Genomic DNA, 57,474 nt, shown 5'->3' on the forward strand with positions numbered 1-57,474 from the left:
GAGCGCGCGCGGGACCTCGGCGTTCTTGTCGAAGCCGGCGGCGACACCGATCGGATTCGGAAAGTCGAGGCCGAATTCGGTGGTGGTGAGCCGATCGTCGTCGACGGTGTAGCGCGCGGCGAGTGCCGGCTCGATCGGGGTGTGTTGGGCGGTTTCGAGCAGTCTGTGGACGGTGCTGTGTGCGGATTCGGCTGGCAGGCGGAACAACAGCGGCTTACAAATATCGTAGACTCCCATGGTGCGCTTCAGGTCGAGCAGTCGTCGGCCCGTGGTTTAGAAGTCGTGTTCGACCTCGTCCTGATCGGCCTTCTGGATGATGATCTTGTCCTCCCGCACCCGAACGAACACTTCGTCGCCGATCGCCATCCCCGCGACCGCCAGTTCGTCCTCGTGGAGGTTGACATGGACGTTGTGGTATTCGCCGTTCTCGTCCTTCGCCCCGCTGGGACTGAGCTTCTTTTTCCGTACCATCCCGGTGTCTTATCCCGTCGTTCGATACAGGATACACTTAACCTTACGGTCCGACGACCGCCGCTCACCTGTATAGACGGGTATCCGGATCGCGGCCGTATATACTGCTGGGCAGACCCACGACGAATGTCCGGAGATTTCGTCGTCGTGTGGTCGTTCATGTGAATCACGAAACGACTCACCCCAACGACACCCACTCCTACCGAAATCGACCCCCGTCGCAGGGATATATTTATAGTGTGCCATGTGCTGGTTCAGCACGGAGTGGCAAAAACCATGGCACGAGATACGGACGACAAGCGAAACTTCGCGCTCCGCGGGGACGGCGACGACGAAACGAGCGTTTTCTCGGGGCGCACACCACGCCAGGCGGCGCTCAAGGCTGCCCGGCGGCTTGACGCTGCCGACGGGGAGGAGAATGCGAGCCGCGAGGAGCTCCGGCTCCGAGAGAAGGGGACACACAAGGTCCACATCTACGAGGGATGGGCGTGGAACGAGGAGGCCCCGTCGGACAAACCCGACTGGATGCCGGACACCATCACCGAGGCCAACGTCTCGAAACAGGGGATCGAACACCTCGAGGCGCTCTGAGGGCGTCACGCGACGAAATCCGTACAGGTTTCAGCCGGCGGCACGAGAAGCGAGTGCGCGGCCAGACACCCGACTCGACCGGACGCGCACGCGTGGGATGAGGAGTCGGCCTCCAGCCGCGCGACACTGTCCTTCGATTTCTCACACGACATGCGAGCCCTCGCTCGCATTGACTACCGACTCTTGGGACGATCTCACCAGATCCTCGGGAGTATCGTTTCGGTACCAGAAATTTTTTCTGGGAATCCGTCAGTGAACTCTCTCCGAGAACTGGTCGCAGGAACCGAGTCACCAGAGCACAAAGCGGCCTTGAGTCGACGGGTTTATCCGTCAACCGCGATTCGAATGGAATGCGAACGGCCGGTCGGAATCGACCACCGGCCCGAAGACGATCCGACGCCCTTAAGTGGTACAGGGCACTCGGATGGAATGCAGAAAGCGAACGACACGGGAGGCCGTTCAACTCGGTCTCCGCTGCGGGCTTCCGGGGCGAGTTGGATTCGCCCCGGACACCCTTCGAAGGGTTTATACCCTCGAACGGTGTACGATGAAGTCCGAAGGAAATGAGGATTCCGCCCCTGCGGTCCGCCGTCAAGACGGGATCTGATGTCAGCCCTGATAGTTCGGTGACACCCGGTTCGGTCCGCGGTGTCGCCGAGTGCGAACCCGATAGGTGAACACAACACCTTGTGTTCCCGCCTAAACCCCCCGAGCCTTGTGCTCGGGACATTCCGGTTGATCCTGCCGGAGGCTATTGCTATCGGGATCCGATTCAGTCATGCTAGTCGCACGGGCTCAGACCCGTGGCGAATAGCTCCGTAACACGTGGTCAAACTACCCTCTGGACCGGGACACCCTCGGGAAACTGAGGCTAATCCTAGATACTGCTTTCATGTTGGAATACAGAAAGCCGGAAATGGTCCGCCGCCGGAGGACGTGACTGCGGCCGATTAGGTAGACGGTGGGGTAACGGCCCACCGTGCCGATAATCGGTACGGGTTGTGAGAGCAAGAACCCGGAGACGGACTCTGAGACAAGAGTCCGGGCCCTACGGGGCGCAGCAGACGCGAAACCTTTACACTGCACGACAGTGCGATAAGGGGATCCCGAGTGCGAGGGCATACAGTCCTCGCTTTTCGTGACCGTAAGGTGGTCTCAGAATAAGGGCTGGGCAAGACCGGTGCCAGCCGCCGCGGTAATACCGGCAGCCCGAGTGATAGCCACTCTTATTGGGCCTAAAGCGTCCGTAGCTGGCCGAACGGGTCCGTCGGGAAATCCACCCGCTCAACGGGTGGGCGTCCGGCGGAAACCAGTCGGCTTGGGACCGGAGGACCTGCGGGGTACGTCCGGGGTAGGAGTGAAATCCTGTAATCCCGGACGGACCGCCGGTGGCGAAAGCGCCGCAGGAGGACGGATCCGACAGTGAGGGACGAAAGCTTGGGTCTCGAACCGGATTAGATACCCGGGTAGTCCAAGCCGTAAACGATGCTCGCTAGGTGTGGCGCAGGCTACGAGCCTGCGCTGTGCCGTAGGGAAGCCGAGAAGCGAGCCGCCTGGGAAGTACGTCCGCAAGGATGAAACTTAAAGGAATTGGCGGGGGAGCACTACAACCGGAGGAGCCTGCGGTTTAATTGGACTCAACGCCGGACATCTCACCGGCACCGACAATGTGCAGTGACGGTCAGTGTGATGAGCTTACCTGAGCCATTGAGAGGAGGTGCATGGCCGCCGTCAGCTCGTACCGTGAGGCGTCCTGTTAAGTCAGGCAACGAGCGAGACCCGCATCCCTAATTGCCAGCAACACCCATGTGGTGGTTGGGTACATTAGGGAGACTGCCGCTGCCAAAGCGGAGGAAGGAACGGGCAACGGTAGGTCAGTATGCCCCGAATGTGCCGGGCTACACGCGGGCTACAATGGCCGAGACAGTGGGACGCTACCCCGAGAGGGGACGCTAATCTCCTAACCTCGGTCGTAGTTCGGATTGCGGGTTGAAACCCACCCGCATGAAGCTGGATTCGGTAGTAATCGCATTTCAGAAGAGTGCGGTGAATACGTCCCTGCTCCTTGCACACACCGCCCGTCAAAGCACCCGAGTGAGGTCCGGATGAGGTCGACGCAACGTCGATCGAATCTGGGCTTCGCAAGGGGGCTTAAGTCGTAACAAGGTAGCCGTAGGGGAATCTGCGGCTGGATCACCTCCTACAGAACGGGATCGGGCCGATGGCCCGACCCACACACGGTTCGCACACGGCGACTCGTGGTGCCGACCGGGCACCGACGAACTATCGGGGCTGACGTCTGTCCGACCAGCCTTCCTTCGTGGAAGGCGGGCCCATAGCTCAGTGGGAGAGTGCCTCCTTTGCAAGGAGGATGCCCTGGGTTCGAATCCCAGTGGGTCCATGCGTCGACTCGATCCGAACCGCGGCCCTTAAGTGGGTCTCGGTGGTATGATCGAGTCCGACCGAACCGATGCACCACCCCGTGCGAGCGCGGGTGGGAAGGGTCAATACACGCACCATTCCACACCTGGGCGTGTAGATGAGACCGTGTGTACGTGCGATCCAGGCGTCCACTGGACCCGTTCAGCGGGTTCATGGATTCTGTAGACGACCGTGGCTACTATGCCAACTGGTGGATAGCTCGGCTCGAGTGCCGACGAAGGACGTGCCAAGCTGCGATAAGCCTGAGGGAGCCGCACGGAGGCGAAGAACTCAGGATTTCCGAATGAGAATCTCCATCGCAATTGCTTCGCGCAATGGGGAACGTCCGGAACTGAAACATCTCAGTACGGACAGGAAGAGAAACCGAACGGGATGTCGTCAGTAACCGCGAGTGAACGCGACACAGTCCAAACCGAAGCCTTCGGGCAATGTGGTGTTCGGACTGACTCTCATCGCCGGATCGTCCATGTGAAGTCTTCTGGAACGAAGCGTGAGACAGGGTGACAACCCCGTAACATGGGCCAGTACGGTGTGCGTCAGCTCCAGAGTATCGGGGGTTGGATCTCCCTCGTGAATGTGGCCGGCATCGACGGCCAAGACTAAACACAACTCGAGACCGATAGTGAACAAGTAGCGTGAGCGAACGCTGAAAAGCACCCCAAGAAGGGAGGTGCAACAGGGCTTGAACTCAGTTGGCGATCGAACGACGGGGCACGAAAGGCGTGTCGACGAACGACCCGGGGGCGACCCCGCAGTAGGACTCGACACGAGCCGGTGTTCCGTCGTGCGTTTTGAAAAACGAGTCAGGGAGTGTGTCTGCCCGGCGAGTCTAACCCGAGTATCGGGGGAGGCGTAGGGAAACCGACATGGCCGCAGCATTGCGAGGGCCGCCGTGTTCAAGCGCGGGGAGCCAGGCGGACACGACCCGAATCCGGACGATCTACGCGCCGGCAAGGTGAAGCGTGCCGAAAGGCACGTGGAGGCCTGTTAGGGATGGTGTCCTACAATACCCTCCCGTGACCGTCGTGTAGGGGTGAAAGGCCCATCGAGTCCGGCAACAGCTGGTTCCGACCGAAACATGTCGAAGCATGACCTCTGTCGAGGTAGTTCGTGGGGTAGAGCGACCGATTGGAGGGTCTGACTCCGAGAGGAGTCAGCCCTCCTGTCGAACTCCGAACCTACGAACGCCGCAGACGCAGGGAGTCCGGTGTGCGGGGTAAGCCTGTGCACCGTGAGGGAGACAACCCAGAGCTTGGTTGAGGTCCCCAAGTGTGGACTAAGTGCGATCGAAGGTGGTTCCGAGCCATAGACAGCCGGGAGGTGAGCTTAGAAGCAGCTACCCGCTAAGAAAAGCGTAACAGCTTACCGGCCGAGGTTTGGAGCGCCGAAAATGATCGGGGCTCAAGTCCACCACCGAGACCTAGCGGCGTACCAATACGGTACGATCCAGTAGGTCGGCGCTCCGTTCGGGTGGAAGTACGGGCGAGAGTTCGTATGGACCGAGCGGTGACGACAATCCTGGCCACAGTAGCAGCGGTAGTCGGGTGAGAATCTCGACGGCCAAACGGACAAGGGTTCCTCAGCAATGTTCGTCAACTGAGGGTTAGCCGGTCCTTAGTCCCCCCGCAATTCGACGGGGACGAACCGGGAAACTGGTTAACATTCCAGTGCCTGCGTGCAACAATGCCGACGCTTTGGGGTCGATCGAGCCGGGCACTCGCCCGGTCGAACTGTCAAAACTCGTGGAAGCCGTAATGGCACGAAGCGGGCGAACGGCAGAACAGGGAAACTCGATCCAACCTAGAGCCCGTGAAAAGGCGCACGCTGACCGTACCCAGATCCGACACAGGTGTCCGTGGCGGCGAAAGCCAAGGTCTGTCGGGAACAACCGACGTTAGGGAATTCGGCAAGTTAGTCCCGTACGTTCGCAATAAGGGATGCCTGCTCCGGAACGGAGCAGGTCGCAGCGACTCGGACGCTCCAACTGTCTAATAACAACACAGGTGACCGCAAATCCGCAAGGACTCGTACGGTCACTGAATCCTGCCCAGTGCGGGTATCTGAACACTCAGTACAATGAGGCGAAGGACCCGTCAACGGCGGGGGTAACTATGACCCTCTTAAGGTAGCGTAGTACCTTGCCGCTTCAGTAGCGGCTCGCATGAATGGATGAATGAGAGCGTCACTGTCCCAACGTCGGGCCCGGTGAACTGTACGTTCCAGTGCGGAGTCTGGAGACCCCCAAGGGGAAGCGAAGACCCTATAGAGCTTTACTGCAAGCTGTCGCTGGGACACGGTCGCTAGTGTGCAGGATAGGTAGGAGCCGTTACGCAGGCACCCGCGCTAGCGGGCCGCCGAGGCACCACTGAAATACTACCCACTAGTGACTGTGACCCTTACTCCTGGCGGAGGACACCGGTAGCTGGGCAGTTTGACTGGGGCGGTACGGGCTTGAAAGAATATCGAGCCCGCCCAAAGATCACCTCATCCGGGTCGGAGACCCGGAAAAGAGCGTAAGAGCAAACGGTGGTCTGACAGTGTTCTCTCCAACACGAGAACGCTGACGCGAAAGCGTGGTCTAGCGAACGGATGAGCCTGCTTGATGCGGGCCATTTACGACAGAAAAGCTACCTTAGGGATAACAGAGTCGTCACTCGCAAGAGCACATATCGACCGAGTGGCTTGCTACCTCGATGTCGGTTCCCTCCATCCTGCCCGTGCAGCAGCGGGCAAGGGTGAGGTTGTTCGCCTATTAAAGGAGGTCGTGAGCTGGGTTTAGACCGTCGTGAGACAGGTCGGCTGCTATCTATTGGGGGTGTGATGGTACCTGACGGGAACGGTCGTATAGTACGAGAGGAACTACGACTGGTTGCCACTGGTGTACCGGTTGTCCGAGAGGGCACGTGCCGGGCAGCCACGCAACACGGGGTAAGAGCTGAACGCATCTAAGCTCGAAACCCACCTGGAAAAGAGGTACCGCCGAGGTCACTCGTAGAAGACGAGTTCGATAGACTCGGGGTGTACGCGCCGAGGCAACGAGGCGTTCAGCCCGCGAGCACTAACAGACCGAGCCACACAGTCATAACGCATTGAATCCGTCCTGCTGGACGGGTCCAGGCGCTAACTGGATCGCACGTACCATAGCCATACGCTGGCCTCACCGATCGTCGGCTTCGCGCGGTTCGATTCCGCGGATCGGCATTGAGGCGGCCATAGCGGCGGGGCAAACTCCCGTACCCATCCCGAACACGGCAGATAAGCCCGCCAGCGTTCCAGCGAGTACTGGAGTGCGCGAGCCTCTGGGAAAACTGCCTCGCAAGAGGGGCCAAGTACGAGCCCAGGAACGCAATCGGTAGTACACGCTGGGTCCGTCCCGGTGGAACCCGAGACCGTTCCGTTACAACGGCTCGCAACTAGTGGTTCGCCGCCTTTCCATTCATACCTGAGGCACCGTTTCGGTGCCTCGACTCATCACTTCTCGAAGAGTGACAACGCTCGGTAGCAACCGCTACCGTTATCCCTTCGAGTTCAGTAGTATCAACTATGCCAAGGTGGCAGAGTCCGGCCTAACGCAGCGGCCTGCAGAGCCGCCCATCGCCGGTTCAAATCCGGCCCTTGGCTTTCCGTACCGAGCATTTGCAGTTTTTGATCAACGTGTAAGCGCGATCCCGACTGCGACAGTTTTGTAGCAACCAGCATCTCACCCGCTGCCGTTCTGTTTTGACATCAACGAGCACGGATCTTCCGTGTCGGTCGTTCTCGATCATAACTGATAACCCAAAAACGATCTTTAGCTGTGCTAGTCATCGACGATCGATTGTTTCTTCCTTCTTCTTTTTGAACGAGATATCTCTCGACTTTGGTGAAATATGTGGTTAGAATTCGAGAGTAGTAACCTTTCACGCTCTAATTACACTCTCTCGGAAACTACGTTGTGGTGCTGTGCGATTCACTGTTTGTTATCGATATTGTTGATCTGTGCGTATTTTTTTGAGGCGTATCCGCGATTTCTCCACGTTTTGGAGTGACATAGTCTCTCTCTCTGCTCTTGACCAGACAAGCGGTGGTCAGCAACAACGTATACCACCTCTGCTTGCGCTCGATTTCCATCCGTTCACCCGGTAGTGGGTCGTACAATCAGACACGAGCGTAGCTTTATCACGCGCGCCGTACTGGCTGGTGTATGCTCGAACCCGCAAGCGGTGCAGCGTCAGGGAGTCCCGACACGATCGAGTTCGATCACGTGCCAGAGACCGACCAAGCGTTCGAGAACGCCCTCGCGAAGGCACGTGACGGCGAGCGCCTTTCTGTCGAAGACGGTGTGGCGCTCATCACGACGGGCTCCGACGTCGATGGTATCGATACCGATCGAAAAGAGCGGGTGCTGGAGGCTGCCGATCGCCGTCGCGCTGAGGTCGTCGGCGAGGAAGTCACGTTCGTGGCGAACCTGAACAACAACGTTACCACGGCATGCAACACCGGCTGTCTGTTCTGCAACTTCAAAGATACTGCTGCGAACTTCGAGTCCGACTCTAACGTCGATCACGCCGGCTTCACGAAGACCCTCGACGAGTCGCGCGAGGTCGTCCGCGACGCCGTCGATCGGGGCGTCTCCGAAGTGACGTCCGTCTCGGGGCTGCACCCGGGCCTTGCGCTCGACGACGAGCATCACGAGATACTCCGATCGTTCGACAACCCGGCGAGCGACGTGAACTACAAACCACCCGAGCAGTACGAGACGCCGCCTGGAACCTACATCGAACAGATGCGGGCGATGTCGGTCGGGGGCGTCCACCTCCACTCGATGACGCCCGAGGAGGCTTACCACGCCAATCGAGGTACCGATCGGAGCTACGAGACCGTCTACCGCCGGCTCGCCGACGCCGGCCTCGACTCGGCCCCCGGTACAGCCGCCGAAATCCTCGTCGACGAGGTGCGCGACGTCATCTGTCCCGGCAAGATCGACACCGGGGAGTGGATCGCGGCGATGGAGGGCGCGGTCGCGGCGGGGTTGCCCGTCACGGCGACGATGATGTACGGCCATGTCGAGAACGAGCGCCACCGCGTGCTGCATCTCGACCGCATCCGTCGGCTCCAGGACCGCACCGGTGCGATTACCGAGTTCGTGCCCCTCTCCTTCATATACCAGCAGACACCGCTGTACGAGCGCGGGATCGTCTCGGGCGGCGCGAGCGACGCCGAGGACGAACTCCTGATCGCCGTTTCTCGATTGTTTCTCGACAACGTCGATCACATCCAATCGAGCTGGGTGAAGTTCGGCGACGAGAAGGGGCTGAAACTCCTGAACTGCGGCGCGGACGACTTCATGGGGACGATCCTCTCCGAGGAAATCACGAAGCGCGCCGGCGGAAGCTACGGCGAGTTCCGGTCGTTCGCCGACTACGTCGACATGATCTCGGCCATCGGCCGGGTACCGGTTGAGCGCTCGATGGACTACGAGGAGTGCCGACGGCTCGATCCCGACGCCAACCCGGTCGGCCCAGTTCTGGGGCCACGTGCCGACGGGACGCCGCTGCTCTCCTGATCGTTACTGTCCGTTCGTTTCGGCTCTGCGTCGCGGCTCCGTTCGCCGGCCGTCGGTACTCGATCACCTGGTGTCCCACCACGATTCATGTGCGTCCGGAGCCATCCCTTCCGTGGTGCATTCGAATGACCGACAACACGAACCAACCGGACGACACTACGAGCGGCGGGACCAGTTCGACCATCGAACTGCCGACCGTGACAGCGAACGACCTCGCGAATGCGTCGATGCCCTCCGAACGAGTCGGTTGTATCGTACTCGCCGCGGGAACGAGCAGCCGGTTCGGGGACGAGAACAAACTCCTCGCCGAGACCGAGGGCGAGGCCCTGGTGCGGCGCGCGGCGGCGACGGCGCTCGCGAGTCCCGTCGACGAGGTCGTGGTCGTGGTGGGTCACGAGGCGAGCGCGGTCCGCGAGGCGCTCTCGGGGCTGAACGTCGGGGTCGTGACGAACGACGACTACGAGGCAGGCCAGAGCACGTCGGTCCATGCGGGTGTGGTGGCTGCGCGCGAGCGCAACTGGGACGCGGCGGTGTTCGCACTCGGGGATATGCCCCACGTCGATCCCGCCTCGATCGAGCGACTACTGAAAGCGTACGCAGCCGACCACGCCACGATCCTCGCGGCGGCGTACGACCGAAAGCGCGGCAACCCCACCCTGTTCGACGCGGCCCACTTCGACGCACTCGCGGCGATCGAGGGCGATACCGGTGGTCGGGAGTTGATCGTCGGCAGCGACGATGCGGCTCTCGTCGAGACCGACGATCCCGGTGTGGTGCGTGACGTCGACCATCGAGACGACATCGATCGACTCGACTGACTGCCGGGATCCCCCCTCGGCCCAGCGTTGCGGGGTCGTTACCGAACGGTACTTCGACGTCGTCGAAGCGACGACGACCGATACCCGCCGGAACGATCATGAGGGCAACATTTTATGTGCGTCGAGCGTGGGATACCGGTCGGAGGTAGCGATTCGCACGATCCGGTGTGTGTTCATCGGGGCGCACAGCGGTGGCCACGTCGCGCGGTGCGTGACACACGGCCCCTGGTGTGCGTCGAGCGGCATCGCTGCCACGCCACCAGGAGAACGCATGAACGGAAGACGCTTAGCGACTACCGAACGGTTGATAGTAATTCACAGTCCGGACAGCGACGGCCCGCTCGAACGGGTCCGTGACGTCGCCGACGACCACGATATCGAGATGGCGGCGGTGCCAGTCGGCGACCCTATCGCGGACGTCGTCGACCGAACCAAGGAAACTTTTGGGGTGACTCTCGGCGGCGACGGCACGTTCTTCGAAGGAGTGCGTGCGTTCGCGCCGCGAGAGATCCCCTTCATCGGCGTGAACACCGGGACGCTCGCCTTCCTTGCGACCGTCTCCCCCGCCGACATCGAGCCCGCGCTTGAAGAGGCGCTCCAGGGTCATGCGACCGTCAACGAGCGCCAGCAGCTCCAGGTCACGGCCGACGGCATCGACAGTACAGGGATCAACGACGTGATGATCGAGCCGGTCCCGCCGGAGAACGCGTTCGACCGGAAGATCACCAGGCTCGAGGTGTTCGTCGACGGCGAGTACGTCGGCGAGTACGACGGCAGCGGCGTCGCGGTCGCGACCCCGACGGGCTCGACCGGCGTCTCGCTGTCGGCGGGCGGGCCAGTCCACTTCCCGAAGAACAACGGATCGCTTCAGGTCATCCCACTTCACACCCACCGGATGGGCGTGCGACCGCTGGTCGTCGACGCCACCTCGGAGATCGAGATCGTGTCGATGAGCGCGGCCAACCTCCTCGTCGACGGCGGCCGGGCACAGACCCAGCTCGACGCCGACGACGTGGTGACCGTCTCGGGCGCGGACGCGACCGCCAAGATCGTCACGACCAGCTACGACGACGACTTCTTCACCTCGGTCTCGGAGAAACTCGGCTGGAGCGTCCGCGAGGATCGGGACGACCGTGGCAGCCACGAACTCGTCGCCGACCGTGATACCGGCGCGATCGAGGGTGCCGATCTGCTCACCCGCGCCCAGCGCGTTGCCGAGGAGGCCGCCAGGAGCGTGGGCGAACCGCTCCGGGAACTCCACGGCGAGACCGAGTCGGTCGAGCACAAATCCGACGCGGCCGACGTCGTGACCGAGGCCGACTACAAGTCCGAGAAGCTCATCACGACCATCATCGACAACGAGTTCCCCGGTCACGGCATCTACTCGGAGGAGTCCGTCGCAAAGGAGGCCGACGGCGAGTACACGTGGCTGCTCGATCCGCTCGACGGCACTGGCAACTTCGCGAACGGCAACCCGAACTACGCGGTCTCGATCGCGCTCGTCGAGAACGGCGAGCCGGTGGTGGGCGTGGTCTACGCCCCCGAGACCGACGAACTGTTCAGCGCGACTGTGGATGGTGAGGCGCGCCGGAACGGCGAGCCGATCGCGCCGACCGATCGCGACAGGCTAGAGGAGAGCGTGCTGCTCTCGGGGTACGATCCCGACGGTTCGTTCCTCTCCCATTGCTATCACGAGACCCGAGGCGTGCGCCGACTGGGGGCCGCCGCGCTCAACCTGTGTTACCTCGCGAGCGGCAGCGCGGACGCGGTCTGGGAGTACGACACCTACCCATGGGACGTGGCCGCGGGGGTCGTCATCGCGCGCGCCGCCGGCGCGACCGTCACGAACCGGGACGGCTCGCCGTACACGCTCGACTTCGACCACGACGCGCGCAACGACCTGCTCGGGACGAACGGCTCGCTCCACTCGTCGCTGGTGGGCCACCTCGAAGGCCTCGACGCGGCGGTGCCGGCGAGCGGCGACTGACTTCCACGCTGACGCCACTCCTCCACAGCAACTGAACACAGCGATCGTCGCCGAACGAATTCTTCTTCGCTTCTATGGACCCGAACCAAATCACCTGACTCAGCGATCGCTCTCGACGCCCAGGGGTCGCGCGAGGAACGAGCCGTCGCCTGGCTCCGACAGCACCTCGTGATCTCGGGCGACGACCGCCCCATCCCGGATCACGGTGTCGATCCGTCGGCTCCACTCCTGGCCCTCGTACGGCGTCCAGCCGCCGTTGTACGCGAGATCGTCTGCCGACACCTCGTACTCGTCCTCGCGAAACACGACGAGGTCCGCGTCCGCACCCGCCTCGACGATCCCCTTTCGGGGGAAGACGCCTGCTTCGCGCGCCGGGCGTTCACAGACGAGTTCGCATAGCCGCGGCCACGTGATCCGGCCCGCGTCGACGCCCTCGCTCGCGAGGAACTCGAGCATTGTCTCGATGCTCGGCAGGCCCGCGTACGGCTCCCAGATGTCGTCCCAGCCGCGGGCGCGCTCCTCCTCGTAGGTCGGGAAATGCTCGCTCGCAACGAGATCGATGGTGCCGTCGGCGACCGCGTCCCAGAGTCGCTCGACTTCCCTCCCGGATTTGAGGCTCGGGTTCACCTTCAGATACGGCCCCTTCTCCGCGACGTCGTCCTTCGAGAACGCAAGATAGTGCGGGCAGGTTTCGAGCGTCACCGGCACGTTCGCCCGCCCGTCGAACCGCGCGGCCTCGCGCGCGCCGCTGCCACTGGAGATGTGGACGACGTGGAGCGGGCAGTCGGCGTACTCGGCGAACCACCCCATCCGCGAGATCGCGTTGAGTTCGGCCTCGATCGGCCGCGAGTCCATGTACACCTCGGGGTCGGAGCCCTCGATCTGCCCGCGCGCGTGATCGAGGAGCCCCTGGGTCTCGCAGTGGACGCGTACCTTGCCGCCCGCCCTGCCCACACGGTCCATGAGCGCGACAATCTTCCGATCCTCGATCCGGTACGGGTCGGCGGTGAAACACTTGAAATCGCGCGTTCCCTCGGCCATGAGTCCCTCGACGTCGAGCCCCGGATCGTCGACGTTGCCGGCGACGAGACCGAAGTCGACGTGGGCGAGCCGGCTGCACTGGTCGCGCTTGCGCCGGAACGCCTCGGGATCGGTGATGGCGGTTTGAGTGGGGAGTTCGACCACGGTCGTGACGCCGCCGGCGACGGCGCTCGCGGTCTGGGACGCGAAGTCGATCCTCTCGGGGAACAGCTCGGGATCGTGGAGATGGTTGTGAATGTCGACGACACCCGGCAAGACGGGCTGTCCGTCGGCATCGACGGTTTCGTCGGCATCCGCGTCGATATCTGTGCCGACTTCGGTGATACGACCGTCGTCGATCGCGATCGTCGTGGGTCGAGTGACGCCACGCGCGCTCACGACCTGCGCGTCGGTCACGAGGAGGTCTGGCATACTCCTCCGAACGATGGCCTGTCTCAAAACCCTTGGTGTCGTGCTCATGTGCCCGCTGTGTGGCGACTGACGGCCGCAGCGACGGCGAGGTAGTCCGGGGCGACGATCGGACTGGGGATACTTTTTTATCGGTCGTGGCTGACCCTCGGAGTGATGTTGCTGAACGCAGGCACGCTCGTCACGATGAACGACGAGCGCGACGTACGCGAGGAGGTCCACGTCGTCGTCGAGGACGGCGAGATCGTCGGGATCGAGGACGGGTACGCGCCGGGCGACGCGATCGACGCCCGCGACGAGGTCGTGATCCCGGGGCTCGTGAACTGTCACACCCACATGTACGCGCTTCCGATCCGCGGCGCGCCGCTCGACGTCGCCCCGCAGAGCTTCTACGAGGCGCTCACCGACATTTGGTGGGAGGTCGACGAGGCGTTCACCGAGGAGGACGCACGGCTGTCGGCGCTCGGTTCCTGTGCGGAGATGCTCGCGGGCGGCGTGACGAGCTTCTGTGACAACTACTCCGGGCCGAACACGCTGCCCGGCGCGCTCGACGCGGTCGCCGACGGCGTCGCCGCGACCCCGATCCGTGGGCTGATCACCTTCGAGACCACCGCCCGCAACTCCGAGGACGAAGCGATGGCGGGTCTCGACGAGAACCAGCGGTTCGTCGGGGAGGGCGAGGACGAGTACGACCGCGTGAACGGCCACTACTGCCTCCACACCCTCTTTACCAACACTGAGGACGTCGTAGTCGAATGTACGGAGCGGGCGCAGGCCGATGACCGGCCGGTCCAGATCCATCTCGAAGAGGGTCGGATCGACGTCCATCGATCGATCGAGGAGTACGGCGAGCGCCCGGTGCAAGCCCTCGAATCGATGGGCTTTCTCGACGCCGACGTGATAGCGGCCCACTGCGTCCACGCGACCGACGAGGAGATCGAGATCCTCGCAGACCACGACGCCCGCGTGGCGCACAACCCGTACTCGAACGTCAACAACGCCGTCGGGATCGCGAACGTCGAGAAGATGCAGGCGGAGGGGATGACCATCGGGATCGGTGACGACGGCTGGGATCCCGACATGTTCGAGACGATGCGGTCGGCGGTCGGGATCCACAAACTGAAGCAGCACAACCCGAGCGGGTTCGATGGCGCGAAAGCGCTCGAATGGGCGACGCGGGGCAGTGCGGCCGTCATGGGGATGGACGACAGCGTGGGATCCATCGAAGAAGGCAAGCGCGCGGACTTCGTCACGCTCGATCTCGGCCCCAACCCGGTGCTTCCCGAAAGCGCGCCGTACTACGTTGTGAGTGCTGCGAGTCGCGGCGACGTCACCCGTACGATCGTCGACGGCAGCGTGGTCTACGAGCGCGGTGAAGGTGTCCATAGCGTCTCGTCGGACGATCTTGCCGCCGTTGGCGACGCGAGCAGCCGGCTGTGGGAGCGGCTGTAGTCCCTTCTGACCGCGTTTCGAACACCGGCTCGTCCGCCGTAGCTGCTGCCGTCTAGCCGTCCCGACTCCTTCACTCCGGTTTTATACAGTCTAAGGGTGTGAAAAGAGACCGTGTATCGACTTGTTTTCGCTCTAGGTCCGGCGGCATGTGTACGATTCGTTAGCCATATATGTACATCCCGCATAGCGAGGAGCGAATGAGCGCAGAATCACGCTGCAAAGTCGAGCGCAACGCCGAGCGCTACGACCTCACCGTCCCGTCGACCCACGATTCCGTCGACGACTATCTGCTCTTCCGGTGGCTGGGGCACGGCGATCGGGCTGCGGAGGGGTATCGATCGCTGACGGAGTGGTTCAACAAGCGACTGCTCCGGGCCAGTTACGACGAACACGGCCGGGAGACGCTCGCGACCCAGCTCGACGCCGATCACGCGATCCTCACCGGCGACGACGACCTCGAACGCGCGGAGCTCATCGACGTCCTCGCCGCGACGGGCATCGACGGCGAGGCGCTCCGCGACGACATGATCTCGTGGGGAACGATGCGCAACCACCTCAACGACTGTCTCGGCGGTGAGAAAGGTTCCCCGGAGGCTCGAACCGACTGGGAGCGCGAGAGCGTGCGGATCGCTCGCGATCGGACGGCAGACCGGGTCCGCGAGGCGCTCGGGGCGCTCGCCTCGAAGGACGACCTCGACGGCGGCGAGGCCGCTACGGTCGAGGTCCAGGTCCAGCTGACTTGTGGGGAGTGCCCGCGCCGGGTGCCGCTCGACACGGCGCTCGATCGGGAGTACGTCTGCGCCGAGCACCACGACCGCGTGCCGAGCGAGGAAACACCATGACCTGGCATCTCGATATCGAGAACATCGCGGGGATCCGTCACGGGACAGCGACGCTCGAACCGGGCCTCGACGCGATCCGCGGTACGAACTGGGAGGGGAAATCGAGCTTCATCCAGGCGCTCGAAACCGCACTGGGGGTGGCGTCGCCGCTCACCGAAGGCGCTGACAGCGGCCACGTGGAACTCGACGCGGACGACGCGTCGATCGCGGTCGAACTGGTTCGGGACGGCCGGACCGTCCGGCGGGAGGGATCACCCTACCTCACCGACGAGTACGACCGCAAGCGGGCACGGCTGTTCGCCTGCCTCGACGAGCGCAACCCGGTCCGTCAGGCGGTCGACGCCGGCGAGAACCTCGAAGCGGTTCTGATGCAACCGCTCGACATCCAGAACATCGACGAGGAGATCGGGAGCCTGAAACACGAACGTGAGCAGGTCGAGGGGGAGCTCGCGCAGGCGAACGAGGCCGCGGACCGAATCCCGACCGTTCGCGACGAGATCGAGCAGCTCGAAACCGAGATCGAGGATGCGAAGGGACGGATGAGCGAACTCTCGACCGAGGACGACGGTTCGGACGAGCGCGACCGGCTGAGCGAGCTCCGGGCCGAACGCGACCAAGTCGCCTCGCGGATCGATCGCTTCGAGAACACCGTCGAACGCACCGAGGCGACGCTCGCAGACAAACGGGAGGAGCTCGAATCGCTCACGATTCCGGAGGAGTCGTCGGTCGAGGAGGACCTCGCCGACGCCCGTGAGGAACTCCAGAGCGTGAAAAACGACGTCGACCTCCTCCAGTCGCTCTACTCGGCCAACCAGCGCGTGCTCGAAGAGGATCGCCTCGGCCTCGTCACCGACGTCGACCACCAGCTCACCGACGACGCGGTCGCGTGCTGGGTCTGTGACAGCGAGACGTCGCGCAGCCAGATGGAGGCCCGGGTCGACGCGCTCGGCGAGCGCGTCACCGACCTCCGCTCGGCGGTCGATACCCATCGAGACACCGTCGATCGACTCGAAGCCCGTGCCGAGGAGTTCAACCAGACCAAGCGACGCGAGCGCGACCTCGAGGAGGCGATCGCGGACCACGAATCGAACGTCGCCGACCGCCGTGATCGGCTCGCGGAGCTGCGGACACGGCGTGACGAGCTCGACGACGAAATCGAGACGCTCTCGACCGAAGTCTCGGCGACCACCGACGAGCTCACCGACCTCGAAAGCGAGGTCAAGTACCGCGAGATGGAACTCGAGGAGTACCGCGACGAACTGGCAACGCTCGAAACCCGCGCCGACCGCGCCGACGACCTCGAAGCCGAACGCAAGCGCCTTTCGACCGAGATCGCGGACCTCCGCAACCGGAAGGCCGAGGTGAAACGCCGCACACGCGAAGCGTTCGACGACGCGATCGGCGAGATCGTCGCCCGGTTCGAGACCGGGTTCGAGACCGCTCGCCTCACGGCGAACTTCGATCTCGTGGTCGCCCGGAACGGCCGGGAAGCACAGTTGAGCGCGCTGAGCGAGGGCGAGCGCGAACTCCTCGGGCTCGTCGCCGCGCTTGCGGGCCACGCCGCCTTCGAGGTCGGCGACACCGTTCCCTGCCTCCTCGTCGACGGCGTGAGCAGCCTCGCGGACGAGAACCTCCACACCCTCGTCGAGTACCTCCGCGATCGGGCGACGTACATCGTTTTCACTGTCCACCCGGAGTACACGGCGTTCGAGGGCAACGAGATCGAACTCGACGACTGGACGGTCGTCTCCGACGAGCGGTCGGTCACGGCTCCCCAGTAAACTGCGGACGACGACTCCCTTTCACCCAGCGCCAAGGACGGTGGCTACTCCACCCGCTGCACGGCCCGTTCCAGAATGAGTTCGGCGACCGTTTCGGACTCGATCGTCTCCACCCGTCCCTGCTCGTCGTCCGTTCGCCCCGCCTCGGGAGCCGACTCGTCCTCGTTTGCGGGGAACCGACGCACTCGATACGAGTCGACGTCAGTCCGGTTGTTCGAGAGGCGCTCGACGACGGTAAAGCGCTCGTCGGTTCGGGTATCGATGTACGTCCCGTCGACCTCGAACGCGACGATGGGCACGTCGGTCGGCCACTCCCACCCGAACTCCCGGACGTACCGATCGATCCGCCAGACGAGGCGGTCGACCGACGTGTCCTCGGCACTGTCGGTCTCGCTCGCCACCACAGCCGCCGTCGACGCCTCGCGAAGGGCGCGGTCCCAGTAATCGGTCACACAGGTTTGAAGATCGTCGACGAGGGTCCCGTCGACGAGCCGCTCCTCGATCGGGTAGCTCAGGTCGATCGCCACGAGAGCGTGCTGGTCGAGCTGGGTGAGACACTGCTGGCACTCGATCTCGAAAACCTCGACGGAGAGCGGCGAGTTCACGGTGACGTGGGCGATCTCGTTCTCGCAGTTCGGACACCAGAGAAAGAGCACGCCGTTGTCGGGTCGGTCGAGCTCCGCCAGCACGGTGAGACCCGGTATCGCTGGCTCCCCGGTGTCGACCGTCGGTGGCTCGGCCTGTTGCTCCGTCGTCTCCTCATCGAGATCGACGTGCTGGGCGAGGCGACGGTCCTTCAGCAACGATTTGATGACCGAATCGTGCGAGGAGTGCGACTCCGCGTCACGAATCGCCTCGATCCGTTCTTTGGTCCACTCCCGTACACGGACTGTTGGCATACCGTATGCGTATTCGACACACTGGTATAATCCCTTCTCTTCATTACCGGTCGTGATGCGTGATCGAATCGGGAGCCGACGACTCCTCGATCCCCTCTTAGTCGCTCGTTCTGGTGACGTAGCCCGCGATCCGGTTTCTGACTCGGCGGGATTCGACGCTGGTCAACTCCTCGACCGCCTGTTTGTTCGACTCGAAGTCGGTCGTGAACCGATCGGGATTGCGTTGTTTCAGGGAGTCGCCGATGTCGATGATGTCGTGTGGATCGATCGTCATACGGTACCACCGGTCCCGTGAACGGGAATAAACCTTCGGGAACGACCACACCCATAGTTATTTGTATCCGTATTGCATTGCGTCACCTACGTGTGTGCCCATAGCACACCGGAGTGATTACCGTGGAAATCGAGTTCACACTCAACGACGAACGGACGACCTTCGACGCCGGCGCGGACGAGCTGCTCGTGACGGCGCTTCGGCGTGAGGGATATACGGGCGTACAGTGTGGCTGTGACGGGGGCGTCTGCGGCGCGTCGAAGGTCCTCGTCGACGGCGAGGCACGGATGGCTTGTGGGATGGACGCCGCCGACGCTGGCGGCACCGAGATCGAGACCATCGAGGCACTCGGCAGCCAGGACGATCTCCATCCGATCCAGCAGGCGTTCGTCGACCACTTCGCAGTCCAGTGTGGGTTCTGCATCCCGGGGATGATCATGCAGGCGAAGGAGCTGCTCGCGGCGAACCCCGATCCCTCCGAACGGGAGGTCCGCGAAGCCATCGACGACAACGTCTGTCGATGTACCGGCTACCAGAAACCCGTCGAGGCGATCCTCGACGCCGCAGAGCGGATGGACGGCGACGACGGCGCGAGTGGTCAGCGATCCGTCGCGACGGATGGAGGGAACCCCACTGACGGCCACGAACGAGGTGATTTCGATGAGTGAGAACGATCCGAAACCCGACGGTGGAACCGCATCGCAATCGTCGTCGGTCGAGCGCGAGGCGCTCGACGATCATCCTCTCGAATGGGACGAGCCGGAGAACAACCGGAAGGCCGACGACGAGCGCCAAAGCGTCTCCCGACCCGCCGAGAAGGACGACGACCGCAAGCTCGTCACCGGCGAGGCGAAGTACACCGCCGACTACGAGGAACAGTTCCCGGATCTCGCCCACGCCGCGGTCGTTCGCAGCGAGATCCCCCACGGCCGCGTGACGGCGATCGATACGGACGCCGCAGAGTCGATGGACGGTGTTCACGCCGTCCTCACGCCGTGGTCCGATGGCTGTCCCGACGCGAAGTACACCAGCGCCGGCCAGTCCTATCCCGAGCCCAGCCCGTGGGACATGAACGTCCTCAACGAGCACGTCCGGTACGTCGGCGATCCGATCGCTGCCGTGGCCGCCGAGGACGACGAAACCGCCACGGCGGCGGTCGAGACCATCGGGGTCGAGTACGAGGAGTACGAGTACGTGCTCGATCCCGAGGAAGCGTTCAGCGAGGACGCGCCACAGCTGTTCGCGGACGAGGACGTCGAGAACGAGATCGTCGGCCACGACTACGACCGCAACCGGATGTCGAACATCGAGGGCGAGCTCGGTGACGTCGCGGCCGCCTACGACCGTGAGGACACCCACGTCCACGAAACCGAGTGGTCGACCATTCGTCAGTCACACGCCCAGGTCGAGAAACACACCTCCCTCGCGTACACCGACGAGGACGATCGCCATGTCCTCATCACGAGCACCCAGGTGCCGAACCACACTCGTCGCCAGCTCGCGCACCTGTTCGACGTCCCGGTTCGGGACGTCCGGGTGACGAAACCCCGCGTCGGCGGCGGGTTCGGCGGCAAACAGGCGATGGTGGTCGAGCCGATCGCGCTCGCACTCTCGCTCGCGGCCGACAGACCGGTGATCTACGAAGCCAGCCGCGCCGAAGAGTTCCAGGCGATGCGCTCGCGCCATCCCATGCGGGTACGCGCCCGTTCGGCGGTCACCGACGACGGCGATATCGAAGCACTCGAACTGTACGCCCTCTCGAACACGGGCGCGTACGGCAGCCACGGCATGACCGTCGCGGGCAACGTCGGCAGCAAGCCGATGCCGCTGTACTCGAAGGTTCCCAACGTCCGGTTCGAGGCCGACATCGTCCACACCAACACCCCCCAGACCGGCGCGATGCGTGGCTACGGCGCGCCGCAGGGCACCATCGCGCTGGAGGGCCATCTCGACGAGGTCGCGCGGGACCTCGATCTCGATCCGATCGAATTCCGCCGGGATCACTACATGGAGGTCGGCGATCTCGACGAGATCGCGGGCATGATGGGCGGTGAGGGGGCCGAACGCCGCATTCGATCCTGTGGACTCGACGACTGCATCGAGCGTGGGAAAGAGGCCATCGGCTACGACGAGATCGAACAGCCCGAGGCGGAGCATCGACACCGCGGGATCGGAATGGCGCTCTCCGCGCAGGGCACCGGCGTCGCGGGCGACGAACTCGGTGGGGCGCAGATCATGATGAACGAGGACGGCTCGTTCCACCTCCAGGTGGGCGGGGTGGACATCGGCACCGGGGCCGACACCGCGTTCATCCAGATCGCGGCCGAGGTGCTCGGGTGTGACGAGCGTGACATCGTCATCAAGACCTCCGACACCGACAACACCCCGTTCGACTACGGGGCGTACGCCTCCTCGACCACCTATATCTCCGGGATGGCGGTCAAGAAAGCGGCCGAAGATGCCAAAGAGCGGATTCTCGACTGGGGCTCCCGGCTGCTCGACGAGCCCGTCGAAGACCTCGACACCGCCGACGGCGAGGTGTACAGCGAGGCGACCGGCGAATCGGTCTCGCTCGAAGACGTCGGCTACGAGTCGGTCTACGGTGACGAGGACCGCGAGCACATCCTCGGCAAGGGCAGCCACTCGACCGACGAGAGCCCGCCGCCCTTTGCGGCCCAGTTCGCCGACGTGACGGTGGACGCAGAGACCGGCGAGTTCGAGGTGAACAAGCTCGTCGTGGCGGTCGACTGCGGCGTCGCGATCAATCCCGGCATGGCCGAAGGGCAGGTGGAGGGCGCGAACCACATGAGCTACGAGCTCGCAGTCAACGAGGGGATCACCTTCGACGACGAGGGCCGCGCCGAGGTGGCCGACTTCGACGAGTACGACTTCCCGACTGCCGCCGAGTCGCCGCCCATCGAGTCGATCCTCGTCGAAACTCACGAGCCGACGGGCCCCTTCGGCGCGAAGTCCGTCGCCGAGGTGCCGACCAACACCGTTCCGCCCGCGCTGAGCAACGCGGTCCGCGAGGCGGTTGGTGTCCGGATCGACGAGATGCCGATCACGGCAGCGAAGATCAGATCGCGACTCGACGAGTAGACACGCTCCCGATCACCGTTTTCGCTCGCTGTGTGCCCGTCGCGTGTGTTTTTCGCTCCCCGCTGTCCGGATTGCGGTGAGCCGCGTGGTTCCCACCGCTCGCAACCGCCCGGGACGACGATCTTTATTCCATCGCAGATGATGACCGAGCTTCAACAGTCATTTTATACGCCCCCCTCTCGAACGACAGGGTAGCCAGTACAGATGGTGGCAAGGGTGACACTACGATGCAAGTGAATATCAAGCTCAACGGGAACGCGAAACAGTTCGATGTATCGAAGACCGACAGCCTCCTCGACGCACTCAGAAAGAACGGGTACACAGGTGCCAAACGCGGGTGTGACACCGGTGCGTGCGGATTCTGCACGGTCGTGGTCGATGGCGAACCGGTCAACTCCTGTGTCACGCCGGTCGCGAAAGCCGACGGCGCGACGGTCGAGACGATCGAGGGGCTCGGCAGTCAGTCGAACCTCCACCCCGTCCAGCAGGCGTTCGTCGATCACTCCGCGCTCCAGTGTGGGTTCTGTATCCCGGGGATGATCATGCGCTCGAAGGCGCTGCTCGAGGAAAACCCCGATCCCACGGAGGCGGAGGTCCGGGAGGGGCTCTCGGACAACCTCTGTCGGTGCACCGGGTACAAGAAGATCGTTGAGGCGGTGCTCGACGCCGCCGAACGGATGGGGGATGACGGCACGGGCGGCCAGCAATCCGTTGCGACGGATGGCGGGAAGGCAGACGGATTCGTCGCCAAGAACGGCGAGTGCTGCGGCGAGGGGGGTGAGTGCCGATGAGCAAACCCGACCAGCCACCCGAGGTCGACGATGACGACGGTGTCGTCGATCTCGAAAGGGAGGACCACCCGATCGAGGGAGACGAAGCAGCAGACAACCGGACGGCGGCCGACGAGCACGAGACCATCACCACTGAGACCGAGAAGTACGACGCCCGGAAGATCGTGACCGGTGAGGCGCGCTACACCGCCGACTACCGGAATCGGTTCCCGGACCTCGCCGCGGGAAAGGTCGTCCGAAGCGACATCGCCCACGGCTACGTCACTGACATCGACACGAGCGACGCCGAGGCGATGGACGGCGTTCTCGCCGTCATCACGCCGTGGGACGACGTGGTGCCCGACACGCTCTACTCTCCGTCGGGACAGTCCTATCCCGAGCCGAGCCCGTGGGACACGACAGTGCTCCGCGAGCACGTGCGGTACGTCGGCGACCCGATCGCGGCCGTCGCTGCGACCGACACCGACACCGCCGATCGTGCAGCCCGAAAGATCACCGTCGAGTACGACGAGCGCGAGGCGGTTCTCGATCCGGCCGACGCGACCGATCCCGACGCACCGCGGCTGTTCGAGGAGGACGAAGTCGAGAACGAACAGGCCGGTGCGGACTACGAGCGCAACCTCGAATCGCACTTCGAGGGCGAGATCGGCGATCCCGAGCGCGTGTTCGAGACGGCCGACGCGGACCGAGTTCTCGAAACCGAGTGGGAGACACCCTACCAGTCCCACTGCGTGCCAGAGCCCCACACCACCATCGCCTACACCGACGAGGACGACCGGTACACCTTCATTACGGCCACGCAGGTGCCGTTCCACACTCGTCGGCAGCTCGCACACCTCTTCGACGTGCCGATCCGCGACATCCGGGTGACGAAACCCCGTGTCGGCGCGGGCTTCGGCGCGAAGCAGGAGATGGCGATCGAGCCGATCGCGTTCGCGCTCCACCGGAAGGCGGGGGTGCCGGTAAAGCTTGAGATGACCCGTCAAGAGGAGTTCACCGCGCTCCGATTCAGGCATCCGACCGAACTCAAGTTCAGAACCGCCGTCGACGACGACGGCGACCTCGCGGCGATGGACCTCGACGCCCGCGAGAACTCCGGAGCCTACGGCACCCACGGGATGACGGTCGCGGGCAACATTGGTACGAAGGCGCTGCCGCTGTACCCGCGCGTGCAGGACGTCCGGTTCGCGGCCGACATCGTCCACACCAACCTCCCGATGGGGGCGGCGATGCGTGGCTACGGTGCGCCACAGGGGATGTTCGTCGTCGAGGGCCACATGGACGAGCTCGCGCGGCGACTCGGCGAGGACCCCATCGCGTTCCGGAAGCGACACGCCGTCCGGGAGGGTGACCTCGATCGGACCGCGGCGATCATCAAGGAGGGCGAGCGTTTCAACCGCCGGATCAGATCGTGTGGAATCCGCGAGTGTATCGAGCGCGGGAAGGAGGCCATCGGCTACGACGACCTCGAACAGCCCGAGGAGGACCATCTCCATCGGGGGATCGGGATGGCGCTGTGTGCCCAGGCCAGCGGGGTTGCGGGCAAGGAACTTGGGGCCGCTCAGCTCAAGATGAACGAAGACGGTTCGTTCCACCTCCAGGTGGGTGGGGTCGACGTCGGCAGCGGCAACGACACGATGTTCACCCAGATCATCGCCGAGGTGCTGGGCTGTGTCCCCGAAGACGTCATCGTCAGGTCCTCGGACACCGATCTCACGCCTCACGACTACGGCGCGTACGCCTCCTCAACCACCTACATCAGCGGCCGCGCGGTCAAGAAGGCGGCCGAGGACGCCAAAGAGCGCCTCCTGTACTGGGGCGCGAAGATGCTGGACGAACCCGTAGAGAACCTCGAAACGGGCGGCGGCGAGGTGGTGAGCGAGGCGACCGGCGAATCGGTCACCCTCGAAGAGATCGGCTACGAGTCGACGTACGGCGACGACGAGCGCGAGCAGATCATGGGCGGCGGCCATCACTCGACCGACGAGAGCCCGCCGCCGTTCGGCGCGCAGTTCGTCGACGTCACCGTGAACGAGGAAACCGGCGAGTTCGATCTCAACGAGCTGGTGTTCGCGGCGGACTGTGGCGTCGCGCTCAACCCGCCGCTGGTCGAGGGGCAGATCGAGGGTGCCCAGCACATGAGCCTCGAACTCGCCACCAGCGGCACGCTCGAGTTCGACGAGGACGGTCAGCCCGAGACGCTCGGCTTCCGGCAGTACGGGATGCCCCGGACGACCGACCACCCGCCGATGGAGACCATTCTCGTCGAGACCCACGAGCCGACGGGCCCCTTCGGCGCGAAGTCGATCGGCGAACTCCCGACCAACGGTGTGCCGCCCGCACTGAGCAACGCGGTCCGTGACGCTGTCGGTGTCCGGATCACCACACTCCCCATCACCACGGAGAAGGTGAAGCGAGCGCTCGACGCGAGCGACGACTGACGATCCCGCTGGGGACCGTCGTTCTTGGAAGAACCGTTTTGCGACGAAGCTGACGAAGCAACTCCTTCCAGTCGAACCTCGATACGCTTCAGACCGGCGCTTGGGAGCTCACGGGCGGATCGACCCGGCGGAGTTCGTAATACGACGTGAACTTCACCGCGTCGTAGCCGGTGAGTTCGTTCGCGGTTTCGAGCCCGACTGACGTGGTGGCGTCCTCCCGAACGAGGCGCGCGAGGCTCTGTTTCGCTCGCTCCGAAAGCTCGTCGTAGTGACAGACACTGGCGTCTTCGGGGACGGTACCGACCTCTCTGGACATGATTCTAGCACCCATGGTGCGGTCTCACACTCGCGTTTTCCGTCGAGGCTCTTGAAGATGTCGTTCCGCCGACCGGCCACGAGCCGCCAGTCGATGCGCCGACAGCGACGCAACGGTGGGGAGGGAAGGAGGTAGGGGGGAAGAGGGACAGTGAGGCAGCCGAACGCGTGGTGTCGCCGCATCGCCGGCCAGCACAGGGACAACGGTTTAGTGGCTGCTCCCGGGAGTAGGGATATGAGCCGGTCAGCCCTCACGACGTACCTCGTCCTTCGCGAGCTCGACGAACCGATCGACCGAGCGGCAGTCGACTCGGTTCGCGATCGGATCGAGGACGGCGTGCGCGAGGTTCTCAGGAGTGGCGTCGAGCTAGAGTGGGACCGGACTGACGTATTGGCGAACCACGACGGCGAGATCGTCGCTCTCCTCGACGAGTTCCGTCTCGACGGGGCCGACGCCGAGCGGGTCTTCGACGACCACGCCGACGCCGCCGAAGTGCCGATGACGTCGGTCTGGGCGCTCGACGACCGCATCGACGGCGAACACGTCGAGCGACGCAAATCGCGGCGGTAGAACGAGCCCGATCGGCAGTGACAGTGCGGTTCGGTTCCTGATTCGTTCGTCGATGGACCGCTACTCCACCGGCACTTCGACGAGCGCGATGTCGTCGTCGGGAACGACGCGAGCGAGCACGTCGTCGAGCTCGTCCCAGCTCTCGGGGCGGTACCCCTCGATCCCGAAGCTCTCGGCGAAGGTGACGAAATCGGGGTTGGTGAGCTGCGTACCGGTACTCTCGCCGCGGTGCTCGGCCTGCTTTTCCGAGATCAGGCCGTAGTCGTTGTCGTTGTAGAGCAGGATGGTAAACGAGCAATCGAGCCGGGTCGCGGTCTCGATCTCGGCGGCGTTCATCAGGAAGCCCCCATCGCCGGTGGCGGCCACCACGTTGCCGTCGATCGCGAGATCGGCGGCGACCGCACCGGGGACCGCGATCCCCATCGTCGCCAACCCATTGGAGATGATGCAGGTGTTCGGCTCGTAGGTCGGATAGTCCTGGGCGATCGCCATCTTGTGACTGCCCGTATCCGAAATGAGGACGTCCTCGTCGGCCATCGCATCCCGGAGCAGTGGGAGCGAGCGCCGGACCGAGAAGGCGTCGTCGCTGTTGGGTCGGCCGAACTTCGCTGCGACGACGTCTTCGCGGATGGAGGCGTACCACTCGGGATCGGTGCCGATGTCGTCGCCGTACTCCTGGATCGCGCGCAGCCCCGCGGAGACGTCACAGACGATCTCGACGTTCGGGTTGTAGTGGGCGTACACCTCGGCGGGCTCGAAGTCGAGATGGACGATCCGCTTGTCGCCTGCGGGGTTCCAGTCTTCCGGATCGTGTTCGGCGATGTCGTAGCCAACCGCGAGCACCGCGTCGGCCTTCCTGACGGCGTCGGCGATCCGGGTGCCACCGCCCGCTTCGGCTTCGTACTGGAGCGCGAACAGCGAGTGGTCGTCGGCGTCCGAGACCGCACCTTTCCCCATGTAGGTGGCGACCACCGGAACGTCGGTCGCGTCGACGAACGACCGGAGCCGTTCCGATGCGCGAGTGCGGATCGCCCCGTTGCCCGCGAGCACGATCGGCCGGTCGGCGTCGGCCAGCAACGAGACCGCACGCTCGACCGCCGTTTCGTCGGGGCTCGGCCGCCGGATCCGGCTCCGCGTCGGTAGTGGAGAGGCATCGGTCTCCGTTCCCGCCACGTCCTCGGGAAACTCGAGATGGGTCGCGCCGGGCTTTTCGTGTTCGGCGAGTTTGAACGCTTTTCGTACCGACTCGTGGACGATTTCGGGATCCGAGATCTGGGTGTTCCACTTCGTGATCGGCTCGAACATATCGACGATGTCGAGCTTCTGGTGGCTCTCCTTGTGGAGGCGTTCGAGCCCACCTTGACCGGTGATCGACACCACGGGACTCTTGTCGAGCTGTGCGTCGGCGACGCCCGTCATGAGGTTGGTCGCACCCGGGCCGAGCGTCCCGAGACAGACGCCCGCATCGCCGGTGAGTCGGCCGTAGACGTCGGCCATGAACGCCGCGCCCTGTTCGTGGCGGACGGGGATGAACTCGACCGACGAATCCCGGAGCGAGAAGAGGAGCTCCTCCAACTCCTCTCCGGGGAGGCCGAAGACGTGATCGGTCTCTTCGACTTCGAGGCATTCGACGAGGAGATCGGCTGCGGTCTGCATGTGCCGCGCTACACCCAGCAGGTACATTAGTTCGTCGCTGGCATGCGAAGCCACATCACTTCCACCTTTCTCGGTCCCTGTTGTCTCATCACAACTGTTAAATCGGATGGTGTGGTGTGTCATAACGGCATGGCCGATGGCACGGAATCCGCAGTCGGCAGTAGCGACGCGACCATCGATCTCTCGGTGTTCGCCGACTACTTCGGCTTCGCGGAGCACGGAACTGACCTCAAGACCGAGGTGCTCGCCGGCGTAACGACGTTCGTAACGATGTCGTACATGGTGGTGGTCATCCCCGCTCTCATGGTGGGAACGAGCGGGAAACCGGGGATCACGGTTCCCGGCTACCCGCCGGGTGCGGTCCAGCAGATGCTCGCGGTCGCCACCATCTTCACCGCCGCGGTCGCGATCTTCGTGATGGCCTTCTACGCGAACCGGCCGTTCGCCCAAGGTCCGGGACTCGGTCTCGCGACCTTTTTCGCGTTCACCGTGGTCGGCTCGATCGGCGTTCCGTGGCCGACGGCGCTCGCGGCGGTGTTCGTCGAGGGAATCCTGTTCATGGTCCTCACGATCACCGGCGCGCGGAGCCTCATCGTGAACGTGCTTCCGTCACCGGTAAAACACGCCATTGGGACCGGGATCGGCCTCTTCCTCGCCGTCATCGGGCTCTCGGAGATGGAGGTCATCGTTCCCGATCCCGGGACGATCGTCGCGCTCGGGGAGATCGCGACCAACCCGGTCGCGCTGCTCTCGGTGGCCGGGCTCTTCCTCACGCTGATGCTCTACGTGCGCGGAACGACGGGCTCGATCATCCTCGGGATCGCCGTCACCGGCGGGATCGGCTACCTCGCGACCTTCCTCGGCGTCGTTCCGGAAGGAGTGCTCGCGCCCCAATCGCTGCCGAGCGCCCAGTACAACATCGCGCCGCTGCTCGGCACGTTCCTCGACGGGTTCGCCGACGTCGACGGACTGACGTTCTCGCTCATCGTGTTCACGTTCTTCTTCGTCGACTTCTTCGACGCTACCGGCGCGATCACCGGTGCCGCACAGGCGGGCGACATGCTTGACGAGGACGGAAATTTCCCCGACATCGACGAGGCGCTGATGGCCGACGCGGTCGGCACCACGCTCGCCGGGATCCTCGGCACGTCGGCGGTCACGACCTACCTCGAAAGCGCGATCGGGGTCGACGAGGGCGGACGGACCGGGATGACCGCGATGGTCGTGGGGGTACTCTTCCTCATGACGCTCGCGTTCGTCCCGCTCGCGGCCGCGATCCCGGTGTACGCCTCCCACCTCGCGCTGGTCGTCATCTCGTTGCTGATGCTCAGAAACGTCGCCGAGATCGACTGGGACAACCTGACTCATGCGATCCCCGCGGGGTTCACCATCCTCGTGATGCCGCTGACGTACTCGATCGCGTACGGGATCGCTGCCGGGATCATCGCGTACCCGCTGATGAAGACCGCGGTCGGCGAGTTCGACGACATCAATGTGGGCCAGTGGCTGCTCGCGGGTGCGTTCGTGGTCTACTTCTTCGTCCGTACCGGCGGCGTGATTCAGGGATCGATGTAGCGCCTGGTTCGCGTGCTCTCGGGGATCGTCGGGTTGAATGGCGACGAACCATCCAAAGAATTAAAAGGACTGGTGTAATGTGTCTCGGTATCATGGCAGACGATACCGGATCGGCGTCGAGGGGTAGCGACGGGAGTGGCGGGACGAACGACTCGGTGTTCGCGCGGTTCTTCGGGTTCGCCGAACACGGCACCGACCTCAGGACCGAAGTCCTCGCGGGGATCACGACGTTCCTCACGATGTCGTACATCGTGGTGGTGAACCCCTCGATCATGACGGATCAGCCCGGCGACGACGGATTTCAGGACGGGATCGCGATTCAGGGGTACTCCCCGGACGAGGTCGAGCAGATGCTCGCGGTCGTCACGATCCTCGCGGCGGCGGTTGCGATCTTCGTGATGGCCTTCTACGCGAACCGGCCGTTCGGCCAGGCACCCGGATTGGGACTCAACGCCTTCTTCGCGTTCACCGTGGTCGGTGCGCTCGGTATTCCGTGGGAGACGGCGCTCGCGGCGGTGGTCACCGAGGGCGTGCTGTTCGTCCTCCTGACGGCGGTCGGGGCGCGCGAGTACGTCATCAGACTGTTCCCCGAACCGGTGAAGTTCTCCGTCGGCACCGGGATCGGCCTCTTTCTCGCGATCATCGGGCTCCAAGAGATGGGGATCGTCGTCGACGACGCCGCGACGCTCGTGACGCTCGGCAGCGTCGCGTCGGACCCTGCCGCGCTCCTCGCGGTGCTCGGCTTCTTCCTGACGGCCGTACTCTATGCCCGCGGGATCAGGGGATCGATCGTGATCGGTGTCGTTCTCACGACGGTCGCGGGGTATCTCGCGACCACCGCCGGATTCGCCGAACCAGGTGTACTGTTTCCCGAGTCGCTGCCGAGTCCACAGTACGACATCACGCCGCTCGTGGGTGCGTTCATCGAGGGCTTCGGGAACGTCGACGCGTTCGCGTTCTCGCTCGTGGTGTTCACGTTCTTCTTCGTCGACTTCTTCGACACGGCGGGCACGCTGGTCGGCGTCGGCCAGGCCGGCGGCTTTCTCGACGACGACGGCAACCTGCCCGACATCGACAAGCCGCTGATGGCCGACGCGATCGGCACCACGATCGGCGGTATTTTGGGTACGTCGACGGTCACGACCTACGTCGAGTCGGCGACGGGCGTTGAGGAGGGCGGTCGGACCGGGATGACCGCACTCGTGGTCGGCCTCCTGTTCCTCGCGGCGCTGGTCGTCGTGCCGCTCGCGGCCGCGATTCCCCTCTACGCCTCCCACATCGCGCTGGTGGTGGTTGCCCTCCTGATGCTCCGGAACGTCGTGGAGATCCAGTGGGGCAATATCGCTCACGCGATCCCCGCGGGGCTCACCATCCTCGTGATGCCGCTGACGTACTCGATCGCGTACGGGATCGCTGCCGGGATCATCGCGTACCCGCTGATGAAGACCGCAGTCGGCGAGTTCGACGACATCAGCCTGGGCCAGTGGCTGCTCGCGGGCGCGTTCGTGGTCTACTTCTTCGTCCGTACGAGCGGCACGCTCCAGGGTGCGGTGTAGATTTCCGGCCATTCTCCCGTCACTCGGGACTATCGTCTCCGTTTCGAACCCTGCTCGGCGAGCGAACGGTTTTAGGGGCGGGTTCCGTAGGGCGGGTATGACGAGGCTCGGAATCCTGCTTACCGGTGGGCCATTCGACAGCGAGCGCTGGCGGACGGCCTACGAACTGGGCCGTGCAGCGCTCGCCGCCGGTCACGAGGTGACGTACTTTCACTACCTCGACGGGGCGCTCGTGCCGGTCGCCGATCAGACCTTCCCCGACTGCGCCGACGGCGGCCTGTTCGACGAGATGCCCTCCGAGAAGTTTCAAGAACTCGTCGATCGTGGGGCCGAGGTGATCTGCTGTGGGCTCTGTGTCGACGCGCGCGGGATCGACGCCGCAACCGACTACCCCGACGGCGTCGAGGTCGGACTCCTCCCGGATCTCGCCGACCTCCTCGGCGAGGCCGACAGGGTGGTGTCGCTGTGAAGCGCGACGTCGCCGTCCTCCTCACGCGCGCGCCCTACGGCCGGGTCCACGTCCCCGAGGGACTGCGTGCGGCCCGCGGGGTCGCCGCCGGGTTCGATCGCCACGATGTCACCGTGGTCTTCACCGAGGATGCGGTGTACGCCGCCCGTGAAGCGGTCGATCGTGCGGCGCTCAACATGCCAGGCCACATCGAGGACCTCCTCGCCGAGAACGGTCGGATGGTCGCCGATCGCGAGGCACTCGCGGTCCGTGAGGTCGACGAACGTGAACTCGCCGACGACGTCGAAGCGGTGTCGGGCGATGCGGTCGCACAGATCATCCAGGATGCGGATCACACGATGGATTTCTAACATGCTATATCTCATCGACAAACCGCTCGCTGACCTCGGCCTCCGGACCGCAGCGCGCGACGACAACGCACGGATCGTCCTGATCCAGGACGGCGTGTTGCTCGACCCCAATCTCGACGTCCCGATCTACGCGGTCGAACGCGATGTCGACGTTCGCGGCGTGGACCTCCCGGACGGCATCGAACCGATCACCTACGAGGACCTGATCGAGCGCCTCTTCGCCAACGAGGTGAAGACGTTCGCATGAGCGTCTTCGAGCGTGCGCACACGCTGGCCGAGCGCGGCGAGTCGGTCGCGCTGCTCACGGTCGTCGGCAAGGACGGCAGCGCGCCGCGGGAAGTGGGCGCGCGCATGCTGGTGACTGACGACGACGAGTACGGCACCATCGGCGGCGGCAGCGTCGAGGGGCTCGCGATCGACGCCGGCCGAGCAGTGCTCGACGGCGACGAGAAGCCGGGCGTGCGGACCTACGAACTCCATCCCGACGGAAACACCGGGATGGTCTGCGGGGGATCGATGGACGTGTTCGTCGATCGGCTCCGTGGACGAAAACGCCTCGCGATCGCCGGTGGCGGCCACATCGCGACCGAACTCGCTCCGCTCGCCGAGCGGCTGGGCTACGACGTGACCGTGATCGACGACCGCGAGGAGTACGCTGACGGGGAGCGCTTCCCCGACGCCACCGAGGCGATCCACGGCGACTACGGCGCGGCGCTCGCCGACCTCGCGCTCACCGACGAGAGTGCGGTCGCGGTGGCGACCCGGAGCGGGACCTTCGACGCACGCGCGGTCGGCGCGGCGCTCGACGCCGGCGCGGGCTACGTCGGCCTCGTGGCTTCCGCAACGAAGGCGGACCACGTCCTCGACTCGCTCGCCGACGACGGCTACGCGTGGTCCGATCTCGCGCGCGTCCGCGCGCCGATCGGCCTCGATCTCGGCGGCGGTAACCCTGCTGACGTCGCGCTCTCGGTCCTCGCGGAGATGAGTCGGGATCGCCACGGCGCGTCGGGCGACCGGATGGCGACGCTCGCCCTCGACGACTGTGTCGTGGTCCGCGGCGGCGGCGACCTCGGCAGCGGCGTGGCCTACCGCCTCCACCGCGCGGGCTACCCCGTGGTCGTGACCGACGTCGAGCAGCCCACCGTGGTCCGCCGGGCGGTCGCGTTCGGGACGGCGATCTACGAGGGCGAGGTGAGCGTCGAGAGCGTCGTCGGCCGACATGTAGGGGGCATCGACGACGCGATCGGCGTGCTTCGTGATGGCGACGTGCCGGTGCTCGCGGACCCTGAAGGGGCTGTCATCGACGAACTCGATCCTGAAGGGGTGGTCGATGCGATCATGGCGAAGGGCAAGTACGACACGGGCACCCGACGGGCGGACGCGGACGTCGTGATCGGCCTGGGGCCGGGGTTCGAGGCTGGCACGGACGTCGATGCGGTGGTCGAGACCGATCGCGGCCACGAGCTCGGTCGGGTGTTCTACGAGGGCACCGCGAGCGCGTACGACGGCGAGCCGGGAACCCGCGAGGGGTACACCCACGAACGGGTGTTCTACGCGCCGACCGCGGGCGTGTGGGAGCCGACGGTCGAGATCGGGGAGTGCGTCGTGGCGGGCGATCGGCTCGGAACGGTCGCGGACGACTCGGTCGAGGCCGAGATCGATGGCCTGGTTCGGGGATTGGTCCACTCGGGCGTCGCGGTCGAGGAGGGGACCAAGCTCGGCGACGTCGATCCCCGTGGCGAGGCGGTCGACTACCGGAAGATTTCGGACAAGGCGCTGTGTCTCGGCGGCGGGGTGCTCGAAGCACTACTTCAGTTGGAGTGAACCCACGCCGATCCGTGCATACTGCCGGAGACGGTACGTTTTTGCTACCGTCGGGCGAGGAGCGAGTATGCGAGTCGCACTACTCGGCGGTACCGGCGACATCGGTGAAGGCATGGCGCTTCGATGGGCACGCGACACCGACCACGAGATCGTGATCGGGTCCCGGAACGCCGAGAAAGGCGAGTCTCGCGCGGCCGACTACCGGGATCGCCTTAGCGAGCGCGGCGTCGACACCGACGTTTCGGGAACCGACAACGCCAATGCCGCGGCGGGGAGTCGGATCGTCGTGGCGAGCGTTCCACCGGCGTACGCCGCCGACACGATCGAGGCGGTGCGCGACGACCTCGCCGAGGAGGCGATCGTCGTCAGCCCCGCGGTGGCGATGGCGCGCGACGAAACCGGCTTTCACTACGACACGCCGGAAGCGGGCAGCGTCGCGGAGACGGTCGCGGCCGTCACGCCCGACGAGGTGCCGGTCGTCAGCGCGTTCCAAAACCTCGCGGCGGGCGCGCTCACCGATCTCGACCGCGAACTCGATCTCGATGTCGTGGTCTCGGGCGACGACGCCGACGCGAAGGGCGTCCTCATGGAGCTCGCCGAGGAGATCGAGGGACTGCGCGCGCTCGACGCCGGCGCGCTCGCGAACAGCGCCGAGATCGAGAGCATCACGCCGCTGCTCATCAACCTCGCAATGAACAACGACGGGATGCACGACCTCGGCGTCCGGTTCCAGTAGCCGCTACCGCAGCTCGAACGATTCTTCGGACGACAAAAACCACGGCGAGCGTCGCCTACCGCTGCACCGGTTCGATCGTCGCACCGTCGAGCGAGACGCCGCTTCCCTCGCGAACGGTGCCAACGTGATGGAAGAAGACATCGCGGTCGGCGAACGCGTGTTCGAGGTCGCCTGCGCGGTCGTCGGGCACCGCCACGAGCAGCCCGCCGCTGGTTTCGGCGCTCTCGCCGTCCTCTAGTCCGTAGCCGAACAGCGCCGAGAGCTCGGGCGTACCGTCGATGACCGGCAGCGTTTCGATCTCGATCCCGACGCCAGCGCGCTCGGCCATCACGGCCGCCTGGCCGGCGAGGCCGAACCCGGTCACGTCGGTCGCCGCGGACACCTCGACCTCCCGTATTGCGCGTGCCGCCGCACGATTCGGCGTCGTCATCCAGGACAGCGCCTCCGTGCCGACCGTCTCGACCTCGCGGGTCGCAGTCTCGCGCACGAGGTCGGCGAACTCGCCGTCGCGCACGCGGAGCGCGCCCATCGCAGGCTGGGTCCCGAGCGGTTTGGTGAGGTAGAGCCGATCGCCTGGCTGTGCACCGTCGGCGGTGAGCAACGCGTCGGGCGGCGCGACGGCGTCGACGGCAGCCCCGGCCAACGGCCACGGATTCAGTACCGTGTGGCCGCCGGCGACGACACCGTCCATCCCCTCGATCGCGTCGGTGATCCCTGTGAGGATTTCGGCGGCGACGTCGGTGAGGTCACGCGGGAGGCCGAGGACACAGAGCGCCGAGAGCCCGTCGACCGCGCCGGTCGCGAACGCGTCGCTCGCGGCGTTGCACGCCGCGACCCGGCCGAAGTCGTAGGGATCGTCGATCACGGGCGTGAAGAAATCGATCGTCGAGACCAGCGCGAGGTCGTCGGTGAGCCGTCGGGCGGCGGCGTCCTCGCCGACGCCGAACAGCAGGCCGTCTTGATCGGCGTCGAGCCCCGTCTCGGCGAGCAGCGATTCGAGGTCGGCGCGGCCGACCTTGCACGAACAGCCGTGGAGTTCGGCGTGGTCGGTGAGTTGAGGCGATCCCATCTCAGGCGCGACTCCGGCGCTCGTCGAGCGCGGATTCCTCCGTCACGCCGATGCGTAGCTGGAAGGTGTCGTCCGGAGTGTCGTCGGGGCCGTCGGTCACGGCGAAGCCGTGTTTGTGACACGTTCGCCGGAGGTTGCGCTCGGCGGGCGGGTAGTCGCCGGTCACGAGGAGTTCGTCGCCCGCGTCGAGTTCCTGGAGACACCGCCGAACGATCAACGCCGGTTTCGGGCAGACGGCCCCGGTGACGTCGACTTCCTCCATGGGTCCCGTTTTTCGTGCGAGGGTATAACGATGTCGTTGGCACAGGTCCCAACTGTCCTCAGGCGAGCCGCGTCCGGAGCCGTGCGGCGAGGTGATCCGCGACGACCACGAGTACGAACACCGCGAGGACGGCCGTCAGGAGTTGCTGGTACTGGAGTCGGCGTATCGAGATCACGAGGTAGTAGCCGATCCCGCCCGCCCCCACGAACCCGAGGATCGTCGCGGCGCGGATGGCACACTCCCAGCGATACAGCGTGTACGAGGCCATCGTCGCAGTTACCTGCGGAACCATCCCGTGACACACCGCCTGGATCCGGCTCGCACCGCTCGACGCGACCGCCTCGGTCGTCACCGGATCGACGTCTTCGAGGAAATCGGCGTAGAGCTTGCCGAGCACGCCGGCGTTGTGGACCCCGAGCGCGAGCACGCCGGCGAAGGGACCGAGACCGACTGCGGTGACGAACAGAAAGCCCCAGACCAGGCCCGGCACCGACCGGAGGAAACTCAGCACGACTCTTCCAAATCGGTGGATCGTGCGGCCGAGCCCGCGCCGTGCGGGCGACGCGTTCGCGTACAGCGGTCCCCGATACGTCACGGTCGCCGCGCTCGCGAGTGCCAGGGGAACGGCGAGAACGACCGCGAGCGCGGTCCCGACGACGCTGATGGCGAGCGTCTCCACCACCGCCCAGAGCAGCCCGTCGCGGAGCGACCGCCCGAGGAGGTAGTCCCGGGTCACGTCCGGCGGGAATCCCTCCGCGACGAACGCCCACATCTGCGACCGCGCGTCGGGCCGGACGAGCGCGAGCGAGTCGACCTCCGCGATCCACGCCGCAGCCAGCAACACGATCCCCAGCGCGAGCACCCGGCCGAGCGTCCGCTTCGAGAGGGCTCCGCCGCGCTCGCCTGCGACCGCCGATCGTCGCTCGGTGCGTTCAGACATGCCAGGGTGGTCTCTCTTCGGGGCTGGTTCCATCATCGTCGTTCGTCGTCTGAGCCACCGCTGAAGGAGTCTCGGCGACTGTCGAGCGCGGGGCGGTAACTGACGGCGATTCGGTCGTTGCCTTCGCAGCGTCCATATCCGGCCCGAACAGCTCGTCGAGTAGCGCGTCGGTCACCGCTGTGGCGGGACGATCGAAACACACCTGGCCGTCGGCGAGTCCGACGACGCGGTCGTAGCGCTCGCGCGCGAGGCGCACGTCGTGGAGGACGGTGACGAGCGTGCCGTCACCGACCGACTCCTCGAGCACGTCGAGCACGGTCGCGGTCGTCGAGGGATCGAGGTTGGCGGTGGGTTCGTCGGCCAACACTATCGGCGCGTCCTGGACGAGCGCGCGAGCGAGGGCGACGCGCTGGCGCTGGCCTGCACTGAGCGAACTCACGCGGGCGTCGGCCTTCTCGGCGAGGCCGACACGATCGAGCAACGAGAGCGCCGGGTCCGGGTCCACGGGCGCGAGCGGTTCGACGAGACCACGCCACCACGGGAGCGCGCCGAGCCGCCCGGCGAGCACGTTCGCGAGGGCGGTGCGCCGTCCGACCAGCGTCTCGCCCTGGTAGGCGAGCGCGACCGCGTCGCCTACCACGGGCTCGCCGTCGAGCAGCACGCGACCGCTGTCGGGCTGGATCGCACCGCTCACCAGGCGCAACAGCGTGGTCTTGCCCGTGCCCGAAGGGCCGACGACGGCGACGTGCTCGCCGCTGGCGATTCCGAGGGAGACATCCCTTACTGCCCCGTCGTCGCCGAACGATTTCGTGACGCCGTCGAGCGTCAGCTCAGGACTCATTCGCTGACGTTGCTGCGGCGTTCTCCGAGTCAAGCAACCCCATCGTCCGAACCGCCGAATCCAGCGTTTCGAACTGCTCGTGGCTCGTCTCGACGTACTCGTCGACGTTCTGCTGGTCGAGGATCGTCGACTTCCCACTCTCGTCGAGCCCCGTGAACGCCGTGCGGATGGCGTCGCGGGTGTCGGCGTCGAGCGTCTTCGCTGCGGCCCATGGGTAGTCCGCGAATCCGGGTGTCCGCCAGAGTTCGACGACGCTTTCGCCGATAGAACCCTCCTCGACGAGTGCGTCGTAGATGCGGGCGTTCAGCGCCCCCACGTCGCCGCTGGCGTTCGCGATAGCTTTCGCCGTGGCATCGTGCGCGCCGACGTGGGTGAGGTTCGCGAAGTCCCGCTTCGGGGCGAGGTCGTACTCGTTCCGGAGATAGTGCGTCGGCATCACCGTCCCGCTCGTGCTGATCGGATCGCCGAAGACGAGATCCAACTCGTCCGCTGAGGTGGCGACGTCGTTCATCTTCGACAGACCGGTCGACTCGTGGGTGATGAACGCCGAGTGCCACTTCGTCGAGCCGTTCTTCGAGCCGACGACGACGGCTTCGGCCCCGGCTCGGTGGTGGGCGAGCACGTACGAGACGCCACCGAAGTACGCGAAATCGACCTGTTCGGCGCTCATCGCCTGAACGAGGCCGGCGTAGTCCGCCGTCGTCCGCAACGTCACCGACGCGTCGAGTTCCCCTTCGAGGTAGGACTTGAGTGCCTGGTTCTTCTCGATCGCCGTGTCGGGGTCGACGTCCGGAACGATCCCGACGGTCATCTCCAGTTGCTCCGAGGAGGCCACGGAGCCGAGACATCCACCCAGTGTTCCTACTCCTGCTGTCGCGATGGTACCCAAAGCTGCACGTCTCGATAGACCGCTGGCTGACCGACCCATGTCACGACACGGCATCCGCCGTCACATAATCGTTCCGACTCGACGGACGGCGGTCGGGCTTTTCGGCACAACGCTCATGTCGGACGGCGAGTACGGCAGGATATGCGACTCGCCGCCGCCCTCTCGCTCTCGACGCCCGAACTCGTCGCGTTCGTCGGGGCCGGTGGGAAGAAGACTGCAATGGGTCGCCTAGTGAGCGAGGCGGACGCCCGTGACCTCTGGGCCGGGTACACCACCACGACCCACACCCCGCCGCCGGAGTACCCACTCGTGCTGGCCGAGCCTGAACACCTCGGGCAAGAACTCGCTCGAACCGACGACTCGCCGGTCGCGTTCGCACGTGAGGAGGTTCCGAACCCCGATCGCGCCGCCGAGAAAGTCCGGGGGTTCGCGCCTGGCGTGATCGACGACGCTTTCGAGTCGAGTCGGTTCGACTGGCTCTGCGTGAAGGCCGACGGCGCGCGCCGCCGCGGGTTCAAAGCGCCTGGCTCGGACGAGCCCGCGATTCCGAGCGCGAGCACCACCGTCGTCCCTGTCGTCTCGGTCGGCGTCGTCGGCGAACCTCTCGACGAAGAACACGTTCACCGGGTCGAGCGCGTGGCCGCGCTCACGGGGCTCGCGCGCGGCGAGCGTCTCACCGCCGACGCCGTCGGGCGGGTGCTGGCCCATCCCGACGGCGGCCTGAAGGGTGTGCCCGCGTCGGCGCGGGTCGTCCCGCTCGTAAACCAGGCCGACGCCGCCGATGACCGCCGGACTGCACGGGCAGTGCTCGAAGTCGCGTTCGAGCACACCAACCGCTTCGATCGCGGGATCGTCGCCTCGCTCCGAAACGACACGATCGCCGTCGTCGAAGCTTGATGACTGGTGTGACGTGAGACGGAATTCGACTCACTCGACGACCGCATCGACGTACTCCATCGACACGACATCGACGAGACCGTTGTTGGTGAGCCGGAGTTCGGGGATGACTTCGAGCGAGAGGAAGGAGAGTTCCATGATGCCGCCGTCGTGATCGAGCCCGATCTCTCGTGCTGCGTCCTCGACCGCGCCGAACTCTTCCGCGACGGTTTCGAGCGGCTCGTCCGACATGAGCCCCGCGACCGGGAGCGAGAGTGCGGTCATCCCATCCTCCTCGGCGTCTGCTGCTCCGGATTCAGGGTCGTAGGCCGCCACGCCGCCGCCGATCTCTCGGAGGTGGTTTGCGATCCTCGCCATCGCCTCGTGGGACGTGCCCGCGACCACGACGTTGTGGGCGTCGTGGGCAACGGTGCTGCCGACTGCGCCGCGGTCGAGTCCGAGGCCGTGAACGAACCCGCGACCGACGCCGCCGCCCGCGCCGTGGCGCTCGATCACCGCGAGCGAGAGCACGTCTTCGTCGGTGTCGGGACGAAGCACGCCCTCGGACCGGGGAACCTCGGTCTCCAGCCGTGCGGTCTGGAGACCACCGATGGCGTCGATGGCCCGCACCGCAACCGGGCCGTCGCCCCCTGTCGCCTCGATCGCGAGGTCCGCTCCGTCGACTGGATCGAACGAGACGGTGTCGGTCGGAACAGTCGAGGACGGTGGTTTCTCGCGGTCCGTGGTCGGATCGAGCACGCCGTCGATCAGGACGTGCTCGACGGTCCACGAGTCGAGATCGGAGAGCAGCACGAGGTCGGCGGGCGAACCTGGCCGGAGCCGTCCGAACGGGAGGTCGTAGCTCTCGGCGGTGTTGATCGTCGCCAGCTGGACTGCGGTGACGGGATCGACTCCCTCACCGATTGCCTTCGCGACCGCGAAATCGACGCCGCCGTGCTCGGTGAGGTCGGTCACGTCGCGGTCGTCAGTGCAGAGCGACAGCCACCGACTGCCGACCGCTTCAACGAGGCCGAGCAGATCGGCGAGGTTCTTGCTCGACGACCCTTCTCTGAGGTAGACCCGGAGGCCGACGTCGGCCTTCGCGCGCGCTTCGTCGAGCGTGATGCTCTCGTGGTCGGAGTCGAGGTATCGCGCCGCCTCGTGGAGATCGGCTCCCCGCACCCGAGGCATATGGCCGTCGACCGGTAGTCCGCGCTCGCGGGCGGCGTCGATCTTCGCGTGAACAGTCGAATCGCCGGCGACCACCCCAGGAACGTTCATGACCTCGCCGAGCGCCACCACGTCCGGCGCGTCGAGCAGTTCCGCCACGGCGTCGGGGTCGAGGGTCGCGCCGGCGTCCTGAAGGCCCGAGGCCGGCACGCTCGACGGTACGGTGAACCTCGCCTTGAGCGGGGTGTGTTCGGCGTCCTCGATGACGGCCCGGACGCCAGCCGCGCCGCAGACGTTCGCGATCTCGTGGGGGTCGTGGATCACGCTCGTCACGCCCCGCGGGACCACCGCCGCGCCGTATCTCGGCAGCGTCACCATCGACGACTCGACGTGCATGTGGGCGTCGATCAGCCCGGGTGCGATATACTCGGCCTCGATCTCGCGCTCGGCCGGCCGCTCGTCGAGCGCGACGATGACTCCGTCGTCGATTGCGACCGCCCCGTCCTCAAGAGTACCGGTGTGGACGTTCACGAGCGTCCCGCGCACGACGGTGTCGACGCGATCGCTCATGGAACCGGCTCGTCGGCGACCGCGTCGAGGTCGAGATCGACAGCACGAGCCTCCTCGCGGATCGCACGGGCGTCGGCGACCGTGAGTTCGCCGTCCTCGTAGAGCACCTCGCCGTCGACCATCGTGAACGCGACGTCGTCGCCGTGGGCCGCGAACACGAGGTGTGAGAGGACGTCGTGCAGCGGCGTCGCGCGCGTCAGATCGGTCGTGAGCCCGACGATGTCGGCCTTCCACCCCTCGCGGAGCTTCCCGACCTGTTCGAATCCGGCAGCGGTCGCGCCGTTGATCGTCGCCATCTCGAACACCGTCTCGGCGGGCGTGCTCGTGGGATCGAGCGCATCGACCTTCTGGAGCAGACTCGCCTGGCGCATCTCGGTGAACGGGTCGAGGGTGTTGTTGCACGGCGGCCCGTCGTTGCCGAGCGCGACGTTGATTCCGCGGTCGAGGTAGTCCGGGATCGGTGCGATTCCCGAGGCGAGCTTCATGTTCGAGGAGGGGCAGTAGGTGACGTGGGTGCCGGTCTCGGCGAGCACCTCGCGCTCGGTCTCGTCGGTGTGGACGCAGTGGGCGAGCACGACGTCCTCGCCGGTGATCCCGACCTCGTCGAGCCAGTGGATGTTGCGGTGGCCGGTCTCGCGCTCGACGGTCGCGATCTCGTCCTCGTTCTCGCTCGCGTGGGTGTGGATGCGGACGCCGTCGTACCGGTCGGTGAGTTCGCGAACGCCCCGGAGACACTCCTCGGTACAGCTCACCGCGAACCGCGGCGTCACCGCGTATCGGATGCGGTCGTCGAACGCGCCGTGGTACTCCCGGATGAGCCGCTCGCTCTCGTCGAGGCCTGCGTCAGTTTCTTCGAGAAGGCCATCGGGCGATTCCTTGTCCATCAGGACCTTCCCCAGTCGCCCACGAATCCCCAGCTCGCCGGCGGCCTCGAACGCTCGATCGGCGTGGGCGACCGAGAGGTGATCCACACACGTGGTCGTCCCGCTCTCGATGAGTTCGAGATACCCGAGTTTGGCGGCGACTTCCATCTGATCGCCGTCGAGGGTCGCCTCCATCGGGAGGATGTAGTCGAACAGCCAGTCCAGCAGCGCGGTGTCGTCCGCGATCCCTCGCCCCAAACTCTGGACCGAGTGGATGTGACCGCCGACCAGGCCCGGTGCGAGTACGTCGTACTCCGCGGTCGGGTGGTCGGGGTAGCGATCCTCCAGCTCCGCTGCGTCGCCGACGGCGTCGATCCGGTCGTCCTCGACCACGACCGCGCCGTCGTGGATGACCGTGTGCGCGTCGGCGACGACGGTGCCAGCCAATAGCATAACCGAGTACCGGTCGCCGGTCGACGAACAAAAAGGTTGCTAGCCGTTGGCCGACGGCCGTTCCGGATGCACAGCCGGTCTCGATGGCCGCGAAGGCGCTGCTTTCAGCGACAGCGGTTCGATCGCCTGGTCCGGCGTTGCTTCGTGGTGGCGTTCGTCAATCCTTGTCGGCTCCGGTAGCTATAAGATGCCGAGTGGAAAACACACGACCGATCACGATGAGCGTCGAAAGCGCACAGCCCGCCATCCAGGAGTGGGTATCGGACCATCGCAAGGACTGCATCGAATTCCTTCAGGACCTGATTGCGATCCCGTCGGCCACCACCGTGGGCGAGGATGAGGAAGAGATCGCCAAACGAATTCAGGCCGAAATGGAGGAGCTAAACTACGACGAGGTCTTCCTCGACGACCTCGGCAACGTCCACGGCGTCATCGAGGGCGAGAACGAGGGCGCGGTCATGCTCAACTCCCACATCGACACGGTGGGCTACGGCGACCGCGACGCGTGGGAACACGATCCCTACGCCGGCGAGATCGAGGACGGCACGCTGTACGGCCTCGGCGCAAGCGACATGTTGTGTGCGATGGCCGCTCAGGTCTACGGCGGCGGCGCGCTCGCCGCGCTCGACGTCACTCCCAAGCACGACGTCTACGTCACCGGCGAGCTGATGGAGGAAGTGAGTGAAGGCCACGCGATGGAGTTCGTCGACGAGGAGCTCGATATCGATCTCAAGCGAGTGGTGATCGGCGAGGCCAGCGAGATGAACGTCAAGCGCGGCCATCGCGGACGCTGCGAGCTCAAGATCGAGCTCGAAGGCGCATCGTGTCACGCGAGCGCCCCCGAGCGCGGCGTCAACCCGCTGTACCACGCCGCGTCGATCGTCGACCGCATCGAGGAGTTGAACGAGGAGACCGCGGATCACGAGTTCCTCGGGGCGGGCACCGTCGCCGCGACGAACCTTGAGGTCGACACGCCCTCGAACAACGCCGTCCCGGCGGCCGCGACGGTCTATGTCGACCGCCGGCTCACTCTCGGCGAGAACGAACAGACCGCCCACACCGAGCTCGAAGACGCCGTGGACGCCGCTGTCGACGAGTACGGCGACGACGTCGAGGCGACCATCGAGACCCTGAACTTCGACACGCCGTCGTGGACGGGCTACGAGATGGAGTCGAAGAAGTACTACCCGACGTGGCTGCTCGACGAGGACCACCCGCTCGTCCAGGACACCTACGAGGTCGTCGACAGCGTGCTCGATTCCGAGGTGGAGATCACCAAGTGGACGTTCTCGACCAGCGGGAACTACACCATGGGCGTCGCCGAGATCCCCACCATCGGGTTCGGCCCCTCGTGGGAGGAGTACGCCCACACCGCCCGGGACCAGGTCGAGGTCGACGACGTCATCGACGCGTGTGCGGTCAACGCCGCGCTCGGCCGCGAGCTCTGAACGGCCGACGGCTTCGAAGACACCCGATCCACGACCACCGACTTCCGACCGACGATTTTTCGCCGCCGTCGATCGTCCCAGCAGCGCGGCTCAGCGACTCACGATGGGTGTGCTGTCTGGAAAACGGAGTGGCGGGCGTTCGCTACTCGACGACGGTGGTGCCGTCGCCGGATTCGAGCGCGTCGACCGCGTTGTCGAGCGACGCGATGACCGCGCGGCGCTCGCGCTCCGAGTCACCTTCGACGAACTCGCAGGCGGCCGCGACTTTCGGACCCATGCTGCCTTCGGGGAACTGGCCGTCGTCGAGGTGCTCGCGCATCTCGGCCGCGCTCGCCTCGTCGATCCGGCGCTCGTCGGGCGTTCCGAAGTCGACGTACGCCCCGTCGGCGTCGGTCAGGATGACGAGGATGTCGGCGTCGAGAACGTGGCCGATGACCTGGGTCAGTCGATCCTTGTCCACGACGGCGTCGTAGCCGTCGATCTCGCCGCGGTGGCGCGCGACCGGCACACCGCCGCCGCCGCCGCAGATCACGAGGTCGCGCTGGTCGATCAACCGCTTGACGGGCGTTTCCTCGACGATGCCCTTCGGCTCTGGCGAGGGAACCACTCGGCGGTAGTCGGTGTCGCCGGTGTCGCGGACCTCTCTGACTGTCATGCCAGCCTCGCGCATCTCGTCGGCCTTCGCTGCGTCGACGAACGGCCCGACCGGCTTGGTGGGGTTCTCAAGCGCCGGATCGTCGGGATCGATGACGGTCTGGGTCAGGATCGTCGCCACCGGGACGTGCTTCCAGCGCTGTTCGAGCTGGCGGTACATCTGCTGGCAGAGCATGTACCCGATCCAGCCCTGGGACATCGCGCCGCAGGCTTCGAGCGGCTGGGCCGGCGGCTCGCCCTGCTCCTGTTGGAGGAGGAGCGAGCCCACCTGCGGGCCGTTGCCGTGGGTGAGGACGACCTTGTAGCCCGCCTTCATCAGCTCGACGACCTGGGCCGCAGTTCGCTCGACCGCCTCCATCTGCTCGGCGAAGGTGCCCTCGGCGTCGGGCGGCTTGATCGCGTTCCCGCCGAGAGCGACCACACACAGCGGCTTCTCGCGCGGCGTCCCCCAGAACCGAGGCGGCTCGACGTCGAGATCGAACTTGGGGTCGTCGCCGATGGGTTCGTACTCCGAGGCGTCTTCGTCGGCTTCGGATTCCGGTTCCGCTCCCGATTCGGATTCTCGAGTCACGAGCTTACCAGCCGCGCCCGCCCATCGTGAGCGCCATCAGCGCCTTCTGGGCGTGCATCCGGTTGCCGGCCTGGTCGTAGATCACGCTCTGGGGACCGTCCATCACCGCGTCGGTTGCCTCGAAGCCGCGCTTCGCGGGCAGGCAGTGCATGTAGTTCGCGTCGGGGTTCGCGTTGCGCATCATTGCCTCGTCGCAGATCCAGTCGGTGTGCTGGTCGTGGATCTCCTTTTCGGCGTCGGTGCCGCGCTCGCCGACCTTGTACGAAACCCAGTGTTTCGGGTAGACCACGTCGGCGTCGCGGAACGCCCGCTCCATGTCGTTCTCTATCGTGAAGTCGACGTTCGCCGTCTCGGCGTTGTCCTCCGCCTGATCGACGATTTCCGGGTCGAGATCGATGTCCTTGGGGTGGGCGAGCGTGACGTTCGCACCCATCTTCGTGAACCCGAGAACCGACGAGTGAGGGACGCTGACCGGTCGCCGGACCTCGGGCGCGTAGGCGTACGAGATCACGAAGTTCTGGTCCTCGATCGCACCCTTGTGCTCGCGCACCGTCTGGAGGTCGGCGAGCGTCTGACAGGGGTGATAGGTGTCACACTGCATGTTGTAGACAGGAATATCGGCCCCTTCCTGATACGAGCGCATGATTTCGGTCCCCCGGGGGTACTCGAAGTCGACCGCGCCGCCGAGCACGCGCACTGCGAGCGCGTGGCCGTACTGCGAGAGGATTTTCGCGGTTTCCTTGGCGGATTCGCCGTGTTCGAGCTGGAGCTGGTCCGGCGACATGATGTGGGGGTAGCCGCCGAGCTGGTTGATGCCCGCCTCGAAGGAGTTGCGAGTGCGGGTCGAGGTGTTGTAGAACAGCTCGAACAGCGAGTGCCCGGTGAGCGCGTCGTAGTGGCTCCAGTCGCCCTGGGCGAACTCGGCTTTCAGTTGGTCTGCGACATCGAGGACGGTGGTGAGCTCGTCCTTCGACCACTCCTGGGTCGTGATCATGTCCTTACCGCGGAGATCAGTTTGCATGGTATCGACTCTCCCTACCTGGCAGTGGCAGGTATGGTGTGACCTGTGACGGCCCCTCGAATAAAACTTCCGTCGACGCAGTTCGACCCGCAACGAGTGCGTAATCGGGGCGTCCACCGACCGTACATTCGGCAGACTGCCGGTCGGGAGACGGTGATGTTCGCGACCGACCGTCACGCCACGCGGACCCATACGCTTTTCAAGGTGGTTGTTGTAGGAGGGGAGGAACCGCTATGAGCAGCGACTCAGACAGAGTGGGCCTGTACCTACAGGACAAACACTCGATCCGCGAGAACATGGAGATCGCACAGTACGCCGAAGAACAGAACTTCGACGAGATCTGGCAGGCCGAATCCCGCCTCGCGCGCGATGCCGTCACGCCGATGGCGGCCTACGCTGCGGTCACCGACGAGATCAAGATCGGCTCCGGGGTGATCAACAACTGGACACGCAACACCGCGTTGATCGCCCAGACGATGAGCACCCTGGAGGAGCTGGCAGGACCCGATCGGATCATGTGCGGGGTCGGCGCGTGGTGGGACCCGCTGGCGGAGAAGGTAGGGATCGATCGCAGCGGCGCGCTGCGGGCGATGCGCGAGTGCGTCGAGGTCACCCAGGACCTCCTCGACATGGAGAACGTGACCTACGACGGCGAGTTCGTGGACATGCGTGACGTCGAACTCGACATCGTCCACGGCGACTCCGGACCGCGGACGGTGCCGGTGTACGTCGGCGGCACAGGCTTCAAAATGCTCGAACTCACCGGTCACTTCGCCGACGGCGCGCTCATGAACTACCTCGTCAGCCCCGAGTACAACGAGAAGGCGCTCGACGCGCTCGAAACCGGCGCGGAGCGCGGCGGGCGCTCGCTCGACGACATCGATCGGCCCCAGCTCGTGGTCTGTTCGATGGACCACGACGAGGACAAAGCGCTCGACAACGCGCGCGAACTCATCACCCAGTACCTCGGCCAGCAGCCCCACATCATGCAGGCCTCGGGCGTCTCTCAGGACCTCATCGACGAGGTCGGCGACGCGATCGGTGGGTGGCCCGCCGACGAGGAGGACATCCAGAAGGGGATGGAGTACATCCCGGACGACGTGGTCCGCAAGCTCTCGGCCAGCGGCACGCCCGAGCAGTGCCGCGAGAAGGTGCGCCAGTACACCGAGTCCGGGTGTCAGTGTCCGGTGCTCTACCCGCTCGGCGACGACGTCAAGCTCATGATCGACGAGTTCGCCGACGGCTACCGCTGAGCTATCTGAGCGCGACCCGGCAGGTGCGTCGTCGTTACCAGCGCGCGTAACGTGGTCCAGCCGGCTTTCCTCGCGGGAACGCGTCAGGCGTTCTCGCGGTCGAGCGCCGTCGTGACGTCGCCGAACACGTACTGCACGACGAACCCGGCGAGGAGCGCCGCAACAGTGAGACCGGCAGCCACCGGGTAATCGATCGAGAGCCCGAGTCCCAGGAGCGTGAGGAAGCCGAGCGCGACGGCGGCGGTGAGGAGGCCGCCGGGTGCACGGAAGGACGGCGTCACGTCCGTCCGGTAGACCCGGAGGCCGACGAACGACGCGATGTTGATGGCGTACGGGAGGACGGTGCCGACGAGCGCGGCGAGCACGATCCCGCCGACGACCTGCTTGCCGATGACCACGGCCGCAGCGGCGATCGCGACGACACAGAGTGCGACGTAGGGCGCGTTCGTCCTGTCGCTCGTCGCGGCGAACGCGGTCGGAAACGTGTCGCGTTCGGCAAGCGCACGGAGGACGCGCGCGGAGCCGGTCATCCCGACGAGCATCGTGGTGAAGATGGCGACGAGCGCCGCGACGGGCAGCGCGTAGTTCGCCAGCAGCGGGAGTCCCGCGTCGACGACGACCGCCGAGAGCGGCGCGACCATCACGAGGTTCCCGCTCGCGAACGCGCTCGGGGGGACTGAGAGATGGAGTGCGACCACGACCGCCGTGTAGCACAGCGTGGTGGTGAGGAGACTCCCGACGATCGCGCGCGGGATCGTCCACGCCGGTCGTTTCACCTCGCCCGCGGCCGCGGGAACGACCGTCCACGCGCCGTAGCCGGTGATCGCGACGCCGACGGCGGTGAGGAACTGTGTGCTGCTCCCAGTGACGAAGGGGGTGGCGTTGGCCGGCTCGCCGTTCGCGAACCCGAGAGCCGCGACCACCGCGAGCACGGCGAGGATGAGCGCGGTGAGGACGAGGTTCGTGCGTTTGGTTACGTCGATCCCGGCGAGCGTGACGCCGAGGCTCGCGACGATCGCGAGCAGCCCGAACAGCACGGTGTGGGACCGAACCCCCGCGAGCGACGGGATCGCGCCGAGGTAGTTCGCGACGTACCACGCCGAAACCGCGACGCCGAACACCCAGCCGAGCGCGTACGACGTACCCTCCAGATACGAGAAGAACTGTCTGACGAGCCCGTTCGAGCCGAGAGTTTCGGCCGGGAAGACCGCCGGTCCGCCGGAGTGGGGGAACGCAGTCGCGAGCTCGGTGTAACAGAGCGCGATACTCACCATCCCGACGCCCGCGACGAGCCACGCGAGGATCGCCGCCGGACCGATCCACTGGCCGGTGAACGCGGGATAGAAGAACACCGACGAGCCGATCATTCCGCCGACACTCAACAACAGCAAGTCACGGAGGCCGACCGTCCGCGGGAGATCGTCCGGGGTTTCGCGAGCTTCCGCCATTGCGTTCGCTCTGGAGCAGAGCCAATTAGTAGTACCGATGATTGCCGTGACGACACGGTGGAATCACCTGCTGCCGCCACTGGCTGTAGACTGGGCGAGTCCTCCCTCAACGTCTCCCGGAAGAAACGATCGTTGAGTCCCGATCGGGCTCGACGAACTACCGGCTCGCCCGCCCGAACAGGGCTTTCCCGGTGGATTACCGGGACGCGATGGCTTCGATCTCGACGCCGACGCCTTTCGGGAGGTTCCCCACCTCGAAGGCGCTTCTGGCGGGCGGCTCGTCGTCGAAGAAGCCGGCGTAGGTCTCGTTCATCTCGTCGAAATCGTCGATATCGGCGAGGAGGATGGTGGTTTTGAGCACGTCGCCCATATCGAGATCCTCCTCCGCGAGAATGGCTTCGACGTTCGAGAGTGACTGTTCGGTCTGTGTCGCGATGTCCTCGTCGGCGAGCGAGTCGCCGTCGGGCGTGAACGGGATCTGACCCGCAGTGAAGACGAGATCGTCGTTCGTGGTCGCCTGGCTGTACGCGCCGACCGCCGCCGGTGCGTCGTCCGTACTGATGATGCGCTTCACGCGCTCACCCTCACGCCGGCCCGGCTTAACGTTTCTGGAGTGTGTGCAAGCAGTCAAACGACGGCCGAACGCCGAACGGCGTTCCGCAGGGAACTCTCTCAATCGTCAGCAGCATCGGACTCGGCCGTCGTCGTCACTGGTATCGGTTCCCGTCCGACCGACACTCGTCCCTGCTCCTCGACGAGTCGAACACCGGCCGTCCGAAGCCAGCGAGCCGCGTGACCGTCGCCGTGCAGCAACAACTCCGCGAGATCCTCCGGTTCGTCGATATCCATCCCGAGACGGTACGAATCGATCTCGGCGGTCGACGCACCGACGGCGTCGGCCACGGCGTGATGGTCGCGATAGGATGCGCCGTGGTAGTCGACCCGGAAGTCCGGATGACGCGCCACCAGCGCGTTCGTCCCGCCGCCGATCCCGCGAGCGAGCACGATATCGTCTTCCGTCTCGAACAGTTCGCTAAGTGCTGCCGGCGTCGCGAGCGCGAGATCGGCCATCACCACGGCGACCGGTGTTGAGCCTGCGTCTTCGAGGGCGGCGTTGACGGCCGATGTCAGCGGACGCTCGTCGAGCCGCGTCTCGGCGTCGATGTCGAGCGTGGCCGTCGAGAGGACAGTCGGGGCCATTCCGGTGGCCGTGATCGCATCGAGAACGTCCCGGAGCATAGCACGGGCGAAGCGTTTGCGCTCGGTCGGATCGAGAACCCCAGCGAGCCTGGTCTTCGGGCTCTGGGGATCGAACGGCACGACGACCTGCATACTGGCGTCTCCGTCCGGTAGAAGGTAATCCCATCGCTTTCCAGCCGTTGTCCAGGTTCTCACTCACCATAGCGTCGCTCTCGCAACCGTTCAGCTAGCCCTCGTCGAAAGAAGCGTGATGGGTCGTTATCGATCCGAAGACAGTCAAAGCGAGTCCGTTCGTCAGTCGTCGGCCGCGGCGGGCTGGGCCTCGCCGTAGAGATCGTTGACTTCCTCGATCCGCGGGTCGACCCGGTAGGCGTCGCCGGTGGCCTGTTTCGCGCTTTCGGTGTCCTTCAGCCCGAAGCCGGTCGTGCAGATCACGACCGTCTCGTCGTCCGCGATGATCCCGCGCTCGCGCGCTTCCTTCACACCAGCGACGGGGGTTGCACCTGCGGGTTCGGCGTAGATCCCTTCGGTAGAGCCGAGCAGTTTCTCGCCGGCGAGGATGTCGTCGTCGGAAACGAGGAGGGAGGTCCCGCCACTCTCTTTGAGCGCGCGGCAGGCCTTGATCGTGTTGCGGGGCCGGCCGACCGCGATCGAGTCGGCGAGCGTGTCGGCGATCTCGTCGATGTCGTCGTGCTCGTGGAACGTGTCGTGGATCGCGCTCGCACCCTCGGCCTGGACGCCGAGCATCTTCGGGGTGTCCTCGACGTAATCGAGGTCATAGAACTCCCGGAACCCCTTCCACGCGCCCGCGATCGTACAGCCATCGCCCATCGAGAACACGAACCAGTCGGGGACCTCGCCGCGGACGGCCGACTGCTCGGCGAGTTCGAGGCCCACCGTACGTTTGCCCTCAACTTGGAAGGGGTTGACTGCGGCGTTGCGGTTGTACCACCCGTACTTCTCGGTGGCTTCCATCGAGAGGTCGTAGGCTTCGTCGTAGCTCCCGTTGACGGCGAGGACGTCCGCGCCGTAGACGAGCGGCTGGGCGAGTTTGCCTTCGGGCGCGTCGCCCGGCACGAAGATGCGACAGTCGAGCCCGCCGCGGGCAGCGTACCCGGAGAGCGAGGCGGCGGCGTTCCCAGTGGACGCGCAGATCACGATGTCGCGACCGTCGTTTTTGGCCTTCGTGACCGAGACCGAGCTCGCTCGATCCTTGAAACAGCCCGTCGGGTTCCGACCGTCGTCCTTGATGAGTGTAGTAACGCCGAGCTCCTCGCTGAGGTTTGGTGCATCGAGCAGACTCGATCCACCCTCTTCGAGCGTGACGACTTCCGCGTCGTCGTGGACCGGCAGGAACGGTTTGTACTTCCACTGACTCCGGATGTTGCCGTCGAGATCGGCGTCGAAGTTGTCGTGGATAACGTCGTAATCGTACTCGACTTCGAGGATGCCCTTGACCCCCTCGTGCTCGGGACAGGTGTAGATGATCTGATCCGGGTCGTACTCGGTACCACACAACGTACACTCGAGCGTGGTGACGTGCTCCATCGCCATACCCGGAGTATTTCGTCCCTCTATATAAATCCCGCTGCTACACAACACCCCCTCAAATCGTGAACACAGCCAGTACATAGACTGTGATGCCGGTATCCGACGATGACGTAACTCGAGGCCGGCCACCGAATGAAGAACACTCTTCACGATCTTATACACTCTTAGGGTGTATATTAGTTCGATCCGATCGCTACACTGACGAACGAATCTGTCCGTTCTCGTGTTCCGAACGACCGAATCGTGGCGATGCGAGCGAATCGCGTTCATTGGAAAACGAGTTCACAATCACTCACCAACCTCAGCACAAACTTCAAAACAAATCAAAAATTTCTACCCGTTTTGAATTGAGAGGGCCAGTACTGATAAAACAAACTCAATTTTCGCACAATTACAAATAAAGATATTGAAGCAATCTGGGGGTAAAAATAACGAATTATGATTTAGTGTTTAAAAAGACAATATTCGTGCTTTTTGCCGATCTTACAGACACAATTCAGAAATTCTAATGGCTATGCTCAATATGCGATATTCGTCCGGCAGATGTTCCACAACGCGGTGCTGTTGGCCGTATCTCCGATATTGTGTTGCCGATCTCCCATCAAAAATTCTGCAAAATAGGGACAATCCTTCCATTGCTCTGTGTCAGATATTGTGTTGTTACTTTCAATCTATATGGCCAGAACGAGTCGATCAAACTCACTGATAGCAGTCGTTCGATTTGAGTGGGCCGCTGGATCATCGGTGGGCTCTGTGATGGGTTCGCTCCCGGATCGCTTCGGCGAAGAGCAACGATTAAACGGCGGGCAATCCTCGCGCCGAGTATGCAACGACGGGCTGCGGCGGTCTACATCGTCTTCTTCGTGGTGGTCGCGATTGCGGCGTACTCGTTGATCGCAGTGGCCGAGGAACCGACCGCCTCGATCGAAGGTCAGAGCTACGCTCAAGGGGACACCCTTCAGGCTGGAGGACAGGCGTGGACGGTCAACGTCAGCGACGGTTCCGGCGAGGTATCGCGGGTCAATGAATCGGTCCAGTTCAGCACCTCGTTCGCGAACAACTCCACCCTCCTTTATCAGAACGAGACCTATCGGTCAGCGCCCAACGGCTCCGGCGGTGGCGGCGCAGCCGAGACCACGACGCCAGGCGCGCCCACGACTACCACTCCGTCTGGAGCAGTGTCCAACGGTTCCGACGGAACGCGCTTCCAGGTCGTGATCGCCAACGCTTCCGGGGGCAACGCCTCCAGCGGAAATGCCTCCGGTAACGCATCGACGGGCAACACCTCCGGCGGCAACGCGTCGGCCGGGAACGCATCCACGGTGAACCTCACCTCGTTCACGCTCCGCGAGTCGTTCGACGTGAACGAGCGGCTACGAGCCGATCCCGATGTCGCGAACACGGCGCTGACCGGGGTCAACGGGACTCAGTACGTCCGGTATCAGAACGGCACGACCCAGCCGCTCGGCGAGTATCTGCCGACGCCCGAAACCCGGAACGTCTCGGTCGGTGACGAGTTCCCCTACGCCAACAACTCCACGACCGTCTCGGGCGTCAACACGAGCGGCGTGTCGCTCGCGTGGACCGGCCCCCAGACTGAATCGATGGAAATCGCGGCGGGAGAAAACGTCACTGTCGGTAATACGACGTACGTCGCCCAGTTCGGCGCGGACAACAGTACCGTCACGCTCTCTCAGGACGTCGCCGGCTACCAGGAAGAGCTAGCCGATGTCCAGGACTTCCACGACCGGATCCTCGGTCTCTGGGGGATCATCATCATCAGCATCTTCGCTGCCATCCTCATCGCGGCGCTCGCGTACATGCCCGTGAGAGGCTGAATCTCCAAATCATTCTCTTGGGCTGAGCGTCGTCCCTCTCGCGGCTCTCTTCGTCCCTCGTTTCGTTCGTAGAACCGTCAGGAGCGTCTCGTGTCTGCTCGACGTGCTTCGACGGGCCGGGAGGGATTCGAACCACGCGCAGACGTGCTCGCGTTCGCTGCGCGCGTCTGCTCTAGTTCGAACCCTCGATAGCCGCTTCGCTGCTCGCGTCCGTTTTCCGTGACTTCGCTCCGCTCGTCACGACGTTTCACTCGCTCTGCTCGTGAAACCGCAGCAGAAGCGGGCTGGGAGGGATTCGAACCCCCGACCGTCCGGTTAAAAGCCGGACGCTCTGCCTAACTGAGCTACCAGCCCACACCCGCGCTCGGGCCGTCGTGCCTAAATCAGTACCGTTCCGGCGGCGAGTCCTCGGTCGGTTCCCAGGCGTCGAGCGCCTCGGCGACGAGTGCCGACGGATCGACGCCTCGGAGGGCGGCCTGGCGTCTGAGCTCGCGGTAGGTCTCCGACGGAAGGTCGAGCGTCACCTCGCCGGGCGGGACACCGTGGGCGGCGAGGGCGCGCTCCGGCGGGACGTCCGAGTTGATGTCGCTCGCGATCGATCGGACGTCCCGCACGGTGAGATCGGCGTCGAGGGTCGCCCACGCGAGCAGGAAGCGCGCCTCGCCCGCGACTCGCGCGATGTGTTTCGCCGCGGTCGGGGCGATCTCGCCGGTGGCGACGTACTGGCGGATCGATCGCGGGAGGTCGTGGACCCGCGCCCACTTCCGGATGAACGACACCGTGGCGTCGCCGTCGGTGCGCTCGGCCGCGGCCTTGTACGAGCCTTCGCCGCGAACCAGCGCCGCACACGCTGCCGCCCCACGGAGCATGTAGACGCTGTCGGCGTCACCCACGGAATCGTCGGCGAACGACCGGACGATCTCGGCGGCGCGCGCCACGCTCTCGGGATCGTCGGGATCGAACTGGACGGCCTCGCGTGCGCGCTCGCCGGCAAAGGTGGGATCGCCCCGGATCACCGGCTCGCCGACGGGCGAGTCGCGATCGGTCCTCGTCCCATCGGGCGCGCCGTCAGGACTCATACCGCTTCGTGGGGACGACGAATGAAAAGTACCCCGCCGCCGTGTGTCAGCCGCACATCGTCAGTCGGCGTTCGCCTCGCGCTCTTCCGAGAGATGCTCCCAGATCTCGGTGCAGCCACACCCGTCGTCGACGTCGTCGAGATGATCCGTGTTCGGTTCCCGCTGCTCTTCGGCCGGCTCCGGGTCGCTCATCGATCCGCTCCCGATTCGTCGTACAGCTCCGGTGCGACGTCCGCCGACACGTGTTGGCGTTCGCCGTCGTTCTCTTTCATCACTCCCCCGTAGGCTAGTAGCCCGGATAAGGCCGCGCCCACCTGTAAACCCTACCCAGACTCTCGATTACCGGCAACAGTTGTCGAGATACCTGACGGCCGAATCACGGCCGATGCCGACGCCTTCGGGTGATTCCGTCGCTGCCACGCGTCACCGGACCTGTGGACGGTCGGGGCCGATCGGCGGTCGATGGGTTCAGGGGGTCGCGGCGTCGAGGACGGCTGTGCCAATCGACGTCCACCAGCTCGACGACGGGGCGTGGATCAGCGTCAACGACACTCGCGAGGTCAACGTCGGCGACCTCTGGTGGCTCGCGCGCCACGATTTCTGTGCCTGCGAGATGGCGGATTTCCTCGCCGAAGGGTTCGTCGAGGTCGGCGTCGATCCCCCCGTCATCGAGGCCCGAATCGCCGGTCAGTGCATCGCCTGTGGGGCGAGCGGTGTCACCGGCTGGCTCACGGTCGGTCGAGTGAGCGACGGCGAGTTCTATTCCGTGGTTCCCGAGAGCGTCCACGTCCCCCGCCGGCGCACGCGCCTCGCTCGTTCCGAGTAACCCCCCCGACGACCCGACGTACCGGCAACATTCTCTTCATCCGGCGAGACGCGGGGAGGATTGACGCCACGGGCGAGGGTTTAGGCGTCGGGCGTTTGGTGGCGGTATGCCGAGTAAAGTCGAGGGCTGGAAAGACGAGGTCTACGGTGAGGAGGTCCGCGAGCATCTCTTCGAGTTCGCCGAGAAGGGATGGGAGGCGATCCCCGAAGACGAACACGACGCGTGGTTCGAGCGGTTCAAATGGTGGGGGCTGTACCACCAGCGAAACGGCCAGGAGAGCTACTTCATGATGCGGATCGGGACGCCCAATGGGGTACTGAAGCCCGGCCAACTGGAAGTCGTCGGCGAGATCGCTGACGAGTACGCCCGCGGTCCGGCCGACAACCCCGAGTTCGGCGGCGCGTACTGCGACTGGACCACGCGCCAGTCGATCCAGCTCCACTGGATTCGGATCGAGGACGTCCCGGAAATCTTCGAGAAGCTGGAGGCGAACGGGATGTCGACCATCCAGGCCTGCGGCGACTCGTGGCGCAACATCGTCGGCTGTCCGGTCGCAGGCAAGGACAAACACGAACACGTCGACGCGTGGCCGGTCGCCGAAGAGCTCCACGAGGAGTTCAAGGGTAACGAGGCGTACTCGAACATGCCTCGGAAGTGGAAGGTCTCGGTCACGGGCTGTGACGAGGGCTGCGGCCAGGGCGACATCAACGACCTCGCGTTCGAACCTGCCGAAAAGGAGATCGACGGCGAGAAGAAGATGGGGTTCAACGTCCGCGTCGGCGGCGGTCTCTCGCGGAAGGAACCGCGCTTCGCACGCGACATCGATGTGTTCTGCACGCCCGAGGACGCGCCGAAGGTCTCGGCCGGGATGTCCGCACTCTTTCGGGACCACGGCGACCGCGACGACCGGTTCAACGCCCGCATCAAGTTCCTCGTCGACGAGTGGGGCACCGAGAAGATCCGCAAGACGCTTCAGGAGGAGTACATTGACTACGAGCTCCCCACGGCCGGTGAGGACCTCCGCGAGGACTACACCTACAACGCGGGCCGCCAGGACGAACACGGCGACCACGTCGGCGTCCACGAACAGCCCGACGGCAACTACTACGTTGGCCTCGACGTCCTTGTGGGGCGGATGGGAGCCGAAGACACGCTCGAACTCGCCGCCCTTGCCGACGAGTACGGTTCGGGCGAGGTCCGGCTGACTCAGCGCCAGAACGTCATCGTGACCGACGTTCCCGAGGACGATCTCGACGCGTTCCTCGACGAACCCCTTCTTGAGGACTACTCGCCCGACCCGCATCCGTTCATGCGCGGCTCGATCGCCTGCACCGGAACCGAATACTGCTCGCTCTCGATCGTCGAGACGAAAAACCGCCAGGTCCGGTACGCCCGCTGGCTCAAGGAGAACGTCGAGCTTCCCGACGGGATCGAGGACTTCCACATTCACCTCTCGGGCTGTACCGCGTCGTGTGCACAGCCACAGATCGCCGATATCAGCCTGCGCGGGATGAAGACCAGAAAGGACGGCGAACCCGTCGAGGCGTTCGACATCGGGCTCGGCGGCGGACTCGGTGAGAACCCTCACTTCGCCGATTGGATCGCGATGCGAGTCGCGGCCGACGAGGTGCCGGGCTACATCGCGAACGTCCTCGCGGCCTACGAGGACGAATCCGACGGCTCCGAGAGCTTCCGGGAGTTCATCGCCGCACGCGACGAGGACGAACTCGAAGCGCTCGCCGATCCCGAAGAGACCGACTACGAGGACCCGTTCATGCACAACACGAAGATGACGTGGTATCCTTACGCCGAGGAGGACGACATGGACGACCGGCCGACGCCCGCCCGCGCCGACGGCACCCCGATCCCAGCGGACGACTGACGCCCTGCTTCGACGTACTCGGCTTTCGTCGCGACCCGTGTTGCCGATACAGTTAGGAGACTGTCGCTTGTCGGCAGTACCATGGAACTGAACCACTACACAGTCTTCAGCAGCGACGAGCGGCGGGTCACCACCGCGGGGTTCAGGGGTGGGCGGGTGACGGCGGTGTTCGCCGAACTCGAACTCGACTTGCGGGCCGCGGAGACACCCGGATTCCCGGCAGTGATCGATCTGCGTACAGTCTTTGCCGAGACAACCATCACCGTTCCTAACGACTGGAACGTGGACGTACGATTGTCGACGCCGCTGTGTGAGTTCCGGGACAGGCGTTCGGTCCGTGTGGCTGGGGAGGGATCGGCAGGCGGCCCCGATCTCGTGCTGACCGGGTTCGGCGTGATCTCCGAGATCACACTCAGGGGGTGACCGTTCGGCGTGGCCGAACGCGGGGACGAATCCGACGCGACTCCTGTTCCCGTCTCCGCCTGCCCACAGTCTCGTTAAGTATCCGGCTGTCGAAACCCGTGTATGAGCGACCGCATTCTGAAAGTCAACGCCTACACAACGCTCGATCTGCTCGACGGCCAGGCGGAGGGCCACGAGTTCGAGGAGGACGCGCTTGCCGTGTTGAACGTCACATCAGCCAGAAAGAACCCGGATCACGTCCAGCTCCAGCTCGAACTCGACAACACCGATCTCGATACCCTTCCTGCTCACGCCGACGAGGTGAAGCTCTCGCCCGACCAGGCCCGCGAGGTCGCGGCCGCGCTCGAAGACCACGCCGCCGATGTCGAGGCTGCGGGGAACTGACTGGCGTTTCCGCGCTCGTCGTTCTTGCT

At 65.0% G+C, this 57,474-nt stretch carries 49 protein-coding genes, 3 tRNA genes and 3 rRNA genes (1 of these 55 cut by a window edge); 32 read left to right on the forward strand and 23 right to left on the reverse strand.

Annotation, left to right across the window (positions count from 1 at the left end; translation table 11 throughout):
* Positions 1 to 237, reverse strand: the start of a protein-coding gene (locus C449_RS14200) for a quinone-dependent dihydroorotate dehydrogenase (RefSeq protein WP_006078735.1). Its footprint begins 816 nt before the window's first position; 237 of the gene's 1,053 nt are visible here — the first part of the coding sequence; the start codon lies at positions 235 to 237; its stop codon lies off the left edge, out of view.
* A 36-nt stretch (positions 238 to 273) separates the two neighbouring features.
* The gene (locus tag C449_RS14205; RefSeq protein ID WP_005044921.1) at positions 274 to 471 is read right to left on the reverse strand and encodes a hypothetical protein; all 198 of its coding nucleotides are present in this window, start codon (positions 469 to 471) and stop codon (positions 274 to 276) included.
* A gap of 276 nt (positions 472 to 747) precedes the next feature.
* On the opposite strand from C449_RS14205, the gene C449_RS14210 reads away from it, so the two are divergent.
* The 9 genes from C449_RS14210 to C449_RS14250 all read left to right on the forward strand — a co-directional run bounded on the left by C449_RS14210 (position 748) and on the right by C449_RS14250 (position 11,854).
* Complete coding sequence (locus tag C449_RS14210) at positions 748 to 1,062, forward strand: non-histone chromosomal MC1 family protein (protein WP_006078736.1); 315 nt, start codon at positions 748 to 750, stop codon at positions 1,060 to 1,062.
* Positions 1,063 to 1,790: 728 nt separating this feature from the next.
* A 16S ribosomal RNA gene (locus tag C449_RS14215) occupies positions 1,791 to 3,264 on the forward strand.
* 127 nt (positions 3,265 to 3,391) lie between these two features.
* Positions 3,392 to 3,463: transfer RNA gene (locus tag C449_RS14220), tRNA-Ala, on the forward strand.
* Between the two features lie 207 nt (positions 3,464 to 3,670).
* Positions 3,671 to 6,584, forward strand: a 23S ribosomal RNA gene (locus tag C449_RS14225).
* A gap of 122 nt (positions 6,585 to 6,706) precedes the next feature.
* Positions 6,707 to 6,821, forward strand: a 5S ribosomal RNA gene (gene rrf, locus C449_RS14230).
* The 16S, 23S and 5S rRNA genes sit together here with 2 tRNA genes alongside, the layout of an rRNA operon.
* A gap of 228 nt (positions 6,822 to 7,049) precedes the next feature.
* Positions 7,050 to 7,125 (forward strand) — tRNA-Cys (locus C449_RS14235).
* 562 nt (positions 7,126 to 7,687) lie between these two features.
* Positions 7,688 to 9,049, forward strand: coding sequence for a 7,8-didemethyl-8-hydroxy-5-deazariboflavin synthase subunit CofH (cofH, locus tag C449_RS14240; protein ID WP_006078737.1), 1,362 nt, complete (start codon positions 7,688 to 7,690; stop codon positions 9,047 to 9,049).
* A gap of 125 nt (positions 9,050 to 9,174) precedes the next feature.
* The gene (locus C449_RS14245) at positions 9,175 to 9,867 is read left to right on the forward strand and encodes a nucleotidyltransferase family protein (RefSeq protein ID WP_006078738.1); all 693 of its coding nucleotides are present in this window, start codon (positions 9,175 to 9,177) and stop codon (positions 9,865 to 9,867) included.
* A 271-nt stretch (positions 9,868 to 10,138) separates the two neighbouring features.
* On the forward strand, positions 10,139 to 11,854 hold the full coding sequence (locus tag C449_RS14250; protein WP_049914337.1) for an NAD(+)/NADH kinase: 1,716 nt from the start codon (positions 10,139 to 10,141) through the stop codon (positions 11,852 to 11,854).
* A gap of 99 nt (positions 11,855 to 11,953) precedes the next feature.
* Here the strand turns inward: C449_RS14250 and C449_RS14255 are convergent, their stop codons facing one another.
* Positions 11,954 to 13,306, reverse strand: a complete 1,353-nt coding sequence (locus tag C449_RS14255) for a dihydroorotase (RefSeq protein WP_006078740.1) — start codon at positions 13,304 to 13,306, stop codon at positions 11,954 to 11,956.
* Positions 13,307 to 13,459: 153 nt separating this feature from the next.
* Between C449_RS14255 and C449_RS14260 the strand changes: the two genes are divergently transcribed.
* The 3 genes from C449_RS14260 to C449_RS14270 all read left to right on the forward strand — a co-directional run bounded on the left by C449_RS14260 (position 13,460) and on the right by C449_RS14270 (position 17,378).
* Complete coding sequence (locus C449_RS14260; protein WP_006078741.1) at positions 13,460 to 14,755, forward strand: amidohydrolase family protein; 1,296 nt, start codon at positions 13,460 to 13,462, stop codon at positions 14,753 to 14,755.
* 197 nt (positions 14,756 to 14,952) lie between these two features.
* The gene (rdfA, locus tag C449_RS14265) at positions 14,953 to 15,597 is read left to right on the forward strand and encodes a rod-determining factor RdfA (protein ID WP_049914280.1); all 645 of its coding nucleotides are present in this window, start codon (positions 14,953 to 14,955) and stop codon (positions 15,595 to 15,597) included.
* Complete coding sequence (locus C449_RS14270; protein ID WP_006078743.1) at positions 15,594 to 17,378, forward strand: archaea-specific SMC-related protein; 1,785 nt, start codon at positions 15,594 to 15,596, stop codon at positions 17,376 to 17,378. Before rdfA ends, C449_RS14270 begins: the two co-directional genes overlap by 4 nt.
* Before the next feature lie 44 nt (positions 17,379 to 17,422).
* On the opposite strand, the gene C449_RS18395 is transcribed toward C449_RS14270, so the two are convergent.
* Together C449_RS18395 and C449_RS14280 are read right to left on the reverse strand one after the other, a co-directional pair.
* Entirely contained in the window at positions 17,423 to 18,277 is an 855-nt protein-coding gene (locus tag C449_RS18395) for a hypothetical protein (protein ID WP_006078744.1), read from the reverse strand.
* 97 nt (positions 18,278 to 18,374) lie between these two features.
* A complete protein-coding gene (locus C449_RS14280) occupies positions 18,375 to 18,551 on the reverse strand; it encodes a 30S ribosomal protein S17e (RefSeq protein WP_006078745.1) in 177 nt (58 codons plus the stop codon).
* A gap of 122 nt (positions 18,552 to 18,673) precedes the next feature.
* On the opposite strand from C449_RS14280, the gene C449_RS14285 reads away from it, so the two are divergent.
* From C449_RS14285 to C449_RS14300, 4 genes are all read left to right on the forward strand, one after another.
* Positions 18,674 to 19,219, forward strand: a complete 546-nt coding sequence (locus C449_RS14285) for a (2Fe-2S)-binding protein (protein WP_006078746.1) — start codon at positions 18,674 to 18,676, stop codon at positions 19,217 to 19,219.
* Positions 19,212 to 21,650: a xanthine dehydrogenase family protein molybdopterin-binding subunit gene (locus C449_RS14290; protein WP_006078747.1), complete on the forward strand. Its 2,439-nt coding sequence runs from the start codon at positions 19,212 to 19,214 to the stop codon at positions 21,648 to 21,650. The genes C449_RS14285 and C449_RS14290 overlap by 8 nt, the downstream gene beginning before the upstream one ends.
* A 227-nt stretch (positions 21,651 to 21,877) precedes the next feature.
* Positions 21,878 to 22,441, forward strand: a complete 564-nt coding sequence (locus tag C449_RS14295; RefSeq protein ID WP_049914282.1) for a (2Fe-2S)-binding protein — start codon at positions 21,878 to 21,880, stop codon at positions 22,439 to 22,441.
* Positions 22,438 to 24,882, forward strand: a complete 2,445-nt coding sequence (locus C449_RS14300; protein ID WP_006078749.1) for a xanthine dehydrogenase family protein molybdopterin-binding subunit — start codon at positions 22,438 to 22,440, stop codon at positions 24,880 to 24,882. Before C449_RS14295 ends, C449_RS14300 begins: the two co-directional genes overlap by 4 nt.
* An 88-nt stretch (positions 24,883 to 24,970) precedes the next feature.
* Here the strand turns inward: C449_RS14300 and C449_RS14305 are convergent, their stop codons facing one another.
* Positions 24,971 to 25,198, reverse strand: coding sequence for a hypothetical protein (locus C449_RS14305; protein ID WP_006078750.1), 228 nt, complete (start codon positions 25,196 to 25,198; stop codon positions 24,971 to 24,973).
* 234 nt (positions 25,199 to 25,432) lie between these two features.
* Between C449_RS14305 and C449_RS14310 the strand changes: the two genes are divergently transcribed.
* Complete coding sequence (locus C449_RS14310) at positions 25,433 to 25,768, forward strand: hypothetical protein (protein WP_006078751.1); 336 nt, start codon at positions 25,433 to 25,435, stop codon at positions 25,766 to 25,768.
* Positions 25,769 to 25,828: 60 nt separating this feature from the next.
* On the opposite strand, the gene C449_RS14315 is transcribed toward C449_RS14310, so the two are convergent.
* Entirely contained in the window at positions 25,829 to 27,424 is a 1,596-nt protein-coding gene (locus tag C449_RS14315; protein ID WP_049914284.1) for an acetolactate synthase large subunit, read from the reverse strand.
* A gap of 129 nt (positions 27,425 to 27,553) precedes the next feature.
* On the opposite strand from C449_RS14315, the gene C449_RS14320 reads away from it, so the two are divergent.
* The 7 genes from C449_RS14320 to npdG all read left to right on the forward strand — a co-directional run bounded on the left by C449_RS14320 (position 27,554) and on the right by npdG (position 33,934).
* Positions 27,554 to 28,999 (forward strand): NCS2 family permease, encoded by a 1,446-nt coding sequence (locus tag C449_RS14320; protein WP_006078753.1) that lies wholly within the window; start codon positions 27,554 to 27,556, stop codon positions 28,997 to 28,999.
* 92 nt (positions 29,000 to 29,091) lie between these two features.
* Positions 29,092 to 30,555, forward strand: coding sequence for an NCS2 family permease (locus C449_RS14325; protein ID WP_006078754.1), 1,464 nt, complete (start codon positions 29,092 to 29,094; stop codon positions 30,553 to 30,555).
* A gap of 97 nt (positions 30,556 to 30,652) precedes the next feature.
* The gene (locus C449_RS14330; protein ID WP_006078755.1) at positions 30,653 to 31,024 is read left to right on the forward strand and encodes a DsrE/DsrF/TusD sulfur relay family protein; all 372 of its coding nucleotides are present in this window, start codon (positions 30,653 to 30,655) and stop codon (positions 31,022 to 31,024) included.
* Complete coding sequence (locus C449_RS14335) at positions 31,021 to 31,374, forward strand: DsrE family protein (RefSeq protein WP_006078756.1); 354 nt, start codon at positions 31,021 to 31,023, stop codon at positions 31,372 to 31,374. Before C449_RS14330 ends, C449_RS14335 begins: the two co-directional genes overlap by 4 nt.
* Before the next feature lies 1 nt (position 31,375).
* Entirely contained in the window at positions 31,376 to 31,621 is a 246-nt protein-coding gene (locus C449_RS14340) for a hypothetical protein (RefSeq protein ID WP_006078757.1), read from the forward strand.
* Positions 31,618 to 33,198, forward strand: coding sequence for a selenium-dependent molybdenum cofactor biosynthesis protein YqeB (gene yqeB, locus C449_RS14345; RefSeq protein WP_006078758.1), 1,581 nt, complete (start codon positions 31,618 to 31,620; stop codon positions 33,196 to 33,198). The genes C449_RS14340 and yqeB overlap by 4 nt, the downstream gene beginning before the upstream one ends.
* Positions 33,199 to 33,265: 67 nt before the next feature.
* On the forward strand, positions 33,266 to 33,934 hold the full coding sequence (gene npdG / locus C449_RS14350; protein WP_006078759.1) for an NADPH-dependent F420 reductase: 669 nt from the start codon (positions 33,266 to 33,268) through the stop codon (positions 33,932 to 33,934).
* A gap of 55 nt (positions 33,935 to 33,989) precedes the next feature.
* Here the strand turns inward: npdG and selD are convergent, their stop codons facing one another.
* The 5 genes from selD to phnD are packed head-to-tail and all read right to left on the reverse strand — an operon-like array spanning position 33,990 to position 37,989.
* Positions 33,990 to 35,003 (reverse strand): selenide, water dikinase SelD, encoded by a 1,014-nt coding sequence (selD, locus tag C449_RS14355; protein ID WP_006078760.1) that lies wholly within the window; start codon positions 35,001 to 35,003, stop codon positions 33,990 to 33,992.
* Between the two features lies 1 nt (position 35,004).
* Positions 35,005 to 35,265 (reverse strand): sulfurtransferase TusA family protein, encoded by a 261-nt coding sequence (locus C449_RS14360; RefSeq protein ID WP_006078761.1) that lies wholly within the window; start codon positions 35,263 to 35,265, stop codon positions 35,005 to 35,007.
* A gap of 58 nt (positions 35,266 to 35,323) precedes the next feature.
* A complete protein-coding gene (phnE, locus tag C449_RS14365) occupies positions 35,324 to 36,205 on the reverse strand; it encodes a phosphonate ABC transporter, permease protein PhnE (protein ID WP_006078762.1) in 882 nt (293 codons plus the stop codon).
* On the reverse strand, positions 36,198 to 37,046 hold the full coding sequence (locus C449_RS14370) for a phosphonate ABC transporter ATP-binding protein (protein ID WP_006078763.1): 849 nt from the start codon (positions 37,044 to 37,046) through the stop codon (positions 36,198 to 36,200). The genes phnE and C449_RS14370 overlap by 8 nt, the downstream gene beginning before the upstream one ends.
* Complete coding sequence (gene phnD, locus C449_RS14375) at positions 37,036 to 37,989, reverse strand: phosphate/phosphite/phosphonate ABC transporter substrate-binding protein (protein ID WP_338035218.1); 954 nt, start codon at positions 37,987 to 37,989, stop codon at positions 37,036 to 37,038. The genes C449_RS14370 and phnD overlap by 11 nt, the downstream gene beginning before the upstream one ends.
* 87 nt (positions 37,990 to 38,076) lie before the next feature.
* Here phnD and yqeC point away from each other — a divergent pair, with 87 nt between their 5' ends.
* Positions 38,077 to 38,832, forward strand: a complete 756-nt coding sequence (gene yqeC / locus C449_RS14380) for a selenium cofactor biosynthesis protein YqeC (protein WP_006078765.1) — start codon at positions 38,077 to 38,079, stop codon at positions 38,830 to 38,832.
* Between the two features lie 30 nt (positions 38,833 to 38,862).
* On the opposite strand, the gene ade is transcribed toward yqeC, so the two are convergent.
* Together ade and C449_RS14390 are read right to left on the reverse strand one after the other, a co-directional pair.
* Positions 38,863 to 40,551, reverse strand: coding sequence for an adenine deaminase (gene ade, locus C449_RS14385; RefSeq protein ID WP_006078766.1), 1,689 nt, complete (start codon positions 40,549 to 40,551; stop codon positions 38,863 to 38,865).
* Entirely contained in the window at positions 40,548 to 41,867 is a 1,320-nt protein-coding gene (locus tag C449_RS14390) for a 5'-deoxyadenosine deaminase (protein WP_006078767.1), read from the reverse strand. Before C449_RS14390 ends, ade begins: the two co-directional genes overlap by 4 nt.
* 218 nt (positions 41,868 to 42,085) lie before the next feature.
* On the opposite strand from C449_RS14390, the gene C449_RS14395 reads away from it, so the two are divergent.
* The gene (locus tag C449_RS14395) at positions 42,086 to 43,315 is read left to right on the forward strand and encodes a YgeY family selenium metabolism-linked hydrolase (protein WP_161606460.1); all 1,230 of its coding nucleotides are present in this window, start codon (positions 42,086 to 42,088) and stop codon (positions 43,313 to 43,315) included.
* A 142-nt stretch (positions 43,316 to 43,457) separates the two neighbouring features.
* Here the strand turns inward: C449_RS14395 and arcC are convergent, their stop codons facing one another.
* Positions 43,458 to 44,540 carry a carbamate kinase gene (gene arcC / locus C449_RS14400; RefSeq protein WP_006078769.1) on the reverse strand — a complete coding sequence of 361 codons (1,083 nt, stop codon included), beginning with the start codon at positions 44,538 to 44,540 and terminating at the stop codon, positions 43,458 to 43,460.
* 4 nt (positions 44,541 to 44,544) lie between these two features.
* Entirely contained in the window at positions 44,545 to 45,561 is a 1,017-nt protein-coding gene (locus C449_RS14405; protein ID WP_006078770.1) for an ornithine carbamoyltransferase, read from the reverse strand.
* A gap of 233 nt (positions 45,562 to 45,794) precedes the next feature.
* On the opposite strand from C449_RS14405, the gene C449_RS14410 reads away from it, so the two are divergent.
* Positions 45,795 to 46,814 (forward strand): LLM class flavin-dependent oxidoreductase, encoded by a 1,020-nt coding sequence (locus C449_RS14410; protein WP_049914289.1) that lies wholly within the window; start codon positions 45,795 to 45,797, stop codon positions 46,812 to 46,814.
* An 83-nt stretch (positions 46,815 to 46,897) separates the two neighbouring features.
* Here the strand turns inward: C449_RS14410 and C449_RS14415 are convergent, their stop codons facing one another.
* The 4 genes from C449_RS14415 to thrC all read right to left on the reverse strand — a co-directional run bounded on the left by C449_RS14415 (position 46,898) and on the right by thrC (position 51,016).
* On the reverse strand, positions 46,898 to 48,262 hold the full coding sequence (locus C449_RS14415) for an APC family permease (protein ID WP_006078772.1): 1,365 nt from the start codon (positions 48,260 to 48,262) through the stop codon (positions 46,898 to 46,900).
* 196 nt (positions 48,263 to 48,458) lie between these two features.
* Positions 48,459 to 48,836: a Rid family detoxifying hydrolase gene (locus C449_RS14420; protein ID WP_006078773.1), complete on the reverse strand. Its 378-nt coding sequence runs from the start codon at positions 48,834 to 48,836 to the stop codon at positions 48,459 to 48,461.
* Positions 48,837 to 48,934: 98 nt separating this feature from the next.
* Positions 48,935 to 49,594, reverse strand: a complete 660-nt coding sequence (cofC, locus tag C449_RS14425) for a 2-phospho-L-lactate guanylyltransferase (protein WP_006078774.1) — start codon at positions 49,592 to 49,594, stop codon at positions 48,935 to 48,937.
* Between the two features lie 162 nt (positions 49,595 to 49,756).
* Positions 49,757 to 51,016: a threonine synthase gene (gene thrC / locus C449_RS14430; RefSeq protein WP_006078775.1), complete on the reverse strand. Its 1,260-nt coding sequence runs from the start codon at positions 51,014 to 51,016 to the stop codon at positions 49,757 to 49,759.
* Positions 51,017 to 51,837: 821 nt separating this feature from the next.
* Between thrC and C449_RS14435 the strand changes: the two genes are divergently transcribed.
* Positions 51,838 to 52,851: a hypothetical protein gene (locus tag C449_RS14435; RefSeq protein WP_006078776.1), complete on the forward strand. Its 1,014-nt coding sequence runs from the start codon at positions 51,838 to 51,840 to the stop codon at positions 52,849 to 52,851.
* A gap of 280 nt (positions 52,852 to 53,131) precedes the next feature.
* Here the strand turns inward: C449_RS14435 and C449_RS14440 are convergent.
* The 3 genes from C449_RS14440 to C449_RS18880 all read right to left on the reverse strand — a co-directional run bounded on the left by C449_RS14440 (position 53,132) and on the right by C449_RS18880 (position 54,122).
* Positions 53,132 to 53,205 (reverse strand) — tRNA-Lys (locus C449_RS14440).
* Between the two features lie 29 nt (positions 53,206 to 53,234).
* On the reverse strand, positions 53,235 to 53,930 hold the full coding sequence (locus C449_RS14445) for a DUF7119 family protein (protein ID WP_006078777.1): 696 nt from the start codon (positions 53,928 to 53,930) through the stop codon (positions 53,235 to 53,237).
* A 60-nt stretch (positions 53,931 to 53,990) separates the two neighbouring features.
* Positions 53,991 to 54,122, reverse strand: a complete 132-nt coding sequence (locus tag C449_RS18880) for a hypothetical protein (protein ID WP_005044950.1) — start codon at positions 54,120 to 54,122, stop codon at positions 53,991 to 53,993.
* A 304-nt stretch (positions 54,123 to 54,426) separates the two neighbouring features.
* On the opposite strand from C449_RS18880, the gene C449_RS14450 reads away from it, so the two are divergent.
* The 4 genes from C449_RS14450 to C449_RS14465 all read left to right on the forward strand — a co-directional run bounded on the left by C449_RS14450 (position 54,427) and on the right by C449_RS14465 (position 57,445).
* Positions 54,427 to 54,756: a hypothetical protein gene (locus tag C449_RS14450; protein ID WP_049914290.1), complete on the forward strand. Its 330-nt coding sequence runs from the start codon at positions 54,427 to 54,429 to the stop codon at positions 54,754 to 54,756.
* A gap of 106 nt (positions 54,757 to 54,862) precedes the next feature.
* Positions 54,863 to 56,638: a nitrite/sulfite reductase gene (locus tag C449_RS14455; protein WP_006078779.1), complete on the forward strand. Its 1,776-nt coding sequence runs from the start codon at positions 54,863 to 54,865 to the stop codon at positions 56,636 to 56,638.
* A gap of 81 nt (positions 56,639 to 56,719) precedes the next feature.
* Positions 56,720 to 57,061 (forward strand): LiaF domain-containing protein, encoded by a 342-nt coding sequence (locus C449_RS14460; protein WP_006078780.1) that lies wholly within the window; start codon positions 56,720 to 56,722, stop codon positions 57,059 to 57,061.
* Positions 57,062 to 57,163: 102 nt separating this feature from the next.
* Positions 57,164 to 57,445, forward strand: coding sequence for a DUF6360 family protein (locus C449_RS14465; protein WP_006078781.1), 282 nt, complete (start codon positions 57,164 to 57,166; stop codon positions 57,443 to 57,445).
* The last annotated feature ends 29 nt before the right edge of the window (positions 57,446 to 57,474 follow it).

Origin of the sequence: Halococcus saccharolyticus DSM 5350 (genome assembly GCF_000336915.1) — an archaeon.
In the GTDB taxonomy this organism is placed as follows: Archaea; Halobacteriota; Halobacteria; order Halobacteriales; family Halococcaceae; genus Halococcus; species Halococcus saccharolyticus.

Excerpts from the sequence above, each read along its gene's own strand:
- C449_RS14205 (WP_005044921.1), bottom strand. The coding sequence starts at position 471 with ATGGTACGGAAAAAGAAGCTCAGTCCCAGCGGGGCGAAGGACGAGAAC.
- C449_RS14210 (WP_006078736.1), top strand. The coding sequence starts at position 748 with ATGGCACGAGATACGGACGACAAGCGAAACTTCGCGCTCCGCGGGGAC.
- cofH (WP_006078737.1), top strand. The coding sequence starts at position 7,688 with ATGCTCGAACCCGCAAGCGGTGCAGCGTCAGGGAGTCCCGACACGATC.
- C449_RS14245 (WP_006078738.1), top strand. The coding sequence starts at position 9,175 with ATGACCGACAACACGAACCAACCGGACGACACTACGAGCGGCGGGACC.
- C449_RS14250 (WP_049914337.1), top strand. The coding sequence starts at position 10,139 with ATGAACGGAAGACGCTTAGCGACTACCGAACGGTTGATAGTAATTCAC.
- C449_RS14255 (WP_006078740.1), bottom strand. The coding sequence starts at position 13,306 with ATGCCAGACCTCCTCGTGACCGACGCGCAGGTCGTGAGCGCGCGTGGC.
- C449_RS14260 (WP_006078741.1), top strand. The coding sequence starts at position 13,460 with ATGTTGCTGAACGCAGGCACGCTCGTCACGATGAACGACGAGCGCGAC.
- rdfA (WP_049914280.1), top strand. The coding sequence starts at position 14,953 with ATGAGCGCAGAATCACGCTGCAAAGTCGAGCGCAACGCCGAGCGCTAC.
- C449_RS14270 (WP_006078743.1), top strand. The coding sequence starts at position 15,594 with ATGACCTGGCATCTCGATATCGAGAACATCGCGGGGATCCGTCACGGG.
- C449_RS18395 (WP_006078744.1), bottom strand. The coding sequence starts at position 18,277 with ATGCCAACAGTCCGTGTACGGGAGTGGACCAAAGAACGGATCGAGGCG.
- C449_RS14280 (WP_006078745.1), bottom strand. The coding sequence starts at position 18,551 with ATGACGATCGATCCACACGACATCATCGACATCGGCGACTCCCTGAAA.
- C449_RS14290 (WP_006078747.1), top strand. The coding sequence starts at position 19,212 with ATGAGTGAGAACGATCCGAAACCCGACGGTGGAACCGCATCGCAATCG.
- C449_RS14295 (WP_049914282.1), top strand. The coding sequence starts at position 21,878 with ATGCAAGTGAATATCAAGCTCAACGGGAACGCGAAACAGTTCGATGTA.
- C449_RS14300 (WP_006078749.1), top strand. The coding sequence starts at position 22,438 with ATGAGCAAACCCGACCAGCCACCCGAGGTCGACGATGACGACGGTGTC.
- C449_RS14305 (WP_006078750.1), bottom strand. The coding sequence starts at position 25,198 with ATGTCCAGAGAGGTCGGTACCGTCCCCGAAGACGCCAGTGTCTGTCAC.
- C449_RS14310 (WP_006078751.1), top strand. The coding sequence starts at position 25,433 with ATGAGCCGGTCAGCCCTCACGACGTACCTCGTCCTTCGCGAGCTCGAC.
- C449_RS14315 (WP_049914284.1), bottom strand. The coding sequence starts at position 27,424 with ATGCAGACCGCAGCCGATCTCCTCGTCGAATGCCTCGAAGTCGAAGAG.
- C449_RS14320 (WP_006078753.1), top strand. The coding sequence starts at position 27,554 with ATGGCCGATGGCACGGAATCCGCAGTCGGCAGTAGCGACGCGACCATC.
- C449_RS14325 (WP_006078754.1), top strand. The coding sequence starts at position 29,092 with ATGGCAGACGATACCGGATCGGCGTCGAGGGGTAGCGACGGGAGTGGC.
- C449_RS14330 (WP_006078755.1), top strand. The coding sequence starts at position 30,653 with ATGACGAGGCTCGGAATCCTGCTTACCGGTGGGCCATTCGACAGCGAG.
- C449_RS14340 (WP_006078757.1), top strand. The coding sequence starts at position 31,376 with ATGCTATATCTCATCGACAAACCGCTCGCTGACCTCGGCCTCCGGACC.
- yqeB (WP_006078758.1), top strand. The coding sequence starts at position 31,618 with ATGAGCGTCTTCGAGCGTGCGCACACGCTGGCCGAGCGCGGCGAGTCG.
- npdG (WP_006078759.1), top strand. The coding sequence starts at position 33,266 with ATGCGAGTCGCACTACTCGGCGGTACCGGCGACATCGGTGAAGGCATG.
- selD (WP_006078760.1), bottom strand. The coding sequence starts at position 35,003 with ATGGGATCGCCTCAACTCACCGACCACGCCGAACTCCACGGCTGTTCG.
- C449_RS14360 (WP_006078761.1), bottom strand. The coding sequence starts at position 35,265 with ATGGAGGAAGTCGACGTCACCGGGGCCGTCTGCCCGAAACCGGCGTTG.
- phnE (WP_006078762.1), bottom strand. The coding sequence starts at position 36,205 with ATGTCTGAACGCACCGAGCGACGATCGGCGGTCGCAGGCGAGCGCGGC.
- C449_RS14370 (WP_006078763.1), bottom strand. The coding sequence starts at position 37,046 with ATGAGTCCTGAGCTGACGCTCGACGGCGTCACGAAATCGTTCGGCGAC.
- phnD (WP_338035218.1), bottom strand. The coding sequence starts at position 37,989 with ATGCCGTGTCGTGACATGGGTCGGTCAGCCAGCGGTCTATCGAGACGT.
- yqeC (WP_006078765.1), top strand. The coding sequence starts at position 38,077 with ATGCGACTCGCCGCCGCCCTCTCGCTCTCGACGCCCGAACTCGTCGCG.
- ade (WP_006078766.1), bottom strand. The coding sequence starts at position 40,551 with ATGAGCGATCGCGTCGACACCGTCGTGCGCGGGACGCTCGTGAACGTC.
- C449_RS14390 (WP_006078767.1), bottom strand. The coding sequence starts at position 41,867 with ATGCTATTGGCTGGCACCGTCGTCGCCGACGCGCACACGGTCATCCAC.
- C449_RS14395 (WP_161606460.1), top strand. The coding sequence starts at position 42,086 with ATGAGCGTCGAAAGCGCACAGCCCGCCATCCAGGAGTGGGTATCGGAC.
- C449_RS14405 (WP_006078770.1), bottom strand. The coding sequence starts at position 45,561 with ATGCAAACTGATCTCCGCGGTAAGGACATGATCACGACCCAGGAGTGG.
- C449_RS14410 (WP_049914289.1), top strand. The coding sequence starts at position 45,795 with ATGAGCAGCGACTCAGACAGAGTGGGCCTGTACCTACAGGACAAACAC.
- C449_RS14415 (WP_006078772.1), bottom strand. The coding sequence starts at position 48,262 with ATGGCGGAAGCTCGCGAAACCCCGGACGATCTCCCGCGGACGGTCGGC.
- cofC (WP_006078774.1), bottom strand. The coding sequence starts at position 49,594 with ATGCAGGTCGTCGTGCCGTTCGATCCCCAGAGCCCGAAGACCAGGCTC.
- thrC (WP_006078775.1), bottom strand. The coding sequence starts at position 51,016 with ATGGCGATGGAGCACGTCACCACGCTCGAGTGTACGTTGTGTGGTACC.
- C449_RS14435 (WP_006078776.1), top strand. The coding sequence starts at position 51,838 with ATGCAACGACGGGCTGCGGCGGTCTACATCGTCTTCTTCGTGGTGGTC.
- C449_RS14445 (WP_006078777.1), bottom strand. The coding sequence starts at position 53,930 with ATGAGTCCTGACGGCGCGCCCGATGGGACGAGGACCGATCGCGACTCG.
- C449_RS18880 (WP_005044950.1), bottom strand. The coding sequence starts at position 54,122 with ATGAGCGACCCGGAGCCGGCCGAAGAGCAGCGGGAACCGAACACGGAT.
- C449_RS14455 (WP_006078779.1), top strand. The coding sequence starts at position 54,863 with ATGCCGAGTAAAGTCGAGGGCTGGAAAGACGAGGTCTACGGTGAGGAG.
- C449_RS14460 (WP_006078780.1), top strand. The coding sequence starts at position 56,720 with ATGGAACTGAACCACTACACAGTCTTCAGCAGCGACGAGCGGCGGGTC.
- C449_RS14465 (WP_006078781.1), top strand. The coding sequence starts at position 57,164 with ATGAGCGACCGCATTCTGAAAGTCAACGCCTACACAACGCTCGATCTG.